Origin of the sequence: Streptomyces sp. NPDC059567 (assembly GCF_042735655.1) — a bacterium.
In the GTDB taxonomy this organism is placed as follows: domain Bacteria; phylum Actinomycetota; class Actinomycetes; order Streptomycetales; family Streptomycetaceae; genus Streptomyces.
Genome location: NZ_JBHWBS010000034.1, coordinates 14,373 through 70,483, shown reverse-complemented (window position 1 = coordinate 70,483; position 56,111 = coordinate 14,373). Strand labels below are relative to the sequence as shown.

Annotated in this window: 50 protein-coding genes; 25 read left to right on the top strand and 25 right to left on the bottom strand. The window is 72.4% G+C overall.

Annotation, left to right across the window (positions count from 1 at the left end; translation table 11 throughout):
- Positions 1–138: 138 nt before the first annotated feature.
- Positions 139–1,104: a DMT family transporter gene (locus ACFVZW_RS17705; RefSeq protein ID WP_384522186.1), complete on the bottom strand. Its 966-nt coding sequence runs from the start codon at positions 1,102–1,104 to the stop codon at positions 139–141.
- A gap of 108 nt (positions 1,105–1,212) precedes the next feature.
- On the opposite strand from ACFVZW_RS17705, the gene ACFVZW_RS17700 reads away from it, so the two are divergent.
- Positions 1,213–2,112, top strand: coding sequence for a LysR family transcriptional regulator (locus ACFVZW_RS17700; RefSeq protein ID WP_384522184.1), 900 nt, complete (start codon positions 1,213–1,215; stop codon positions 2,110–2,112).
- 7 nt (positions 2,113–2,119) lie between these two features.
- On the opposite strand, the gene ACFVZW_RS17695 is transcribed toward ACFVZW_RS17700, so the two are convergent.
- Both ACFVZW_RS17695 and ACFVZW_RS17690 read right to left on the bottom strand, forming a co-directional pair.
- Entirely contained in the window at positions 2,120–3,118 is a 999-nt protein-coding gene (locus ACFVZW_RS17695) for a hypothetical protein (protein ID WP_384522182.1), read from the bottom strand.
- Positions 3,119–3,170: 52 nt separating this feature from the next.
- Positions 3,171–3,764, bottom strand: a complete 594-nt coding sequence (locus ACFVZW_RS17690; RefSeq protein ID WP_384522180.1) for an MBL fold metallo-hydrolase — start codon at positions 3,762–3,764, stop codon at positions 3,171–3,173.
- A 114-nt stretch (positions 3,765–3,878) separates the two neighbouring features.
- On the opposite strand from ACFVZW_RS17690, the gene ACFVZW_RS17685 reads away from it, so the two are divergent.
- A complete protein-coding gene (locus ACFVZW_RS17685; RefSeq protein WP_384522178.1) occupies positions 3,879–4,871 on the top strand; it encodes a GlxA family transcriptional regulator in 993 nt (330 codons plus the stop codon).
- A 2-nt stretch (positions 4,872–4,873) separates the two neighbouring features.
- Here the strand turns inward: ACFVZW_RS17685 and ACFVZW_RS17680 are convergent, their stop codons facing one another.
- The 4 genes from ACFVZW_RS17680 to ACFVZW_RS17665 form a co-directional block, all read right to left on the bottom strand.
- Complete coding sequence (locus ACFVZW_RS17680) at positions 4,874–5,569, bottom strand: DUF5701 family protein (protein WP_384522176.1); 696 nt, start codon at positions 5,567–5,569, stop codon at positions 4,874–4,876.
- A 64-nt stretch (positions 5,570–5,633) separates the two neighbouring features.
- A complete protein-coding gene (locus tag ACFVZW_RS17675; protein ID WP_384522174.1) occupies positions 5,634–6,221 on the bottom strand; it encodes a DUF2867 domain-containing protein in 588 nt (195 codons plus the stop codon).
- Positions 6,160–6,891 (bottom strand): TetR/AcrR family transcriptional regulator, encoded by a 732-nt coding sequence (locus ACFVZW_RS17670; protein ID WP_384522172.1) that lies wholly within the window; start codon positions 6,889–6,891, stop codon positions 6,160–6,162. The genes ACFVZW_RS17675 and ACFVZW_RS17670 overlap by 62 nt, the downstream gene beginning before the upstream one ends.
- Positions 6,892–6,900: 9 nt before the next feature.
- Complete coding sequence (locus ACFVZW_RS17665) at positions 6,901–9,627, bottom strand: FAD-binding and (Fe-S)-binding domain-containing protein (protein ID WP_384522170.1); 2,727 nt, start codon at positions 9,625–9,627, stop codon at positions 6,901–6,903.
- Positions 9,628–9,678: 51 nt separating this feature from the next.
- Here ACFVZW_RS17665 and serC point away from each other — a divergent pair, with 51 nt between their 5' ends.
- Complete coding sequence (serC, locus tag ACFVZW_RS17660; RefSeq protein WP_384522168.1) at positions 9,679–10,797, top strand: phosphoserine transaminase; 1,119 nt, start codon at positions 9,679–9,681, stop codon at positions 10,795–10,797.
- Between the two features lie 176 nt (positions 10,798–10,973).
- Here the strand turns inward: serC and ACFVZW_RS17655 are convergent, their stop codons facing one another.
- Both ACFVZW_RS17655 and ACFVZW_RS17650 read right to left on the bottom strand, forming a co-directional pair.
- On the bottom strand, positions 10,974–11,813 hold the full coding sequence (locus ACFVZW_RS17655; RefSeq protein ID WP_384522166.1) for an ABC transporter permease: 840 nt from the start codon (positions 11,811–11,813) through the stop codon (positions 10,974–10,976).
- Complete coding sequence (locus ACFVZW_RS17650) at positions 11,810–12,853, bottom strand: ATP-binding cassette domain-containing protein (protein ID WP_384522164.1); 1,044 nt, start codon at positions 12,851–12,853, stop codon at positions 11,810–11,812. The genes ACFVZW_RS17655 and ACFVZW_RS17650 overlap by 4 nt, the downstream gene beginning before the upstream one ends.
- Before the next feature lie 77 nt (positions 12,854–12,930).
- Here ACFVZW_RS17650 and ACFVZW_RS17645 point away from each other — a divergent pair, with 77 nt between their 5' ends.
- Positions 12,931–13,686, top strand: a complete 756-nt coding sequence (locus tag ACFVZW_RS17645; RefSeq protein ID WP_384522162.1) for a TetR/AcrR family transcriptional regulator — start codon at positions 12,931–12,933, stop codon at positions 13,684–13,686.
- Here ACFVZW_RS17645 and ACFVZW_RS17640 read toward each other — a convergent pair.
- Entirely contained in the window at positions 13,652–14,632 is a 981-nt protein-coding gene (locus ACFVZW_RS17640) for a WD40 repeat domain-containing protein (RefSeq protein WP_384522160.1), read from the bottom strand. The genes ACFVZW_RS17645 and ACFVZW_RS17640 overlap by 35 nt on opposite strands.
- Before the next feature lie 78 nt (positions 14,633–14,710).
- On the opposite strand from ACFVZW_RS17640, the gene ACFVZW_RS17635 reads away from it, so the two are divergent.
- Entirely contained in the window at positions 14,711–15,394 is a 684-nt protein-coding gene (locus tag ACFVZW_RS17635) for a GDSL-type esterase/lipase family protein (RefSeq protein WP_384522158.1), read from the top strand.
- 129 nt (positions 15,395–15,523) lie between these two features.
- Positions 15,524–16,042, top strand: coding sequence for a hypothetical protein (locus ACFVZW_RS17630; RefSeq protein ID WP_384522156.1), 519 nt, complete (start codon positions 15,524–15,526; stop codon positions 16,040–16,042).
- A 64-nt stretch (positions 16,043–16,106) separates the two neighbouring features.
- Here ACFVZW_RS17630 and ACFVZW_RS17625 read toward each other — a convergent pair whose 3' ends face one another.
- Entirely contained in the window at positions 16,107–16,577 is a 471-nt protein-coding gene (locus ACFVZW_RS17625) for a carboxymuconolactone decarboxylase family protein (RefSeq protein WP_384522154.1), read from the bottom strand.
- Between the two features lie 76 nt (positions 16,578–16,653).
- On the opposite strand from ACFVZW_RS17625, the gene ACFVZW_RS17620 reads away from it, so the two are divergent.
- From ACFVZW_RS17620 to ACFVZW_RS17610, 3 genes are all read left to right on the top strand, one after another.
- Positions 16,654–17,139 carry a MarR family winged helix-turn-helix transcriptional regulator gene (locus tag ACFVZW_RS17620; protein WP_384522152.1) on the top strand — a complete coding sequence of 162 codons (486 nt, stop codon included), beginning with the start codon at positions 16,654–16,656 and terminating at the stop codon, positions 17,137–17,139.
- Between the two features lie 64 nt (positions 17,140–17,203).
- Entirely contained in the window at positions 17,204–18,196 is a 993-nt protein-coding gene (locus ACFVZW_RS17615; RefSeq protein WP_384522150.1) for an aldo/keto reductase, read from the top strand.
- 73 nt (positions 18,197–18,269) lie between these two features.
- Positions 18,270–18,866, top strand: a complete 597-nt coding sequence (locus ACFVZW_RS17610; protein ID WP_384522148.1) for an HD domain-containing protein — start codon at positions 18,270–18,272, stop codon at positions 18,864–18,866.
- 99 nt (positions 18,867–18,965) lie between these two features.
- On the opposite strand, the gene thpR is transcribed toward ACFVZW_RS17610, so the two are convergent.
- Positions 18,966–19,535, bottom strand: coding sequence for an RNA 2',3'-cyclic phosphodiesterase (gene thpR / locus ACFVZW_RS17605; protein ID WP_384522146.1), 570 nt, complete (start codon positions 19,533–19,535; stop codon positions 18,966–18,968).
- Positions 19,536–19,568: 33 nt separating this feature from the next.
- Between thpR and ACFVZW_RS17600 the strand changes: the two genes are divergently transcribed.
- Positions 19,569–20,075: a GNAT family N-acetyltransferase gene (locus tag ACFVZW_RS17600; RefSeq protein ID WP_384522144.1), complete on the top strand. Its 507-nt coding sequence runs from the start codon at positions 19,569–19,571 to the stop codon at positions 20,073–20,075.
- A 59-nt stretch (positions 20,076–20,134) separates the two neighbouring features.
- On the opposite strand, the gene ACFVZW_RS17595 is transcribed toward ACFVZW_RS17600, so the two are convergent.
- The gene (locus ACFVZW_RS17595; RefSeq protein WP_384522142.1) at positions 20,135–21,472 is read right to left on the bottom strand and encodes an MFS transporter; all 1,338 of its coding nucleotides are present in this window, start codon (positions 21,470–21,472) and stop codon (positions 20,135–20,137) included.
- Positions 21,473–21,499: 27 nt separating this feature from the next.
- Positions 21,500–21,943: a MarR family transcriptional regulator gene (locus tag ACFVZW_RS17590; protein ID WP_329117645.1), complete on the bottom strand. Its 444-nt coding sequence runs from the start codon at positions 21,941–21,943 to the stop codon at positions 21,500–21,502.
- A 132-nt stretch (positions 21,944–22,075) separates the two neighbouring features.
- Here ACFVZW_RS17590 and ACFVZW_RS17585 point away from each other — a divergent pair, with 132 nt between their 5' ends.
- Complete coding sequence (locus ACFVZW_RS17585) at positions 22,076–22,276, top strand: ribbon-helix-helix protein, CopG family (protein WP_329117647.1); 201 nt, start codon at positions 22,076–22,078, stop codon at positions 22,274–22,276.
- A 9-nt stretch (positions 22,277–22,285) separates the two neighbouring features.
- On the opposite strand, the gene ACFVZW_RS17580 is transcribed toward ACFVZW_RS17585, so the two are convergent.
- Positions 22,286–23,743: an NCS2 family permease gene (locus tag ACFVZW_RS17580; protein ID WP_384522139.1), complete on the bottom strand. Its 1,458-nt coding sequence runs from the start codon at positions 23,741–23,743 to the stop codon at positions 22,286–22,288.
- 145 nt (positions 23,744–23,888) lie between these two features.
- Between ACFVZW_RS17580 and ACFVZW_RS17575 the strand changes: the two genes are divergently transcribed.
- Positions 23,889–24,158: a DUF2530 domain-containing protein gene (locus tag ACFVZW_RS17575; protein ID WP_362369515.1), complete on the top strand. Its 270-nt coding sequence runs from the start codon at positions 23,889–23,891 to the stop codon at positions 24,156–24,158.
- A gap of 124 nt (positions 24,159–24,282) precedes the next feature.
- Positions 24,283–26,688 carry an HAD-IC family P-type ATPase gene (locus ACFVZW_RS17570; RefSeq protein ID WP_384522137.1) on the top strand — a complete coding sequence of 802 codons (2,406 nt, stop codon included), beginning with the start codon at positions 24,283–24,285 and terminating at the stop codon, positions 26,686–26,688.
- 22 nt (positions 26,689–26,710) lie between these two features.
- On the opposite strand, the gene ACFVZW_RS17565 is transcribed toward ACFVZW_RS17570, so the two are convergent.
- Both ACFVZW_RS17565 and ACFVZW_RS17560 read right to left on the bottom strand, forming a co-directional pair.
- Positions 26,711–28,093, bottom strand: a complete 1,383-nt coding sequence (locus ACFVZW_RS17565; RefSeq protein WP_384522135.1) for an esterase/lipase family protein — start codon at positions 28,091–28,093, stop codon at positions 26,711–26,713.
- Complete coding sequence (locus ACFVZW_RS17560; RefSeq protein WP_384522133.1) at positions 28,083–32,525, bottom strand: NACHT domain-containing protein; 4,443 nt, start codon at positions 32,523–32,525, stop codon at positions 28,083–28,085. The genes ACFVZW_RS17565 and ACFVZW_RS17560 overlap by 11 nt, the downstream gene beginning before the upstream one ends.
- A 133-nt stretch (positions 32,526–32,658) precedes the next feature.
- Here ACFVZW_RS17560 and ACFVZW_RS17555 point away from each other — a divergent pair, with 133 nt between their 5' ends.
- Positions 32,659–33,672, top strand: coding sequence for a translation initiation factor 2 (locus tag ACFVZW_RS17555; RefSeq protein WP_384522131.1), 1,014 nt, complete (start codon positions 32,659–32,661; stop codon positions 33,670–33,672).
- A 32-nt stretch (positions 33,673–33,704) separates the two neighbouring features.
- Here ACFVZW_RS17555 and ACFVZW_RS17550 read toward each other — a convergent pair whose 3' ends face one another.
- The 5 genes from ACFVZW_RS17550 to ACFVZW_RS17530 form a co-directional block, all read right to left on the bottom strand.
- Positions 33,705–34,136 (bottom strand): hypothetical protein, encoded by a 432-nt coding sequence (locus ACFVZW_RS17550; RefSeq protein WP_384522129.1) that lies wholly within the window; start codon positions 34,134–34,136, stop codon positions 33,705–33,707.
- Between the two features lie 200 nt (positions 34,137–34,336).
- On the bottom strand, positions 34,337–34,720 hold the full coding sequence (locus ACFVZW_RS17545; protein WP_384522127.1) for a VOC family protein: 384 nt from the start codon (positions 34,718–34,720) through the stop codon (positions 34,337–34,339).
- A gap of 46 nt (positions 34,721–34,766) precedes the next feature.
- A complete protein-coding gene (locus ACFVZW_RS17540; protein ID WP_384522125.1) occupies positions 34,767–36,110 on the bottom strand; it encodes a glycosyltransferase 87 family protein in 1,344 nt (447 codons plus the stop codon).
- Positions 36,111–36,258: 148 nt separating this feature from the next.
- Positions 36,259–39,471 (bottom strand): sacsin N-terminal ATP-binding-like domain-containing protein, encoded by a 3,213-nt coding sequence (locus tag ACFVZW_RS17535; RefSeq protein ID WP_384522123.1) that lies wholly within the window; start codon positions 39,469–39,471, stop codon positions 36,259–36,261.
- Between the two features lie 164 nt (positions 39,472–39,635).
- On the bottom strand, positions 39,636–40,556 hold the full coding sequence (locus ACFVZW_RS17530; protein ID WP_384522121.1) for a DUF3027 domain-containing protein: 921 nt from the start codon (positions 40,554–40,556) through the stop codon (positions 39,636–39,638).
- Between the two features lie 359 nt (positions 40,557–40,915).
- Between ACFVZW_RS17530 and ACFVZW_RS17525 the strand changes: the two genes are divergently transcribed.
- The 4 genes from ACFVZW_RS17525 to ACFVZW_RS17510 all read left to right on the top strand — a co-directional run bounded on the left by ACFVZW_RS17525 (position 40,916) and on the right by ACFVZW_RS17510 (position 44,599).
- Complete coding sequence (locus ACFVZW_RS17525; protein WP_384522119.1) at positions 40,916–42,283, top strand: MFS transporter; 1,368 nt, start codon at positions 40,916–40,918, stop codon at positions 42,281–42,283.
- Positions 42,284–42,418: 135 nt separating this feature from the next.
- Positions 42,419–42,898, top strand: coding sequence for a DUF2771 domain-containing protein (locus ACFVZW_RS17520; RefSeq protein ID WP_383548391.1), 480 nt, complete (start codon positions 42,419–42,421; stop codon positions 42,896–42,898).
- Positions 42,899–42,905: 7 nt separating this feature from the next.
- Positions 42,906–43,751: a futalosine hydrolase gene (locus ACFVZW_RS17515; RefSeq protein ID WP_384522117.1), complete on the top strand. Its 846-nt coding sequence runs from the start codon at positions 42,906–42,908 to the stop codon at positions 43,749–43,751.
- On the top strand, positions 43,748–44,599 hold the full coding sequence (locus ACFVZW_RS17510) for a 1,4-dihydroxy-6-naphthoate synthase (protein ID WP_384522115.1): 852 nt from the start codon (positions 43,748–43,750) through the stop codon (positions 44,597–44,599). Before ACFVZW_RS17515 ends, ACFVZW_RS17510 begins: the two co-directional genes overlap by 4 nt.
- A gap of 18 nt (positions 44,600–44,617) precedes the next feature.
- Here ACFVZW_RS17510 and ACFVZW_RS17505 read toward each other — a convergent pair whose 3' ends face one another.
- Positions 44,618–45,001: a cold-shock protein gene (locus ACFVZW_RS17505; protein ID WP_384522113.1), complete on the bottom strand. Its 384-nt coding sequence runs from the start codon at positions 44,999–45,001 to the stop codon at positions 44,618–44,620.
- A 198-nt stretch (positions 45,002–45,199) separates the two neighbouring features.
- Here ACFVZW_RS17505 and ACFVZW_RS17500 point away from each other — a divergent pair, with 198 nt between their 5' ends.
- Entirely contained in the window at positions 45,200–45,469 is a 270-nt protein-coding gene (locus tag ACFVZW_RS17500) for a hypothetical protein (RefSeq protein WP_384522111.1), read from the top strand.
- Here ACFVZW_RS17500 and ACFVZW_RS17495 read toward each other — a convergent pair.
- Complete coding sequence (locus ACFVZW_RS17495; RefSeq protein ID WP_384522109.1) at positions 45,466–46,095, bottom strand: HAD family hydrolase; 630 nt, start codon at positions 46,093–46,095, stop codon at positions 45,466–45,468. The genes ACFVZW_RS17500 and ACFVZW_RS17495 overlap by 4 nt on opposite strands.
- Before the next feature lie 104 nt (positions 46,096–46,199).
- Between ACFVZW_RS17495 and ACFVZW_RS17490 the strand changes: the two genes are divergently transcribed.
- From ACFVZW_RS17490 to ACFVZW_RS17475, 4 genes are all read left to right on the top strand, one after another.
- Entirely contained in the window at positions 46,200–47,204 is a 1,005-nt protein-coding gene (locus ACFVZW_RS17490; protein ID WP_384522107.1) for a FecCD family ABC transporter permease, read from the top strand.
- Positions 47,201–48,256, top strand: a complete 1,056-nt coding sequence (locus ACFVZW_RS17485) for a FecCD family ABC transporter permease (RefSeq protein ID WP_384522105.1) — start codon at positions 47,201–47,203, stop codon at positions 48,254–48,256. Before ACFVZW_RS17490 ends, ACFVZW_RS17485 begins: the two co-directional genes overlap by 4 nt.
- On the top strand, positions 48,253–49,062 hold the full coding sequence (locus tag ACFVZW_RS17480) for an ABC transporter ATP-binding protein (protein WP_384522103.1): 810 nt from the start codon (positions 48,253–48,255) through the stop codon (positions 49,060–49,062). Before ACFVZW_RS17485 ends, ACFVZW_RS17480 begins: the two co-directional genes overlap by 4 nt.
- Before the next feature lie 62 nt (positions 49,063–49,124).
- Positions 49,125–50,588, top strand: a complete 1,464-nt coding sequence (locus ACFVZW_RS17475; RefSeq protein WP_384522101.1) for a hypothetical protein — start codon at positions 49,125–49,127, stop codon at positions 50,586–50,588.
- Between the two features lie 7 nt (positions 50,589–50,595).
- Here the strand turns inward: ACFVZW_RS17475 and ACFVZW_RS17470 are convergent, their stop codons facing one another.
- Positions 50,596–51,525 (bottom strand): hypothetical protein, encoded by a 930-nt coding sequence (locus tag ACFVZW_RS17470; RefSeq protein ID WP_384522099.1) that lies wholly within the window; start codon positions 51,523–51,525, stop codon positions 50,596–50,598.
- Positions 51,526–51,588: 63 nt separating this feature from the next.
- On the opposite strand from ACFVZW_RS17470, the gene ACFVZW_RS17465 reads away from it, so the two are divergent.
- Positions 51,589–54,231, top strand: a complete 2,643-nt coding sequence (locus ACFVZW_RS17465; RefSeq protein WP_384522097.1) for a helicase-associated domain-containing protein — start codon at positions 51,589–51,591, stop codon at positions 54,229–54,231.
- A gap of 122 nt (positions 54,232–54,353) precedes the next feature.
- A complete protein-coding gene (locus ACFVZW_RS17460) occupies positions 54,354–56,009 on the top strand; it encodes a DNA repair helicase XPB (protein WP_384522095.1) in 1,656 nt (551 codons plus the stop codon).
- Positions 56,010–56,111 lie beyond the last annotated feature (102 nt).

The window sequence follows — 56,111 nt, the reverse complement described above, 5'->3', positions numbered from 1 at the left end:
CCATACACTTCCCTGCGAGCTCACATGATTGGTCGGCGATGAGGCCTAGGATCGTCGCTACACACACGGTGTTGCGACGATCCCTGGAATCCGCCCGGGGGAGGGGGCCCGTCCGTCGATCCGGGTCCGGAAGTCCGCTCAGGCCTGCGGCGGCAGCGTGGACACCCTCTTCATCTGGGTGCGGACCGCACCCATGCTCGCCGCGATGACCAGGGCGATCGCCAGTGCGTCCGTCAGGGAGAGCGCCTGGCTCAGGACGAGGAAGCCGGCGGTCGCGGCGATGGCCGGTTCCAGGCTCATCAGGATCGCGAAGGTGGGGGCGGGCAGACGGCGCAGGGCGAGGAGTTCGAGGGTGTACGGGAGGACCGAGGACATCAGCGCCACGCAGAGGCCGAGGCCGATCGTGGAGGGGACGAGCAGCTTGTCGCCCGCCTCGACGATGCCGAACGGCAGGCTGAGCACCGCGCCGAACGCCATCGCGAGCGCCAGCCCGTCCGCCTGCGGGAAGCGCCGGCCGGTACGGGCGCTGAAGACGATGTACGTCGCCCACATCGCCCCTGCGCCGAGCGCGAACGCGGCACCCACCGGATCGAGCCGGTCGAAGCCGCCGCCGCTGAGCAGGAGGACGCCGCCGAGGGCGAGCCCCGCCCACAGCAGGTTCATCAGCCGGCGCGAGGCGATCACCGAGAGGACCAGCGGACCGAGGACCTCCAGCGTCACGGCGGCGCCGAGCGGGATCCGGTCGGCCGCTTGGTAGAAGAGGATGTTCATGCCCGCCATGGCGGTGCCGAAGGCGACGACGGTGCCCCAGTCGGCGCGACCGTAGCCGCGCACCTTGGGGCGGCAGACGATCAGCAGGACGACGGCGGCGAGGACCAGGCGCAGGGTGACGACGCCGAGGGCGCCGGCGCGGGGCATGAGCAGGACGGCGACGGCCGACCCGAACTGCACGGACAGACCGCCGGCGACGACGAGCGCGACCGGGCCGAGGCGCGCGGCACGAGCCGAGGCGGCCGACGGGGCGGCCGAAGCCCGCGCGCCCGTCGACGCGCCCGTCCCCGCCGCCGTCGCTCCGGCGGCGATGTCCTTGACCGGGCTGTCCACCGGCTCACTCCCTTGCGCAGTTCATCAGACTGGACTTTCAGTCCAGAATACTGCACTCGTCAATCCCGTTCCGCCTCTCACGTTACGAGTCGCCGCGCGGCGCGTGAAATGCCGATTGGGCTGCGGTTATGCTCCGGACGCATGAGCCGCACGAGCATCGAGCTGCGCCATCTCCGCTGCTTCCTCGCCATCGCCGAGGAGGGCAATGTGACGCGGGCAGCGGCCCGGCTCCACCTCACCCAGCCCGCCGTCTCCCGCACGCTCGCCGCCTTGGAGAAACACCTCGGCACCCGGCTCGTCGACCGCTCCACCCACCATCTGGCGCTGACCGCCGAGGGCCGCGCCTTCCACGACCGGGCCGCCGCGGCCGTCGCCGCCTTCGACGCGGCCCTGGACCCGGAGCGACTGCGCCGGCGCCCCCTGCGGCTCGGGCACGCGTGGTCGGCCTTCGGCCCGTACACCACTCCCCTGCTCCGGCGCTGGCAGCAGGAGCACCCCGAGACTCCCCTGGAGCTCCTGCGCATCGACGACCGCACCGCCGGTCTCGTACGGGGCGAGGTGGACGCGGCGCTGCTGCGGGGGCCGGTGGAGGCGCCGGGCCTGGCGACGGAGCAACTGGCGACGGAGGGGCGGGTCGCCGCGGTCCCGACGGACAGCGACCTGGCCTCCCGTACGTCTCTCACGCTGGCTGACCTCGCGGACGGAACGGTCGTCCTCAACACCGTCTCCGGCACGACGACCCTCGAACTCTGGCCCCCCTCGCGCCGCCCGGCGACCACGCTCACGGTCGCCAACACCGACGACTGGCTGACGGCGATCGCGGCGGGCCGGGGCGTCGGCGTCTCCTCGGCCTCGACGGCCGCCATGCACCCACACCCCGGCGTGGCCTACCGCCCGCTCCCGGACGCCCCACCGGTCCATGTCCTGCTGGCCTGGCGCGACGCGTCCCCCCACCCGGCGACGGAGCTGCTGGTGGCACTGGCCCGGGAGATCGCCCGGGAGTCGTGAGGCCGCGTCACCCCGACGCGTGGTCGTACGCGGCCGGCTCACGCGAGGCGGCGGCGCGTCGGGCCGTGACGACGATGCGAACGGTCACCACCGCGGTGAGCAGCAGGACCGCGGCGCAGGTCACGAGGGTCGCGGCGTCCGGGTGGACCAGGGACTGGCCGCGGGCGGCCTGCCAGGTCACCACCGCGACCAGGCCCCAGTAGCCGAGCGCGGCGCTGCCCACGAGAAGGGAGCGGACCCGCTCGTCCCGCAGCCACGCATGCCGGGCGGACAGGGCGATCAGCACCGCGGTGAGCACGAGGAGGACCTGGATTCCGTGCAGGGCGAAGAAGTGCGGGACCCGGAAGTCGCCGCCGGTCACGCTCCAGTTGGTGAGAGCCATTCCGTGGCCGTCGGGGTCGCCGATGCCGTGCCCCTGGTACATCTTGATGCCGTCGCCGTTGGCGTCGGTGACGGTACGGGGATGTACGCCGGTCACCATCCAGTAGATCGGGATGATCATTCCGGCGGTGGCGAGCCAGAGCCCGGCGCGGATGGCGCGGTTCAGGTCCCGACCGCCCGTGCGCTGCCTCAACACGACGACGCCGATGATGAGTTGCGCGATGACGATGACCAACACGCCGAAGGTGAGGATCGGCACCAGGGCCAGGGTGATCGGGTCGGTCTGGTCGGCGTTGAAGTGGCTGAACGTGCCGCGCGCCGCCTGGACGGTGATGGCGCCCACCTCGGCGACCGTGGCCACCGCGAAGACGGTGCCCACCCACCAGGCCAGGCGTCTACCGCGGTTCAGTTTGGTCAGCAGCCACGCCAGCGTGCCGGAGTAAAGGGCGAAGGCGAAGCCGAACTTCAGCGGCTTGACCCAGACCGACTCGCCCAGCAGGGTCCGGTCGTCCAGGGCCACTCCGACTCCACAGAGGACCGTGAGGGCTGCTAACAGAATTGCGCACACCGTCAGTGGGCGGTGCCAGGTGCGCCGGCCGGAGGGCGCGGGATCGGTCAACGACATCGTGGGTTCCCTTGCAACAGTCGAGAGGTGTGGTGAGAAAGAGCGCGCCGTCCTAGAGCACGGCCTCGTCGCCCGCCGGGAACGGCGCGCCGTGGCCCGGGACGATCACGTCGGACGCCTTCAGGACCCGGAGGCGGTTGTCACGGAGGAGGTCGCGGTCGGGGGCGACGGGGTCCTCGGCCGGGCCGTCCGGGCGCCACCAGAGGTCGCCGACGAAGGCGACGACGCCCTCGGCCGTACCGGCGAGGAGCGTGATGTCCTCGGGGCTGTGCCCCGGGGTGCGGATCAGACGCAGGGACGGGGTCAGTTCATGGCCCTCGGCGTCCCGGTCGATCCACTGGTCATTGAGGTATTCGGCCTTGTGGTCGTGGACGCGCGCCGAGCCGAACAGGCCCACGTTCATGGTGTTGTCGGGGTGGTGGTGGCTGAGCACGACGTCGGTGATGTCCTCCGGGCCGAGGCCCAGTGCGGCGAGCGGGCCGAGGATGCGGTCGCGGCTCGCCACCATGCCGGGGTCGACGATCACATGGCGGTCGCCGTCGGAGACGTACGAGACGGTGGCGGCGACGCCCGGGCCCGTGGAGGTGGTGTAACCGGTGGTCAGGACGGTGTAGTTGGCGGTGTTGCCGCGCGGCTGGTCTGTCATGTCCCCCAGCTTCGCCGGGCGGAAGGCCATCGACGAGTGGCCGCACTGCCACCCATCGCGGGTTTTGTGCCAACTCCCCCGCGCACCCCGCTCCCGGCGTGCCACACTCCGGCCATGCCGCCGTTCCTGAACGTCGCCGCCTACACCCCGCCCCGCGTCGGGATGCTCGCCGTCGGCCTCGTCTCCGAAGTCTTCGGCGCTCCCCCCGTGGGCCTCCCGCGCTTCGACTTCGCGCTCTGCACCGACCGGCCCGGACGGGTCACGACCGACCTCGGCGTCCCGCTCACCGTCGAACACGGTCTCGACCGGCTCGCCGCAGCCGATCTCGTACTCGCCCTGCCCTGGGCCGACTTCCGCACCCCGCCGCCGGCCCCCGCGCTCGACGCGCTCCGCACCGCCCACGCGCGCGGCGCGCTGGTCGGCTCGCACTGCGTCGGCGCGTTCGCGCTCGCCGCGGCCGGGCTCCTCGACGGGCTGCGGGCCACCACGCACTGGCGGTTCGCCGAGCTGCTCGCGAGCCGCCACCCGTCCGTGACCGTCGAGCGGGACGCGCTCTACGTCGACGAGGGGCGGATCATCACGGGCGCGGGCGCGGCGGCCGGTTTCGACCTCTGTCTGCATCTGCTGCGCCGGGAGTACGGAGCGGCCGCCGCGAACGCGGTCGCCCGTGACCTCGTCCTGCCGCCTCACCGCGGCGGCGGACAGGCTCAGTACGTCACCACTCCCGTCCCCGAGGACTGCGACGACGAACGGCTCTCCGGCGTCCTCGCCTGGGCCCGCGCCCACCTCCACGAGCCGCTGCCCGTGGCCGAAATGGCCCGCCGTGCCCTGATGAGCCGCCGCTCCTTCGCCCGCCGCTTCGCGGCCGCGACCGGGACCACCCCGCATGCCTGGGTCCTCGGCCTGCGGCTCGGCCGGGCGGAGGAGCTCCTGGAGACGACCGACCTCCCGATCGAGGAGATCGCCCGCCTGGTCGGCTACGGCAGCGCGGCCGTCCTGCGCGAACAGTTCGTCCGCCGCCGCGGCGTACCGCCCCGCACCTACCGCCGTACGTTCGCGAGGACGGAGGCGGCGGGCGCGGGGGCGCGGCGGGCCTCCGCGGAGTAGCCCTAGGGGGTGTCCGAACCTGACCCGCCGGACACGCCCTGGGACGCGCGGCCCGTGGTGGAGGCGAAGCCCAGCCAGGTGTGGCGGTTGCCCCACCAGCACCAGCCGACCTTCGGGGCGTCGCGACGCTCGCGGCCGTCCCGGCCGGTGCCGTTGCTGATCCAGATCGCGGGGGTACGGGCGTCCAGGGCGCCGTTCGCCTTCCGCAGCCGGGAGCCGATGGTCATGAAGCAGCTGTTGCGCTCCAGGACCTCCGGCTGCTGGAGCACCCAGTGGATGCCCTCGGTGAGCAGCAGCGGGGTGCGGTGCTGCTCGGTAAGGGCGGGCAGGGCCTCCTCCGGGCTCCAGTTGGCCATGTGGTCACCGCGGTCGAGGCCGGCGACGAGGTAGAGCGGGGTGTCGGGCAGCTCGACGGCGCCGGACGGGGCGAAGTCGTCGACGTCGGGCATGTCGACGACGACGAACCCGGGCTTGCCCTCGCGCCGGAGCAGCGGTGCGAGGGCGGAGGCGGGGGCCCGGTCCGGGTGGACGGCGAGCAGGGCGCCGCCGTCCGCGGCGCCGGCGGCCTCGGCGAAGGCGCGCAGCTCGTCGGCGGGGATCCCCGCGAGCTCGTGCACCCCGAGCTCGATCAGGCGCTCGGCCTGGGCGGCGAGCGGCGGGAGCGGGGTCACGGTGGGGGGCGACGCGGGCGTGGGCACGGGACTCCTCGGTCGGTCAGTGGTGGACCCGAGGAGAACGAGGCGGTCGGGCGGAACGTTCCCGTCACGCCCGGGACGCGGACGCGCGCCACTCGCGCCCGATGTCGCGCATCAGCGGCGGGTAGACGATCAGGTGCCGGAAGGGGGCGATCGCGGCCATGTAGGCCTTGCCGAAAAGGCCGTTGGGCTTCACGAGGACGGCCATCTGGCCGCGGTAGCCGCCGGAGCCGTCGGGGACCCAGCTCAGGTGCATGACTCCGTGCACGGTCTTGTTGGCCATCTCCGCCGCCCACTCGTCGTCCCTCAGGTAGACGGACGTGAAGGGAAGCAGGTCGAACTCGGGTCCGGCCGGGCCGTCGCGGAGGTCCTGCGGCAGCCGGTCGCGCAGGGTCGGCACCCGGGAGCCGACGCCCTTCTCCTTGTCGTCCCAGCCGAGCAGCTTGCCGAGCTTCCAGCGGATCGCGAAGAGCAGGCGGGCGATCCGGGAGGAGTTGTCGCCCGTGTCGCCACCGGCGATGTTCCGCACCAGGCGCGGGAATTCGTCCGGGCCGCCGGGTGTGGGCAGTGCCCAGACGTCGTAGAGACGGAAGTCAGGCGCTATCTCGTGGATCCGCCAGGGGCGGGACGTGTGCGCGGACTCGGGAAGTTCCATGATGTGCCTCCTGCGGTTCGTTCCGTACAGAGGAGTGCGTCGTGCGGGGGTCGAGCCCGAGGGCGCCCGCGACCGCGGCGACCACGAGCGACGCGTCGTCGGGCACGCGGCCGGCGAGGGCGATCGAGGTGCCTTCGAGCGCGCCGACGTAGGCGAGCGCGACGTCCCCGGCGGGCGGCCCGTCGGGGATCGTCCCGGCCGCGCGTCCGGCCTCGACGTACCCGGTGCAGAGGTCGAGAAGCTGGCGGTAGCCCGTCTCCACCTGGTGTCCGATCGGATGGTCCTGTCCGGAGAACTCCAGGCGCAGCGCGACGGCCACGCGGGCGATGTCGCGCCGGCAGAAGACGGTGTGCGCACGGGCGAGCGTGAGCAGCGCGGCGAGCGGATCCGACTCCCGCTCGACGTGCCGCCCGACCTCCTGGTCCCAGACCTGGAAGACCCACTCGGACACGGCGAGGGCCAGGTCCTGCTTGTCCTTGAACTGGTGGTAGAGCGCACCACGCGTGTACCCGGCGTCCCTGGCCACCTGCTCCAGCACGAGATTGCTGTACCCGTGCCGGGACAACCCCCGAGCAGCCGACTCCAGAAGCGCTCCACGCGTCCGCTCCCGCCGCTCGGCCTGAGTCGAACGCCGGGGCCTCGGGGAGTCGGCCTGCTCACGTACATTCACGCATGTATGTTACTGCTCCCGCAGCGCCTCCGCCAGGACTTCCGCGATGTGGCGGGCGCGGCGGCCCGCCAGGTCGTCGAGTTGGGTGCGGCAGGAGAAGCCGTCGGCCAGGAGGACCGCGTTGTCGGCCGCCGCGCGGACCGCCGGGAGGAGCTGGTCCTCGGCGCAGGCCACCGAGACCTCGTAGTGGCCCGGCTCGAAGCCGAAGTTGCCCGCGAGGCCGCAGCAGCCGCCGCTCAACTCACCGACCAGACCCATCCGTTCACGCAGGCGGCGATCCGCGTCGTCGCCCAGGACCGCATGCTGGTGGCAGTGGGTCTGGCCGGCCACCGGGTGGTCGAGGCGCGGGGGCTCCCACTCGGGCGCGAACTCCTCCAGGGCCTCCGCGAAGGTCCGCACCGACGAGGCCAGCGTCCGGGCGCGCGGGTCGTCCGGGAGGAGTTCCGGGAGGTCGGTCCGCAGGGTCGCCGCGCAGGAGGGTTCGAGGACGACCACGGGATGGCCGGGCTTGGGCTCCATCACGTCGAGCGTCCTGCGCATCGCCTTCCGCGCCCGGTCCAGCTGCCCCGTCGACACATACGTCAGCCCGCAGCAGACCCGCCCCGGCGGCAGCCCCACCCGTACGCCCGCCTCCTCCAGGACGCGCACCGCCGACCGGCCGACCTGCGGCGCCAGATGGTTGGTGAAGGTGTCCGGCCACAGCCACACGTCGGAGGCCGTGTCGAGGCGCGTCCCGAACCAGGAGACGAAGGTCCGCGACGCCACTCTCGGCAGGTCCCGCTCCGGCGCGACGCCCGCGAACCGGGAGGGGAACATCCGGGCCAGGTTCAGCGCCGGGCCGAACAGCCGCAGCCACTCCGGCAGCCGGCCCATCGTGATGTGCGACCACGGACGCCGCCGGTCCGCATAGTGCCGGTCGAGGAACTCCGCCTTGTACGCGGCCATGTCCACGCCCACCGGGCAGTCGCTCCTGCACCCCTTGCACGACAGGCACAGGTCGAGGGCCTCCTTGACCTCCTCCGAGCGCCAGCCGTCCGTGATCACCTCGCCGAGCGCCATCTCGTGCAGCAGCCGCGCCCTGCCCCGCGTCGAATGCTGCTCCTCCCCCGTCGCACGGTACGAAGGACACATCACCCCCGGCCCCGAGGTGGGCCCTTCCACGCGGCACTTGGCCACCCCCACACAGCGCGCCACGTCCCGGGCCACCACCGGCAGCCCCTGGAAGCGCAGGTTCGCGTCCAGCGGCGCCGGCCGCACCAGCATCCCCGGGTTCAGGCCGCCGTCCGGGTCCCACACGTCCTTGACCGCGCCGAAGAGCGACACCAGCTCGGAGCCGTACATCCTCGGCAGCAGCTCCGCCCGCGCCTGCCCGTCCCCGTGCTCGCCCGACAGCGAGCCCCCGTGCGCGACCACCAGATCCGCCACCGCCTCCGAGAACTCCCGGAAGCGGCCCACCCCCGCCCCCGAGTAGAGGTCGAAGTCGACACGGACATGGATGCAGCCGTCGCCGAAGTGCCCGTACGGAGTCCCCCGCAGCCCGTGCTCCGTCAACAGGGCGCGGAACTCCCGCAGGTACGCGCCCAGCCTCGCCGGCGGCACCGCGCAGTCCTCCCAGCCGGGCCAGGCCTCGACACCCTCGGGCATCCGCGTCGCCGTGCCCGCCGCGTCCTCCCGGATCCGCCACAGCGCCCGCTGCCCCGCCGGGTCCGTCACCAGCGACGAGTCCAGCGCGTCCGCCGCCCCGACCAGCTCCCGCGCCGCCGCCTCCCCGTCCGCCTCCACGAACAGCCAGGCCCCACCGCGCGGCAGCCCGGAGGCGCCCCGCACCAGATCGGCCGCCATCCCCTCCACCGTCAACGGCCCGTACGGAAGCAGCCCGGCCGCCGCGTCGGCCGCCGCGCTCTCGTCCGCGTACCCGAGGACCACCAGGACCGGCGAGGCCGGCAACGGCACCAGCCGTACCGTCGCCTCCGTCAGCACCCCCAGCGTGCCCTCGCTCCCGCAGTACGAGCGGGCCACGTCCGCGCCCCGCTCCGGCAGCAGCGCGTCCAGCGCGTAACCGGAGATCCGGCGCGGCAGCCCGGCCGGGTAGCCCGTCCGCACCAGGGCCAGCCGCGTGTCCATCAGCTCCCGGAGCCCCGCCGGCGCGCCCTGCCACTCCCGGCCGAGGCGCAGCCGCTCGCCCCCGTACGTCAGGACGTCGAGCCCCAGCACGTTGTCGGCGGTCGTCCCCCATGCCACCGAGTGCGCCCCGCATGCGTTGTTCCCGATCATGCCGCCGAGGGTGCAGCGGCTGTGCGTCGACGGATCGGGGCCGAAGGTCAGCCCGTACGGGCGAACGGCGTCCCGCAGCCGGTCCAGGACCACCCCCGGCTGGACGACGGCCGTCCGCGCCGCGTGGTCGACGGAGACGACCGCCCGCATATGACGTGTGAAGTCGAGCACGACGCCCGTACCGGTCGCCTGGCCCGCGATCGACGTACCGCCGCCCCGTGCGACGACCGGCACCCCGCGATCGCGGCAGACGGAGAGCACCGCCGCCACGTCCCCGGCGTCCCGGGGCGCGACCACACCCAGCGGCACCCGGCGGTAGTTGGAGGCGTCCATCGTCATCAGGGCCCTGGCCGTGGCGCCGAAATCGACGTCTCCGGCCACGGCCGAGCGGAGGGCGGCCTCCAGCTCGGACAGCTCGTGGTGTTTTCGCACGAGGTCAGGATGTCTCACCTGTCGTCTCATCCGGCGGACATCGTTCCGCCGTGGCCCTTCCGACCGGATACGCTCCGCCTCGTGGCTGAGATCCAGATTCCCGCTGACATCAAGCCCGCCGACGGCCGTTTCGGCGCGGGCCCCTCCAAGGTGCGTACGGAGGCGCTGGACGCCCTGGCCGCCACCGGCACCTCCCTCCTCGGCACGTCCCACCGCCAGGCCCCGGTCAAGAACCTGGTCGGCGAGGTACGTGCCGGAGTGCGTGACCTCTTCTCGCTGCCCGAGGGTTACGAGGTGATCCTGGGCAACGGCGGCTCCACCGCCTTCTGGGACATCGCGACCCACGGGCTCATCGAGTCGAAGTCGCAGCACCTGAACTTCGGCGAGTTCTCCTCCAAGTTCGCGAAGGCCGCGAAGCTGGCCCCCTGGCTGGCCGAGCCGACCGTGATCTCCTCCGACCCGGGCACCCACCCGGAGCCGCAGGCCGAGGCGGGCGTCGACGTCTACGCGTTCACGCACAACGAGACCTCCACCGGTGTCGCGGCCCCGGTCAAGCGGGTCGCGGGCGCCGACGAGGGCGCGCTCGTCCTGGTCGACGCGACCTCCGGCGCGGGCGGCCTGCCGGTCGACATCACCGAGTCGGACGTCTACTACTTCGCCCCGCAGAAGTCCTTCGCCGCCGACGGCGGCCTGTGGCTGGCGGCCTTCTCGCCGGCCGCCCTGGAGCGCGCGGCCCGCATCCACGCGACCGGCCGCCACATCCCGGAGTTCTTCTCCCTGCCGACGGCGATCGACAACTCGCTGAAGAACCAGACGTACAACACCCCGGCGCTCTCGACCCTCTTCCTGCTCAACGAGCAGCTGAAGTGGATCAACGGCCAGGGCGGTCTGGACTGGGCCGTGGCCCGGACGAAGGAGTCCTCCCAGGCGCTGTACGGCTGGGCCGAGGAGTCCAAGTACGCGACGCCGTTCGTCACCGACCCGGCGAAGCGTTCGCAGGTCATCGGCACGATCGACTTCTCCGAGGACGTCGACGCGGCGGCGGTCGCCAAGGCGCTGCGCGCCAACGGCATCGTGGACACCGAGCCGTACCGCAAGCTGGGCCGCAACCAGCTGCGGATCGCGATGTTCCCGGCGATCGACCCGGCGGACGTGCGGGCCCTGACGGCCTGCGTCGACTACGTGATCGAGAAGCTCTGACACCTGCGTGTACGAAGGGCCCGGCATCGGACATGGTCGATGCCGGGCCCTCGTGCGTTCACCGCCCCTTTCACCGAAGGGCGCTCACCGGCTCAGCCGCTGGAACCTGCGCACCGCCAGCGGCAGACTGCATCCCCCGGGGGACAACCCCCGGACCCCCGGCCCACACACCGGGCTCACCGGCTCAGCCGCTGGAACCTGCGCACCGCCAGCGGCAAGAAGACCGCCGTCAGGAGCAGCGGCCAGAGGACGGCCATCAGGAGCGCGTGCTGTTCCACCCAGCTCCCGTCGCCCGCGCCCGGGTTGCCGAACAGCTCGCGGGTGGCCGCGACCGTCGAGGAGATCGGGTTCCAGGCCGCGACGGGGGCCAGCCAGCCCGGCATCAGGGACGGGGCCACGTACACGCTGGAGATCATCGTGATCGGGAAGATCACCGCGTAGAGCGCGCCGGCGGTCTCCGTGTTCGGGACGATCAGCCCGCACCACACGCCCACCCAGATGAGGCTGAACCGCAGCAGGAGCAGCAGGGCGAAGGCGAGCAGCGTGCCGCCGACGCCGCCGTCCGAGGTCCAGCCGATGGCGAGGGCGGTGGCGGCGAGGATGGCGAGCTCGGCGGAGGCGATCAGCAGGTCGGACAGGCCGCGGCCGGTGGTGACGGCGGAGGGCGCCATCGGCATGGACCGGAACCGGTCCATGACCCCCTTGCCGGAGTCGGAGACGACGGCCGTCGCGGTGTTCATGAGGCCGAAGGTCATCGTCATGGTGAACATCCCCGGCATGAGGAAGTCCTTGTAGTCGCCGCCTCCGGGCACCCGCATGGCGCTGCCGAAGACGAAGCCGTAGAGGAGGACGGAGACGATCGGGAAGCCGAGCTGCCAGAGGATGGCGACGGGCTGGCGGCGGTAGTTGAGCAGGGTGCGGAGGACGAGGGTGGCGCAGTCGGCCAGCGCCCAGTAGGCGCGGCCGCGGGTGGCGACCGGGGTCCGGGTCCGGTCCGCCGTGGCGGCGGTCGTCATGCGGCTGCGGCTCCTTCGGTGTCGGGGCGGGTGGCGCCCGGTTCGTCGGTGGTGACGTCCGCGCTCGGGCGGCCCGTCAGGGTCAGGAAGACGTCGTCCAGGCTGGGGCGGCGCAGGCCGAGGTCCTCGACGGCGATCCGCTCGTCCCGCAGGGTCCGCGCGACCTCGGTGAGGGCGGCGACCCGGTCGGTGACGGGGGCGTAGAGGCGCCGGTCGGCCTCGTCCACGGCGGGCTCGGCGGCCGCGACCCGGGCGAGGACCTTCCGTACGGCCGGCACGTCGGCCGCCTCCGCGACCACGACCTCGATCCGGTCGCCGCCGACCCGGTCCTTCAGCCCGTCGGGGGTGTCGTCCGCGATGGCCCGGCCGTGGTCCATGACGGTGATCCGGGAGGCGAGCCGGTCGGCCTCGTCGAGGTACTGGGTGGTGAGCAGCACCGTCGTACCGCCGGCCACCAGGGCGCGGACGGCGTCCCACACCTCGCCCCGGCCGCGCGGGTCGAGGCCGGTGGTCGGCTCGTCGAGGAAGAGGACGTCGGGCGCGAGGATCATCGAGGCGGCCAGGTCGAGGCGGCGGCGCATCCCGCCGCTGTACTTCCCCGCGCCCTTGTCGGCGGCCGCGGTGAGGTCGAAGCGGTCGAGCAGTTCGGCCGCCCGGTCGCGCGCGCGGCGGCCGCCGAGGTGGAAGAGCCGGCCGAAGAGCTCCAGGTTCTGCCGGCCGGTCAGGCCCTCGTCGACGGCCGCGTACTGGCCGGCCAGGCCGATGCGGGCGCGGACGGCGCGCGGATCGCGGACCACGTCGATCCCGGCGACCTCGGCGCGGCCGCCGTCGGACTTCAGGAGCGTGGCGAGGACGCGTACGGCGGTGGTCTTTCCCGCGCCGTTGGGGCCGAGGAGGCCGTGGACCGTGCCGGGGCGGACGGCGAGGTCGAAGCCGTCGAGAGCGAGGGTGCCCGGGCGCCCCCGACTGCCGCTCTTCCTCCCGCCCTTGCCGCCGTACCGCTTGCGCAGGCCCTCGGCGAGGACCGCGTGTTCGTCCATGGGAATCCTCCACTCAGCGAAACTGGGTACACCGTACCCGATTCAGAGTACGGCGTACTCAGTTTTAAGGTGAGGCCATGAAGGACGCGACGACGAGCAGCCTGGAACTCCTGTGGGGCACGGGCGAACGCCCCAGCCGAGGCCCCAAGCCGGGCCTCACCCTCGACCGGATCGTCACGGCCGCGGTCGGCGTCGCCGACACCGAGGGGCTCGACGCCGTCTCGATGCGGCGCGTGGCGGCGGAACTCGGCGTCGGGACGATGTCGCTCTACCGGTACGTCCCCGGCAAGACCGAGCTGCTCGACCTGATGCTCGACCGCGTCCAGGGCGAGTCCTACGAGGACGACCCGCGGATCCCCACCCACTGGCGCGACACCGTCGAGCAGCTCGCGCGCTCCTACCGCGAGCTGTACCAGGCCCACCCCTGGCTGCTCAGGGTCAACCAGGCCCGCTCGGTCCTCGGCCCGAGCGCTCTGCGCGGGCTCGAACTCTGCCTCTCCGGCCTGAAGGGGCCGCACGGGATGGGGCTGAGCGACCCCGAGACGATCGGGGTGATCATCACCGTGCAGAACTACGTCACCGGCGTCGCCCGCATGGAGATCCAGGCCGCCGAGGCCGCGAAGGAGACGGGCGTCGGCGACGAGGAGTTCTGGACGGGCCAACAGCCCTTCCTGGAGCGGGCGATGGCCTCGGGCGACTATCCGCACATGGCGGCCCTCGCGGAGGACACCTTCTCCCGCGACTTCGACCACTTCGCCTTCGGGCTCGAACGCCTCCTCGACGGCTTCGAGGCGCTCGTCAGCGGCGGCGCAGGAGGCGCTTCCCGCCGATGACCAGGGCGGTCGCGGCGCCGAGGACGATCACGCCCACGGTGAAGTTCCCGCGGTCCTCGGCGGTGGTCGACGCGTCCGCGCCCGGGGCCTTCGGCGGCGAGCCGGGGGCCGGGGGCGAGGGACGCGAGGCCGGGGTGCGGTCCACCCGGACGACCTTGCTGTTCGCGCCCTCCGAGCCGAACATCAGCGCCTTGCCGTCCTCCGTGTACGTCACCGACTCCGCCTGCCCCTGGAAGGGCGCCCCCACGCTCGTGCCCTCGTCACCGAGCCGGCCGTCCTTCCACCCGTACTCCTTCGCGGTGAAGTAGCCGCGCAGCGTGAGTCGTTCGCCATCGGGCGAGAAGGCCCCGTCGGTCACCCACGGCACGTCGTCGACGCGCCGGAAGACGTTCGTCCCCCCGGTGGAGAGCCGTTCGGGGCCCGCGTAGAGCCCGCCGCCGTCCTGGTTCTTGCTGGCGATGTAGACCCGGCCGGTCTTCGGATGGACCATCAGGGCCTCGGCGTTGCGGGGGCCGTCCGCGTACTTCACGTCGTACTGCTTCGCCGTGACCGTCTGGTCCTTCAGCTGCTTCGGCTCGGGGAAGCGGTAGATCCAGGCGTGGTCCCAGCTGCCGTCCTTGTTGTCGCCGATGTCGCCGACGTAGATGTCGCCGTCCGGGCCGACGGCGATCGCCTCCATGTCGCGGGGCGTGCCCACGCCCTTCATGGTGAGCGTCGCGACCGTCTCGCCGGTACGGGAGTCGATGCCGTAGATCAGGGGGGAGTCCTGGTCGTTGTGCGTCCAGTAGACGCCCGGGTGGGCGTGACTGGCCGCGAGACCGCTGGACTCGGTGATCCGGGGGTCCTTGATCGTGAAGTCCTGATCGGCCTCGGCGGCCACGGCGGGGCCGGCCGCCGTGAGCAGGACCAGGGCGGCGGCACCGAAGACGCGCGGAAGCGATCGCATGGACCAAGCCTGCCACGGGGCCGGGGGGTGGCCGGGATCACGTCGCAGGCGCCTCTCGGCCTCCGCGATGATGTGACCATGCGTTTTATGTTCGTCGGCGACAGCATGACCATCGGACGCGCCGGCGACTACACGTGGCGCTATCGGATGTGGCAGCACCTGGAGACCGTGCTGCCCGGGCGGTACGAGATCGTCGGGCCGCGCACCGAGCTGTACGACACCGGCGCCGACGCGCCCCTCTCACACGACTACGCCGACCCGGACTTCCCCGCACCCGCCCGGCGCCATCTGGCCGGCTGGGGCGAGGGCTGGCTGCACATGGCTCCGCTGATCGGCGAGGCGGTCGAGGCGACCGGGGCGGACGTCCTGCTGGTCTCCCTCGGCCTGATCGACCTCGGCTTCTACACCAACAGCGACCAGACCGCGGAGAACACCCGCGCGTTCGTCGCCGCCGCCCGCGCGGCGAACCCGCACGTCAAGGCCGTGGTCATGCCCGTCATCCCGAACGTACGGGCCGAGTACGACGCGCCGTTCGCCGCCGAGTGCGAGCGCTTCAACGAGCTGCTCGCGAAGGCCGTCGCCGACCTGGACACCGCCGCGTCTCCGCTGCTGCTGGCGACGACCCCGGAGTCGTACGACATCCACGCGGACACCTATGACGGCACGCACCCGGGCCCCTCCGGCGAGCACAAACTGGCGGGCTCCTTCGCGGCGGCCATGCACCAGGCGTGGGGGCTGGGGTCCCTCTACCAGGCTCAGTGACAGCCGGACGCGAGCGCTGACAGGCCCTCACGAACCCTGTCAGCACACGGTCCGCGGGGTGTCAGCGCGGGTCGGCATCGTCTTCCTCGTCAGGAACGACGACACGCCGACAAGGAAGCAGGACCCACCGTGAACGCCGACCTCGCCGCCTTCATGCAGCTGCTCATCGCCCTCGCCTTCGTCAGCATCCCGATCGTCCGCCACCGCTTCGGCCCGCTGGCCACGACCGCCGCGAAGGACGAGCTCACCCGCCAGGGCATCCGGCCCGAGGTCCTGGAGGAGAACGACCTCAAGTTCGACGCCAGCGGCCACGAGACGTGGGCCCCGGTCTCGGTCGGTGTGATCATGGTCGCCCTGGCCGCGCTCAACGTCGCCGGGAGCGACTGGGCCCGGATGCTGACCTGGATCTTCCAGGCGCTGGTCATCGCCGGCAACGGCCTGATCCTGTACAGCAACCTGACCGCCGTCTCCGCCGTCCGCGCCGCCTTCCAGCGCAAGGGCGACCCCGAGCTGGCGCGCGTCGACGTCCCGGCCTTCCTCAAGGCCGCCGAGAACGCCTTCCCGGGCTGGGTCCGGATCCAGCAGAACATCCGGCACGCCATCGTCTTCGGCGGCTCCGCCCTGGCGCTCGTCGCGGTCTCCCTCTGACGCCCCCGGCGCCGGCCCTCCCACCGTCCCTCCTCCCACCGACCCGCTCGTGACGGCCTCGCCGTCATGCCGAGCGGGTCAGTCGGTTCGCCAGGGTCGACAGCGTGTACGCGCCGATGCCGAGCACCACCTCCAGGGCGTTCTGCCGGGTGTATCCGGCGTCGAGGAACCGCGCCAGCTCCTCGTCGCTCACCGCCCCGGACGAGGCGAGGACCTGATGCGTGAACTGCCGTACGGTCTCCAGCCGTTCCGGCCGCTCGGCCGGGCCCAGCTTGGCCAGCTTGGTCTCGTGGAGGCCGATGCACAGATGGCACTGGTTACGTTCGGCGACCGTCAGGATCACGGTCTCGCGGGAGTGCGGGTCGAGCGTCGTGGTCTCGAACAGCGCGCTCATCTTCAGGAAGCCGTCCAGCGCATGCGGGGACTCGGCCATGCGCGCGACGGCCTGCGGGAGATGGCCCCAGGCGGCGGAGACGGTCTCCATGGAGCGACGCGAGGCGGCGGGGGCGGTCTCTACGGTGTGGTCGGTGAACAAGGCGGCTCCTGGAAGAGGGAGTAGAATCGACAACATGGTTGACCATGTGGGGAGAAACGTAAACCAGGTTGTCGATATGGGCAAGGGGGAATCCGTCGCGGGATTCGAGCTGCCACTGCTCCTCTTCGCCGGCTTCCGCACCCTCATCGACCGGCTCCACGCCGAACTCGCCCGCCAGGGCCACCCCGACATGCGCCCCGCCCACGGCTTCGCCATGCAGGCCATCGGCGCGGGCGGCCCCCGGGGCGCCACGGCCAGCGACATCGGACGCCGCCTCGGCGTCTCCAAGCAGGCCGCGGGCAAGACCGTCGACCGCCTCCTCGCCGTCGGCTACGCCGAGCGCGCCGACGACCCGGCCGACGCCCGCCGCAAACTCGTCCGCCTCACCGCACGCGGCCACGACGCCCTCGCCCGCTCGGCCGCGATCTTCGACGAGCTGCACGCGGAGTGGTGCGCGACCCTCGGCACCGAGCGCGTCCGGAACATGGAGACCGCGCTGCGCGAGGTCGTCCCCCCGGAGACCGCCTTCCGCCTCGACGCCGGCAGCTGGCTCGGCACCTGACCCGACAACCACCCACCAAGCCCCTCTTGCCTGGAGCGCGCTCCAAGGCGTTGGCTTGGGGGCCATGAAGTACACGCAGCTCGGACGCACCGGACTCAAGGTCAGCCGACTCGTCCTCGGCACGATGAACTTCGGACCTCAGACCGACGAGGCCGACAGTCACACGATCATGGACTCCGCCCTCGACGCGGGCATCAGCTACTTCGACACGGCCAATGTGTACGGGTGGGGCGAGAACAAGGGCCGCACCGAGGAGATCATCGGGAGCTGGTTCGCCCAGGGCGGCGGCCGGCGCGAGAAGACGGTTCTCGCCACCAAGGTCTACGGCTCCATGTCGCGCGAGGGTGAAACCTGGCCCAACGAGGACCGGCTGTCGGCGCTGAACATCCGCCGGGCCGTCGAGGACTCCCTCAAGCGGCTCGGCACCGACCACATCGACATCTACCAGTTCCACCACATCGACCGGCTCACCCCCTTCGAGGAGATCTGGCAGGCGGTCGACGTCCTGATCCAGCAGGGCAAGATCCTCTACGCCGGCTCCTCCAACTTCCCCGGCTACAAGATCGCCCAGGCCAACGAGATCGCCACCCGGCGCGGCTCCACGTACGGCCTGGTCAGTGAGCAGTGCCTGTACAACCTCTACGAGCGCCGCGCCGAGATGGAGGTCATCCCGGCGGCGCGGGACTACGGCCTCGGGGTCATCCCCTGGTCCCCGCTGCACGGCGGGCTGCTCGGCGGTGTCATCCGCAAGGAGGCCACGAGCGGGCGGCGCGCCTCCGGCCGGACCGCCGAGGCGCTGGCCGACCCGGCGGTCCGGGCGCGGATCCAGGCGTACGAGGACCTCCTCGACAAGCACGGCCTGGAGCCCGGCGAGACGGCCCTGGCATGGCTGCTGACCCGCCCCGGCGTCACGGGCCCGATCGTCGGCCCGCGCACGTCCGAGCAGCTGGACGGCGCCCTGCGCGCGCTGGAGCTGGAGCTGGGCGAGGAGCTGCTGGCCTCACTCGACGAGATCTTCCCCGGCCCTGGCCCGTCCCCGGAGGCCTTCGCCTGGTGAGTGCGGAGAACCACGTGTGAACGGCCGTCGCCCCCCGTCCGGGGCGACGGCCGGTGCGGGTGATACTCGCGGCATGAACCTCGACATGATCACGATGCCGGACACCCCCGCGTGCGCCACCGCCCTGGAGGTGGCCACCGCCTACAGCTCGCCCGCGCTGCTGAACCACTGCGTCCGGTCCCACGCGTGGGCGGCCGCGTACGGCACGGAGCAGGGCATCGCCTTCGATCCGGAGCTGCTGTACGTGGGGGCGCTGCTCCACGACATCGGCCTCACGCCGCAGTTCGACAGCCACACCGTGGGCTTCGAGCGGGCCGGCGGCCATGTGGCCTGGGTGTTCGCCGCGGGCGCGGGCTGGCCCGCGGCCAAGCGGCAGCGGCTGGCGGACGTGATCATCGCCCACATGGCGAGCGAGGTCGACGTCCGGACGGACCCGGAGGGCTACCTGCTCGAGCGCTCCACCAGCCTGGACATCTCCGGTCGGCACATCGACGACTTCACCGCCGCGTTCAGGGCGGAGGTGCTGGACCGCCACCCCCGGCTGGGGATCGCCGAGGAGTTCCTCGGCTGCTTCCGCGAGCAGGCGGAGCGCAAGCCCGGGAGCTCCGCGGCTGGCGCGGTACGCAACGGCATCGCCGAGCGGGTTCTCACGAACCGGCTCGACGCATAGCTACTGACCGACCACGGAGGCCACGGCGATCATCGCGAACATCAGGACAAGCACACCGGCCATGATCCGGTTACGGGTTTTCGGGTCCACCCTTCGAGGTTAACCCGCCCCTCCCAGCGGCCATGCGCCGACCGTCTCGTACCGCGGCTGCTCCCCCGGCACGCCACCGCCCGGAAGGTTGCTGCGGACCAGCGCCAGCTCGGGGACCTGCCAGCGGCTGCCCTCGAAGCGGGCCATCGCGTCGACGAACGGCACCAGGTCGAGGTCGGCGCGCGAGCGCGCGATCGTCAGGTGCGCCTGGTAGCGGCGGTGCTCGTCCATCGGCACGCCGGCGCGGCGGGCGGCGGCGTCGGCGCGCTCCGCGAGCAGCCGCATCTCGTCGAGGTCCCCGGCGGCCCCCGTCCACAGCACCGCCCGGCCGAAGTGCCCGCCGCCGTGCAGCCGCAGGGCGAACGGCGGGGTGCGGTGGGCGGCGCGGGCGAGCCGCTCGTGGAGCTCGGGGAGCAGCGCGTCGTCGACCTCGCCCATGAAGGCGAGCGTGAAGTGCCAGCCGGGCCGTGAGGTCCAGCGCAGGCGCTCGGCGCCGGGCAGACGGGACAGGCGGTCCACGACGTGGGCGAGTTCGGTCAGCTGCTCCGGGGGCGGCAGTACGGCAGCGAAAAGCCTCATGCGCAGAGTGTGTCAGCGGCTACCGTCGACCGGATGGAGATCACCATCAGGAAGGGCGGGGCGGACGACGTCCCCGCGATACTCGCGATGCTCGACAGCGCGGTCGTCTGGCTCAACAGCCAGGGGATCACCGACCAGTGGGGCACCGAGCCGTGGTCGACCCGCGCGAAGGCGGTGAGCCTGGTCGAGAAGATCGTCTCCGAGGGCACCCCGTGGATCGCCGAGATCGACGGCGTCCCGGCGGGAACGGTCACGCTGACTCCGCACCCGGCGTCGTACGTGGCGCCGGCGGACGAGCCGGAGGTCTACGTCCACATCCTGGCGACGGACGCACGCTTCCACGGCCGGGGCGTGGGCGCGGCGCTGCTCGCCCACGCGGCGGACGAGACCCGTCGCCAGGGCCTCTCGCTGCTCCGGGTGGACTGCTTCGCGGGCAGCGAGGGCCGTCTGGTGTCGTACTACGAGAGCCAGGGCTTCACGAGGACGGACCCGTTCACGGTGGGCGACTGGCCGGGCCAGGTGCTGGAGCGGCGCGTCTGACGGCACCGGGCCCCGTCCCAGTCCTCTGGGAGGCTGGGACGGGGCCCGCCCCGGGCGGCTTACGCCGCCGTCGCCAGGCGCTCGCGTGCGACGAACCGGACCCGCGGGTGCCCGTGGTGCCAGCCGAACGCCATCCTCAGGCCGCCCACCCGCGCGAGCACCAGGCCCACCACGCCCGCCGCCACGAGTGAGACGAGGCCGCCCGTCGCGAAGCCCACCCGTGGGCCGTACGTGTCGGTGATCCAGCCGAGCAGCGGCGCGCCGATCGGGGTGCCGCCCGCGAAGACCATCATGTAGAGGCTCATCACCCGCCCCCGCATGACCGGGTCCGTCGCCAGCTGGACCGCCGAGTTCGCGGTGATGTTGACCGTGAGGCCGAACATGCCGATCGGGACGAGCAGCAGCGCGAACAGCCAGAACGACGGCGAGAGCGCGGCCGCGATCTCCAGCACGCCGAAGACCACCGCCGCGACCACCAGCATCCGCAGCCGTGTGGAGCCGCGCCGCGCCGCCAGGAGCGCGCCGGCGAGCGAGCCGGCCGCCATGAGGGTGTTCAGGAAGCCGTACGTCCCCGCGCCCACGTGGAAGATGTCGTCGGCGAAGGCCGTGAGCCAGATCGGGAAGTTGAACCCGAAGGTGCCGACGAAGCCGACGAGGACGATCGGCCAGATCAGGTCCGGCCGCCCGGCCACGTACCGCAGGCCCTCCCTCAGCTGCCCCTTGCCCCGCGGCGCGCGCTCCACCCTGTGGAACTCGGCGGGGCGCATCATCAGCAGCCCGGCCAGCGGGGCCAGGAAGAACAGGCCGTTGAGCAGGAACGACCAGCCGCTGCCGATGGTGGCGATCAGCAGACCGGCGACCGCCGGGCCGACGAGCCGGGCGGACTGGAAGTTCGCGGAGTTCAGCGAGACGGCGTTGCGCAGCTGGGCGGGGCCGACCATCTCGGAGACGAAGGACTGCCGGGCCGGGTTGTCCACGACGGTGACCATGCCGAGCAGGAAGGCGATCAGGTAGACGTGCCAGACCTGGACGTGGCCGGAGAGCGTCAGGACGGCCAGCGCGAGCCCGCAGAGGCCGAGCGCGGCCTGGCTGATCAGGAGGATGCGCCGCTTCGGGTAGCGGTCCGCGAGGACACCGCCGTAGAGGCCGAAGAGCAGCATCGGGAGGAACTGCAGCGCCGTGGTGATGCCGACGGCGGCGGCGGATCCGGTGAGGCTCAGGACCAGCCAGTCCTGGGTGATACGGGCCATCCAGGTGCCGGTGTTCGAGACGATGGCACCGGTGAAGAACAGCCGGTAGTTCCGGATCCTGAGCGAGGAGAACGTGCCGCCTCGCTCGGGGGTGTGGGTGTCGGGTTTATGGACGGGTGCGGAGTCTGCTCCGGGTCCCGTACTCAAAGTGCGTCGCCTCCTCGGCGTCGGGGTCTAGAGGTGGGCGAGCTTCTCCAGGACGGGGGCGGCCGCACGCAGCTTGGCCCATTCGTCCTCGTCCAGACCCTCGGCGAGGGACGCCAGCCAGGCGTTCCGCTTGCGGCGGGACTCCTCGAGCATGGCCTCGGCCCGCTCGGTCTGGCTGACGACCTTCTGTCGGCGGTCGTCGGGATGCGGCTCCAGCCGGACCAATCCCTTGGCTTCGAGCAGCGCGACGATGCGGGTCATCGACGGCGGCTGGACGTGTTCCTTGCGGGCCAGCTCACCGGGGGTGGCGGAGCCGCAGAGCTTGAGGGTGCCGAGCACCGACATCTCGGTCGGGCTCAGCGACTCGTCGACTCGCTGGTGCTTGAGGCGTCGGCTCAGTCGCATGACGGCGGAGCGCAGCTCGTTCACGGCGGCGACGTCGTCGGCGGTGCCGTGGGACAGGTCAGGCATGTTCGTTAGCATAACTCATTACCCAATCTAAATACCACCCGGAATGCCCGTGACCGAATCTGTCACCCAAACGAGTGAGATGGATCCGGAAAGTGACGCACGAGGCCCGTTCCTGCCGCGACCCTGACGGGCATGGGATCGACCGTGCTCAGCCTGCGCATCGACGGTGAGCTGCTCGACCGTCTCAAGGGACACGCCGCCAAACGCGGAATGAGCGTCCAGGACTATGTCGTCCGGACGCTCATCCGCGCTGACTTCGACGAACGGTTCCAGACCGCCGTCGACGAGACGGAGAAGTTCTACGGGCTCAAGCCCACGAACGCTCCGTCATGACCGTATGGGTCACGTGAGGCCGAGGGCCGGCATCGCGTAGTAGAAGACGAACACCGCCGACACGACGTACATGGCCACCGGGACCTCGCGGCCCCGGCCCGTCGCGAGCCGCAGCACGCTGAAGGCGATGAAGCCGATGCCGATGCCGTTCGTGATCGAGTACGTGAACGGCATCATCACCATCGCCAGGAACGCCGGCACCGCGATGGTGAAGTCGCTCCAGTCGATCTCCTTGATCGAACCGGCCAGGATCAGGAAGCCGACCGCGAGCAGCGCGGGCGTCGCCGCCTGGGACGGGACCATCGTGGCGAGCGGCGTGAGGAACAGCGCCACCGAGAACAGACCACCGGTGACCACCGAGGCGAGGCCGGTGCGCGCCCCCTCGCCGACGCCCGCCGTGGACTCCACGAAGCAGGTGGTGGCGGAGGACGAGGTCGCGCCGCCGGAGGCGACCGCGAGGCCGTCGACGAGCAGCACCTTGTTGATGCCGGGGAAGTCGCCGTCCTTGTCGATCAGCTTCGCCTCGTCGCCGACGCCGAGGATCGTGCCCATCGCGTCGAAGAAGCAGGACAGCAGCACGGTGAAGACGAAGAGGACGCCGGTCAGCATCCCGACCTTCTCGAAGCCGCCGAACAGGCTCACCTCGCCGACCAGACCGAAGTCGGGCGAGGCCACCGGGTTCCCGGGCCAGGTCGGGGTGGTCAGACCCCAGGACGGGATGGTCGCGACCGCGTTGATGACCATCGCGACGATCGTCATCACGACGATGGAGATCAGGATGGCGCCCGGCACCTTGCGGATGATCAGCGCGAGGGTGAGCAGCGTGCCGAGGATGAAGACCAGGACCGGCCAGCCGGTGAGGTGACCGTCGCCGCCGAGCTGGAGCGGGACGGTGGTGTGCGCGGCGTCGGGGATACGGGAGACGAAGCCCGAGTCGACGAGGCCGATGAGCATGATGAAGAGACCGATGCCGATCGCGATGCCCTTGCGCAGGCCGACCGGGACGGCGTTCATCACGCGCTCGCGCAGACCCGTCGCGACCAGCAGCATCACGACGAGACCGGCGAGGACGACCATGCCCATGGCGTCCGGCCAGGACATCTTCGGCGCGAGCTGGAGGGCGACGACGGTGTTGACGCCGAGGCCGGCCGCGAGGGCGATCGGGACGTTGCCGATGACACCCATGAGGAGCGTCGAGAAGGCCGCGGTGAGCACGGTCGCGGTGACCAGCTGGCCGCCGTCGAGCTGGTGCCCGTACATGTCCTTGGCGCTGCCGAGGATGATCGGGTTCAGCACGATGATGTAGGCCATCGCGAAGAAGGTGGCGAAGCCGCCTCGGACCTCACGGGCGACGGTGGAACCGCGCTCGGAGATCTTGAAGAAGCGGTCGAGTCCGGAGGTCGGCCGCTGCGGCGACTCGGGCGCGGGCTCGGGAGATATGGCCTTGGCGGGGGCCGTGGTGCTCATGGGGTGGTTCCTCTTCGGGGCGTCCAATTTGGCGGTTCATACGAGAGAAACCCGCCAGAGGCAAACCGTTTCAGTATGAACACATGAACGAGCGAGCGTCTATCTCCGCGCGTAGACCCCTTTTCCCGCCGCCTAGACTGACCGCATGGCGAAGTGGACCCCCAAGCACGAGGCACCCGAGCCCCTGGAGGGGCCCGTCGTCGCCACCATCACCGGCGGCACGATCCTCTGGTTCGTACTCTTCCTCGTCCAGGTCCCCTTCTACGGCTGGTTCGACGACCGGGATCTGACCTGGTGGGTGTGGACCTGCCTGGCCGGCGCGGGCCTCGGGCTCATCGGCATCTGGTACGTACGCAAGCGCGACGCCGCGATCAAGCGGCACGAGGCCGAGCGGAACGCCTCGCCCACTCCCTGATCCCGCTCCCCGATCCCACTCCTTGATCCCCCGTAGTACCGCGGGACGATTTCCGTCCTCCCGCGGTCTGATGTTCACCCTTCTCGGCGGGTGAACGGCCGCTTCCGGTCGTACCGTCGAAAACATGACTCAGCGGGCGAAGATCGACACGGGCGGCAGTGAGACCGCGGACGAACCGCCCGTCGTCCACCGCGTCGCCGGACTGACCTCCGCCGAGGTCGCCGAACGCGTCGCCCGCGGCGAGGTCAACGACGTCCCCGTCCGCAGTTCGCGCTCCACCGTCGACATCGTCCGCGGCAACGTCTTCACCCGCTTCAACGCGATCATCGGCGTGCTCTGGGTGATCATGTTCTTCGTCGCGCCGATCCAGGACAGCCTCTTCGGCTTCGTGATCGTCGCCAACACCGGCATCGGCATCATCCAGGAGCTGCGCGCCAAGAAGACCCTCGACAGCCTTGCCGTCATCGGCGAGGCGAAACCGACGGTCCGGCGCGACGGGGTCTCCGCCGAGGTCTCCACCTCCGAGATCGTCCTCGGCGACCTCATCGAACTCGGACCCGGCGACAAGGTCGTCGTCGACGGCGAGGTCGCCGAGGCCGACAGCCTGGAGATCGACGAGTCGCTGCTGACCGGCGAGGCCGACCCGGTGGTGAAGAAGCCCGGCGAAAAGATGATGTCGGGCTCGTTCGTGGTCGCGGGCGGTGGCGCGTTCACCGCCACCAAGGTCGGGCGGGAGGCGTACGCGGCGCAGCTCGCCGAGGAGGCGTCCCGCTTCACCCTGGTCCACTCCGAGCTGCGCTCCGGCATCTCCACGATCCTCAAGTACGTGACCTGGATGATGGTCCCGACCGCGATCGGCCTCATCATCAGCCAGCTCGTCGTCAAGGACAACAACTTCAAGGACTCCGTCGCCCGGACCGTCGGCGGCATCGTCCCGATGATCCCCGAGGGGCTCGTCCTCCTCACCTCCGTCGCCTTCGCGATCGGCGTGATCCGGCTCGGCCGCAAGCAGTGCCTCGTGCAGGAGCTGCCGGCCATCGAGGGCCTGGCCCGCGTCGACGTCGTCTGCCTCGACAAGACGGGCACGCTGACCGAGGGCGGTATGGACATCACCGAGCTGCGGGCCCTCAACGGGAGCGACGAGGAGTACGTACGGAAGGTGCTCGGCGCGCTCGGCGAGTCCGACCCGCATCCCAACGCCTCGCTCCAGGCCATCATCGACGCCTACCCCGACGCGGAGGACTGGCGCTGCACCGAGTCGCTGCCGTTCTCCTCCGCCCGCAAGTACAGCGGCGCGGCATTCAGCGAGGGCGACGGCGAGAACTCCGCCTGGCTCCTCGGCGCCCCCGACGTCCTCCTGAAGGCCGGCGACCCGACGCTCACCGAGATCGACCACCTCAACGAGCAGGGGCTCCGGGTCCTCCTCCTCGCCCGGACGACCCGTGAGCTCGACTCCCCCGACGTCCAGCAGGACGCCGACCCGACCGCGCTCGTCGTCCTCGAACAGCGACTGCGCCCCGACGCCGCCGAGACCCTCTCCTACTTCGCCGACCAGAACGTGGCCGCCAAGGTCATCTCCGGCGACAACGCGGTCTCCGTCGGAGCCGTGGCAGGAAAGCTCGGCCTGCCGGGGGCCGAGAACACCGTCGACGCCCGCCACCTGCCCACCGAGCAGGCCGCGATGGCCGACGAGCTCGACCGGAACGCGGTCTTCGGCCGCGTCACCCCGCAGCAGAAGCGGGACATGGTCGGCGCGCTCCAGTCCCACGGGCACACGGTCGCCATGACCGGCGACGGCGTCAACGACGTCCTCGCCCTCAAGGACGCCGACATCGGCGTCTCGATGGGCTCGGGCTCCGAGGCGACCCGGGCCGTCGCCCAGATCGTCCTCCTGAACAACTCCTTCGCCACCCTGCCGTCGGTGGTCGCGGAGGGCCGCCGGGTCATCGGCAACATCACCCGGGTGGCGACCCTCTTCCTGACGAAGACGGTCTACTCGGTGCTCCTCGCCGTCCTGGTGGTCTGCTCCCAGGTCGAGTACCCCTTCCTGCCGAGGCACCTGACCCTGCTGTCCACCCTCACCATCGGCGTCCCCGCGTTCTTCCTCGCCCTCGCCCCCAACAAGGAGCGCGCGAAGCCGAACTTCGTGAGACGGGTGATGCGGTACGCGATCCCGGGCGGCATCATCGCTGCGGCCGCCACCTTCACCACGTACCTCATCGCCCGCTCCCACTACAGCGGCCCGGGCGCCCTCGACGCGGAGACGAGCGCCGCCACCCTGACGCTCTTCCTGGTCTCCATGTGGGTCCTGGCGATCGTCGCCCGCCCCTACACCTGGTGGCGCATCGCCCTGGTCGCCACGATGGGCGGCGCCTTCCTGCTGGTCCTCGTCGTCCCCTGGCTCCAGGACTTCTTCGCCCTGAAGCTGGTGGGCGTCACGATGCCCTGGACGGCGGTCGCGATCGCGGCGGTCGGAGCGGTGCTCCTGGAGGTGGCGTGGCGCTGGGTGGACCGGAGATTCCCGGCGTAGAGCGACGCACGGCCCGCGGTGCTCACATCACGAGGATGACGTCCCGGCACGCGTAGTCGGCCGTCGTCGAGCAGACCTCCAGCGTCCAGCGCCCCGCCTCGGCCCGTAGTTCCGCGCGGAAGGTTCCGTCGCCGCACGGGTGCATCGTGTCGTCCCCGACGCAGGTGCCGTCCTCGGCGAGGCGCCGTACCCGCAGCCGCATCGCGGCGTCGGCGTTCGTCGCCCACACCTCGAACGGCTCTCCGGCCGCGGCGACGTCGGGCAGCTCCACGCCGACGGGGTGTTCGGAGCTCAGGGCCCGGGCGGGCTCCAGGTCGTCGCACATGCGCTTCAGCTGGTGGATGGCCGCGTCCGCGTTGATGAGGTCCGCGTGTCTGCTCTCCAGCCACAGCGTCCGGCCCGTGGACGGCCATTCGGGCGGAGTCTGCGCGATGTGCGCCACCGTGCCGTCACCGAGGATCTGCACGTACCGGTCCTCGGGGTCGGTCGACTTCGAGAAGTCGGAGTGGAAGGTCGGCCTGCCGTCCGGGGAGAAGGAGACCGCCTGATCGGTCCGGTGCTTGTCGCCGCCGAAGGCGAACAGGCCGTAGCGGTCACGTCCGTGGGCGGCGTCGTTCGCCCGGATGGCGTTGTTGATCTCCACGAAGTACGCGGCGGAGTCCGCGATCATCCACGGTCCGACCCCCTCGACCGGCGTACGGCTGTTCAGGCGGTCCCTGCCCCGCTCCTCGTCGAGCACCACCCGGTACGTGGGGATGAGCTGACCGAGCGAGGGGTACGTCGAACAGATCCCGTGGAGCCACTCGTTGAGGGACCCCGGCAGCCACCGCGCCCGCCCCGTGAGGAACCTCAGCGCCTTGACGCTCCCGGAGAAGGGCGTGCCCAGCGTGGCGACCGACCGCGTCCGCTCCCATCCGCCGAGGACCTCGGTGTAGTACCGCACCACCAGACCGCCCATGGAACGGCACAGGAAGATCACCTTGGCGTCCCGGGCCCGTGGATACCGCGTCGGATCGGCCGTCTCCTGCCAGCGGTCCAGCCGTTCGTCGACGAATCGCTTCAGCTTCCGGGCCGAGTTGCGATTGCTCAGGCGCCAGTCGTACGGGAAGACCGCGAACCTCTCCCGCTCGATGCCCAGTCGGCGCTGAAGGCCGGCGCAGCCGGTGTCGGAGATCAGACCGGGCAGGAGGCGCGCGCCGTCGATCGCCCGCCCCACCTCAAGGGCGTGGGGCGGCTCCGGATCCCCGTCCCCGATGCCCTCCTGCAGCCTCAGCAGCTCGCTCGTCCGCCGCGGGCCGAGAACGCCGCCGACCGCCTGGGGAGTGAGGTCCCAGACGTCGAGCCCGTCCCGGGTCAGGGCCGTGCCCATGATGCCCGGAACCACGACGACGAGATCATCCTTCACCGATCGCTCCCCCTCTCCGCTCGGTGGCCTCCGCCACCCGTTGCCGGACGACCCGCGGCGCGGGCCCGTCCTCGTCGATCCGCCAGGGCAGGACCACCTGGTCGCACCGGAGCCGGTTCTGCGCGATGCCCTGGATCATGAGCGTGATGCGGCGCCCGTCGTAGACGGAGTCCACGTTCGTCACGTCGTAGCCACGGGACTCCATGGGATCCAGGCTCCGCTCCCGTCTGACGTCCCAGAGCCGGAGGCGTCCCGACTTCCTGCTCCAGCCGATGAGCAGGGGGCGCTCCGGCGGCCCGGCGAGAGTGAGCCCGTCGAGCGGTCCACCCGGCTGCTCGGGGAGCGGAGTCGACACGTCGATGCCTCCGTCGCACTCGGCGAACTCCACCGTGTACCGGGTCGCGAAGGCGACCAGCGGGACCGCGCGGGCCACGCGTCTGAGCACTCCGGTGGCGACGGCCGTCGCCCCGGGCACGGTGACCGGTTCCGGCCGCCCGTCGGGCCGGCCGAGATCCCAGACCCGTACCGCGTTCCCGCCCCAGAGCGACAGCCAGGACGGCCCGCCGGGAACCTCCACCAGCTCCACCTGCTGGACGGCGCCCGCGCCTCCCATCCAGAACGTCCGTCCCTCGCTCCATGCGCCGTGCCCCGTCCCGTCGCGCTCCCACGTGACCACGCTCTGGCCGGACGGCCACATCAGACGGATCCGACCGGTGCCGGTGACACCGAGGTCGATGGAGGGCACGCGCAGGTCGGAGGCGCCCGGCAGCTCGAACTCCTCGGATTCCAGAAGCTCCAGCCGCGGACCGAACCTCCGGAGCAGGACGCGCCGGCGTCCGACCGCCGCGGTCAGCCACCCGTCACCGACCCATGTGGCGCCGAGCGCGCCCACCTCCTGGGACGGGTGCGCGAGCCGCGGGCCGTCGACGGCATGCCCGGAGGCCGTGTGCAGGCTGAGCAGCACGTCGGAGCCCTGCGAGCGGGCGAGAAGCAGGGTCCCGTCGGGGCCGCCCTTCGTCCGCAACTGCGGCCCGTCGGCCTGCCGCCCCCGCGCCTGTACGGCCAGGGCGGCCCCACCGCCCCCGTCCGGAGCATGCGGCTCCCAGACCTGGAGCTGGTTGTCGTCCGCGACCGCCAGACGCCCCGTCCCCGCGGGGTCGAAGGCCAACGACATGTGACTGTGGTTGCACGGCAGGGGTACGTACTCCCCGCCCGCCTCGTCCCAGACCCGGACCGCGGCATCCTCCCGGACGGCGGTCAGCAACCCCTGGGGGCCGCGCCCGAGCGCCACGCCCCCTCCGGCGGTCCCCGTGCCGAACCGGAGCTCCGCCTCGCCGCCGAAGAGGTCGTCCATGTGCCAGCGGCGGAGCGTGTGGCCGTCCAGGGCCGCGATCACGGCCCCCGGCCCGTCCCCTGGGGCCAGCGCCGACACCGCCCTGACCACCTCGGCGCCGTCGTCGAGGGACCGTACGCGAACGAGCCGGTCCTGCCCCGTCTTCAGCCCCAGCACCTCCCACACCGTCACTCCCCCGGTGCCGCCCGCGACCACGGCGACCCGCCCGGCGCAGACGACCAGCGCCACACAGCGGAAGCGCTCGGGCGCGGTGACGTGGTACGGATGGATCCGCTTCCGCGCGTACTCCACGGTGCTGTCCCACCGCCACACCCACAGGCCGTGGGCGTCGACCACGGCGAGGAAGACCTCGCCCCCTCGCCGCACCGAGTCGAGAGCGACCGGCGACCCTCCCCAGTACAGCTCCTCCACCGGGTACCGGCTCCGGCCGTGCCACATCCGCACGCACTGGCTGTCGTGCGCGGCGATCACCCGGCTCTCGCCCCGCCCGGACGCCGTCACCCCGCGCTGCGTGGGAGGCGAGGCCCAGGTGGCGGGCCCGGTGGTCCTGCTCCGGGTCTCGCGCCCGTCCGCGGTCCACGACGTGATCTCACCGGCGCCCGCGACATGGATGATCCCGTCGCCCTGTGCCTCCCAGTGCACCGCCAGGGCACCGCCGCTGGGGGCGGGCCGGCTCCGCCGCAGCGGAAGCCGCTCGGCGCTGCTCCAGACGTCGTCCCAGAACACGAACGACGGCTTCGGCACCGTGGCGAGGAAATCCGGGGAGAACATCGCCAGGGCGGTGGCCCGCAGCACCGCCCATCGGGGGGCCGGCGACGGGTGCTTGCGGAAGTGGTCGGCCACCCGCAGATAGAGGGCGCTCTGCCGGGTGATCGCCAGCCGGGCGGCCACCAGCGGTTCGAGCAGGTCGGGCTCGGCCGCGACCAGGAAGTGGTGGTCCTCCACCAGCTCCTCAAGAGCGTCGTCACCGGCCAGGGCGGCATGCGCGGCGAGATAGTGGGCGACGTACGGTTCCGCGTCCTGCCAGTCCTCGCCTCCCTCGGGAGTCAGGGTCCGGTACACCGCCCGGTGCTGCCGCCGCTGTTCCGCCTCGCCCTCCAGCAGATGGGCGCCGAAGCTGGGGTGGTGGAGGCGGTACACCTCCGTACCGAACTCGCTGTCCTTGGCGATGGTCACGCCCGTGGCCGCACGGATCACGGCCCTCAGATCGTCGGCGTCGTACTCCCTGCTGTCCGGGCCCCGCGCCGTGTTGGTGACATCGAGCCACACGCGGGGCTGGGGCAGCCCGACCCCCTGCGCCAGCGCGAGCGCCCGCATGAAGTCCCGGACACGGAGGGGGTCCTGCGGGTCGAGCCGGTCCAATTCGTCCGCCAGCAGGGAGTCCAGGACGGCTGTGCCGGGCCGGAGCTCCCTGTCCAGCCTGGTCACGTCGGGCGGCGTGGACAGCTGGGCGAGATGCCGGGCCCACAGGGTGGCCACGAGAAAGAGCCCCTTGCTGCGGTCCGCGATGTACCGGGCGACGGCGCCGCGTGTCTGCGCCGCGTCCGGCAGCAGGCTGTACGGCGAGTCCTCCTCGCCGAGGAGCCGTTCGACGTGCCGGGCGATGTCCTGCTCGACCTCGGGGGTCCGGTCCAGCTCCAGCGGCTGCATGCAGTGCAGGACCTCCAGCAGCGTCTCGACGGGCAGATCGCCCGGGAGGTTGCGGCGCGCGTTCGGCCGGGTGGCGACCACCACCCTCACCCGTGGCTGCGCCGCCAGCGGATTGAGCAGGCCCCGCGCGATGTCGAAGGAGTGCCCGGCCGCGGCCTCGTCGAGCCCGTCGAACATCAGGGTGAGGCTGCCCTTGCGTTCCGCGAGGTTCCTGACCGCCTCCACACAGGTGTACGCGGATAACCTCCCGGGGCCCGCCCTCAGGTCGAGGGGCCGCAGACACGCCGCCAACTCCTCGCAGAGTCCCGCCAGCGTCTTGCCCCGGCAGTGGATCGCCGCGTTCACCGACCGGAGTTCGGGCACGGCCCGTGGACGACGGTCCGTGGGGAGTGAGGCCACGAAGCTGTCGACGGTCAGGTGCGCCACATAGGCCAGGAGCGTCGACTTGCCCGCTCCCGACGCGCCCGTCACCGTGAACATCCCGGACTCGCGTACGCGCAGCCAGTCGACCAGTTCGGCGACCACCCGGTCCCGTGAGGCGAAGTCCCGCAGGTTCCAGCTGTCGCCCGCGTCGGAGAACACGGGCAGTTCCCCGCTCCGGAACTCCTTCCCTATCCAGGACTCGTCGTCCTCCGGCCGCAGCGCGGAACCGACGCGCGGGGACCAGTGCGGATTGAGCAGGAAACCGGGCCTCAGGGTCCGCACCTCGCGCCAGCGCGGGACCTGCCCCCGCGTCCGGCCGCTCACGGCGAGCATGAGGTGCTGGAAGAACACGCTGTCCTCGTCCCGGCGGAAGATCCTCGCTCTGCCGTCGACGAGCAGCCCCGGCGTCGACAGCACCTGTTCGAGGCAGTCGACCCAATGACCCTCCATCGCCTCCTGCTCCGAGTCGGCGGTGGCGACGACTGCGAAACCGGCGTGGGCCCTCTTCAGCCGGTCGCGCGCACCCTCGACCTGGACGCTCACCGCTCCCACCGCCTCCCCGGCGAAGCAGGCGTCCAGGACGAGCAGGGTGTCCGTGGCGTCCTCGGCGAGCCAGGAGACGAGCTCCTCGGCCGAGACCGCCCGCGCGGGGTCGAACCGGCCTTCCTCGTAACTGTCCTCGCAGGCCAGGTAGAAGGCGCCCGCCACGACTTCGCCGTGCCCGGTCCAGTAGAGGATCTTCCGGTCCACCGCCTGCTGCCCGAGCCGCAGCACCAGATCACGTATCTGCTCGCGCCCCGCGGACAGGCGAGGCGCCGGCGCATCGAGCTCCGCGCTCGCGACGTGCAGCGAGGGGGCGGCGAAGCCGAGCCGCCGCGCCTGCTCGACGAAGCGTGACGCCGTCGGTCTCAGCTGCGGGCGCTCCCTGACCCGTCGTACGTCCCCTCGGTACCGGTCGACGACGACGGTGGCGACCACCCCGTCGCGCTGCTGTGCGTGATCCATCCGAACTCTCCCCCTCCAAGAGTTCATCCACACATCCGCACCCACAGGCGAAGCGACTTGTGGCAACCTGACGTCCCGCCCCAGGAACAGTGTGCCGCCCCACGCTGCTCGACGTCAGGCAAAAGGAGGCCGAATGACCCGCGATGGGATCACCATCGGAGAGTTAGCGACGGACTGTCACATCTTCGAAGGAGACGGCACCCGCCCGATCCGCGAGGAGAACGTGACGATCATCTACGAGCCGGGTCTCCGTCGGGTGAATCTCCCCGTGGAGGTCCAGCAGTGGCGCCAGGACATCGAGGCGGAGCAGAAGCGCCGGCAGGCGGCGGGTGAGCGCTACGCCTGGAACAACCCGCGGTTCGCGGTCGAGAGCGTGCTCGTCACGCGTACCGACGAGGACGAGGCGCCCCTGGTGCGGATGAGCCTGTGCGACGCGGACTACTACGACTTCCTCGCCACCTCCGTCAACCTGGACAGGCCGTTGCGCGACGGGGAGTCCGCCACCCTGCGCTCCCAGTACCTGACGAACGCCGACCCGGTGGACGCGCCCTCGTTCCTCTCCTGCAGCTTCGGCGTCAACGTCGCCGTCGAGACGGGCCGGGACGGGAAGATGGTCTTCGCACGGCGAAGCATCACGGTGGAGGGCCACAACAAGGAGCGCTGGAACTCCTCCGTGAACGAGGGGCTGGCCGCGATCCACGACATCCCCGAGGACGGCAGGCCCATCAGCCTGGCCTCCGTGGCGCACCGCGCGCTGCGGGAGGAGCTGGCCGTCCAGGACGGGGACGAGGTCGAGCTGGAGCTGCTCGCCTTCGCGCTCGACCTGCGGAACCACCAGTGGGCGGCCTTCTACCGGGCCGTACTGCCCGAGCTCGGCTCCGAGGACCTCATCGCCCGTCGGAGCAAGGGCGTCGAGGACAAGTGGGAGCACGACCAGTTCCGGTTCGTTCCGGCGGACGCCGACAGCGTGCTCGACTTCATCCTGGAGAAGGGCTCCGAGAAGGCGTGGACCCCCTGCGGGCCCGCCCTCTTCTACCTGGCCCTCGTCCGCGCGGCCGTGATCGCCCGCGGCGGCAACCCGTCGGGTCGACTGGACGTGGAGGCGGCGGAGCGACGGGCCGTGGAGCGGCTGCGGGGCTCCGCGTAGGCGAAGGGGCCGGTCCCGGCGCCCTCGACGCGTCAGAAGATGTTCCGCTCCCGGTGCTGCTGACGCAGCTTGAGGAACTTGGTGCGCACCTGGTCGGCCGGCACCCCGCCGTCGGCCTGGATCATCAGATCGGCCAGGGCGTCCCGGGACTCCATGAAGCCGCGCCACTTCTGCTGGGGCTTCAGCCAGGTGTCCACCGCGGTCATCACCGCGACGATCAGCGCGAGGGCGGGGACCCAGGTGATCAGCCAACTCCCGTGCGCATCACCCAGGTTCGCGTCGGCGGCCACGATGGCGCTGGCGAGAATGAGCAGAATCCGGCTCAGGTAGTACGTCAGCCCGTAGTTGAAGGTCGCGACGCGCCAGCGCCGCATCTCCCGGTCCATCTCCTTGACGAGGGCCTCCGGCAGACGCTCGGCGACCTCACCGCTCCCCACCGAAGTCTCCACCACGTCCTCGGCCATGCATCCCCCTGCGAACTCGTGCCCTCGGATGAACACCCCATTGTTCCAGGGGAGATGCACACACCTGATCGACTTCCGCGAACCCGCTAGCGCACGTCGAGGAAGTCGGCGTTCGAGAGGTAGGGCTGCGCCCGGCCCCCCGGCCGGATCATGATGGTGCGAGGAGTGTACGGGCCCCGGGGACGCCGGAACGTGGGTGGTCAGAGGGGCTGGAGACGGGTGTGCAGGAGGCAGAACTCGTTGCCTTCCGGGTCGGCCAGGGTGTGCCAGCTCTCCTCGCCGGTCTGGCCGACGTCGGCGGGCCTGGCGCCGAGGGCGAGCAGCCGCTCCAGTTCGGCGTCCTGGTCGCGGTCGGTGGGGTTGACGTCGATGTGCAGTCGGAGCTTCCCGGTCCGCGGGTCGCTGCTGGGGCTGAGGACGAGGGTGGGCTGCGGGCCGCCGGAGCCTGTGCCGGGCGGCCCGATCTCGATGGATCCGTCGTCCTCCCGGCCGAGTTCGACGTAGCCGAGGACCTCGCTCCAGAACGCGGCGAGCCGTTCGGGATCGGCGCAGTCGATGATCAGTTCGCTGATGCGGCATGCCATGCCCGGCAGTGTAGCCACGGCGACGGGTCCCTCGACCACCCCCGTCCTAGGCGGGGTCCTTGGCCGTCGCCGTCCACAGGCGGCGGCAGGAGAGGACCGCCGCCGCGAGCAGGAGGCCGTTGCGGGCGACCATCAGGGTGTTGCCCAGGGCCGAGCCGTGCATGACCTCCAGATAGTGGAGCGGGTATGCGAACGCCGTCACGGCGGTCGCGGCGAGCAGGACCCACGCCACCGGGCGCTGAGTGGTGAGCCGGGAGGTGAGGCAGACCGCCGCCAGGCCCAGCAGCCAGACCATGTACTGCGGGCTGATCACCCGGCTGGTGACCGTGAAGAGCAGGATCGCGGTGAGCGCCGCGTCGAACGGTGTCGCCTCCGTCCACCGCGAGGCCCGGCCCCGCCAGAACATCAGCCAGCCGAACGCGGCGGCCGTCGTCATCAGCGACAGCTGCGCCACCGTCGCCACCTGCTCACCGGCGAACTCCAGCGCTCCGTAGCGCGTTTCGACCCAGATCGGCATCCCCGAAGCCCGCATCAGCGACAGCACCGTGCCGCCCAGCGACTCGATCTGGACACCCCGGGCGCCCTGCTGCTGCAGGAAGTCGAAACTGTGCCGGAAGGCGACGGCGAGGACGGTCAGCAGCGCCGCCGCGGCCGCGGCGGCGGAGATCCAGGCGTCCTTGGTGGTACGGCCCCGCTCCGTGCCCACCAGGGTGAGCAGCGGCCACACCTTGACCAGGGCGCCGAACGCGGCGAGCGCCCCGCCGAGGCGCGGGCGGCGACGGCCGGCGAGCAGCGCGAGGACGGCGAGGGCCGTCACCTGGATGTCGAACCGCCCGTGCGGCAGGTTCAGGAGCATGGGCAGCCCGGCGGTCCACAGCCAGGCCCCGGCGTGCCTGCGGCCGGGTCGGGCCAGGGCCACCAGCACCACGGCGTCGGCGACGAGCGTGAGCACGAGGAACGCGGCGAAGTAGTCGAGGAAGGGCAGCAGCGACGGGGAGAGGAAGAGCAGTCCGGCACCCGGAGGGTACTGCCAGGTGACGTCGCCGACCGGGAAGGAGCCGTCGGCCAGCTGCTGGGACCACCGCGGGTAGAGGAACGCCACCTCGGAGGAGACGTTGCTGACGCCGATGTCGTCCTGGACCAGCAGGTACACCATGAGGATTCGGGTCAGGACCCAGACCGTCCCGATCGCCGCGAGCGACTTTCCGGTGGTCCAGGTCGCGGCCCAGGCGTCGGCGCGCCGCGCCGCCCTGTCCAGGGCGAGCGCCGCCGCACCTCGGCCGCCGGCGAGGTCTTCCTGCTGATGGGGAACGGCCGGGTCGGAGGTGGCCGGGTCCGGGCCCTCCTCGGGAGGAGCGCCGCCCAGAAGGCCGGCCTTCTGCTGCGTCATGGATCGGAAATGTAGACCGATATGACCGCTATCTCACGGAATGAACCGCTGGTCCCGGCGCACGTCCCCCATAGGGCGGCCCCCGGCGGAGGGAGCAGCGCAAGCGCCCGGCCGCCACCGCCGCCGCTGATGGCCCAGGGGTGTCCGGCTAGTCGAACCACCGGTCCCTGGCCAGTTCCGCCGTCCTCGACGGGTCCTCCAGCAGGGCCGCGACCTCGAAGCGGCGGGGCCACTGGCCGGCCGCCCAGGCCAGGCCGGCCGCGACGCCCTCCAGGGTGGCGGCGTGGATCGTGCCGTCGGGGGTGCGGCGCCAGTCGAGTTCGACGCCCGCGGCGCGCAGCTCCTCGTGCTCGACGTACGAGTCCGGGGTCGCCGGCCCGAGGAGGGCGTGCACCGAAGGCGGTACGTCGTGCTCCTCGCCGACCGTGGTGACCTCGGCCTCCACGGACTCGCTCAGCCGCCGGACCTGGAACAGCTCCGCCAGATCGGCCGCCCGCGAAGGGGAGACCGGCAGCAGGGGCAGCCCGCCGGCCAGCGGGAGCAGGTCGGGCGCGTCCGCGACCAGCGCCTCCGAGGCGTCGACCACCAGCAGTTCCCCGTCCACGACCGCGCGCAGCTCGTCGGGGAGGGTGACCTGCTCGGGGTCCAGGTCGGCGAGCGCGGTGTACAGCGCATGCAGCTGGGCGCCGGTCACCTCGCGCTCCGGGGAGGCGAGCCGCGCCAGGAGCTCGGCCGCGCCGCCCGGCTCGTCGAGGAGCGCGGTGACCGAGGTGCGTACGCCCAGGGCCCGCAGGACCTGCTCGTCCTCGAAGCCGGTCGCGTCCGCGGAGTCGTACAGGCCGATGAGCAGCGGGTCCGTGCCGGCCGCCCGCAGACCGGCCGGGCGGCGGCCGTCGAGGACCGGGTGGTCGCGGAGCCACCAGGCGGTGTACGACCGTACGGTCTCGGTCGTCCCGTCCGGCATCAGGACCCGCACGGGCTGGGTGAGGGCGTCCCGCAGCGGCGGCTGCGCCAGCAGGGCGAGCGCCTGCGGCCAGGCGTCGTCGTCGACGAGGTCCAGGTCCCGCACGGCGACGATCTCGGTCGCCACCGGCGGCACCGGCGCCTCCGGCAGCCGGTCGAGGACGTCCTCGCACCACACGTCGACCGCGTCGAGGAGCCCGGCGTCGTCGGACTCGGCGAAGTCGCTTTCGCGGGGCTCCAGTTCGTCCGGGTCGAGGACGAGGTCGGTGGCTCGGACCAGGGCGAAGTTGGCGAGCACCCCGCAGGCGGCGAGCGGCTGCTCGCCCCACCGCTCGGCCAGCTCGGCGTCGCAGAGCGCCAGCTCGTCCTCGCGCATCACCGCGGCGAAGGCGCTGCCGGGCAGGACCAGCTCGCCGGCGGGCGCGAGCTCGCCGTCCTCGTCGGGCAGGGCGAGGGCGCCGAGCCACGGCTCGTCGCCGGGCTCCAGCTCCGCGTCCCGGACGAGCGCGAGGACTGTCTCGGCGAGCTCGTCGGCGTCCAGGCTGTCCCCGTCCTCGTCCCAGATCTCCCCCGCGTCCAGGGAACCGGCGACCGCCGCCCTGACCTGTGGAGTCGTCAGCACGGCGCGGGGCGTGGCGGGCAGGGCGCCCAGCTTCTCCAGGAGGGGGTGGGCGGCGTCCGGGTGGGCGACCTTGAGGCCGAGCCGGGTCAGGTCGGCGGGGGTGTGGTCCTGGGGCAGCAGGACGTGCCGGGGGCCGATGGTGGTCCGGATCCGGGAGCCGGGCTGCTCCTCGCGGTCCTCGCGGTCCTCGCGGTCCTCGTCGGGAGCTTCGTCGTACGGACGTTCCGCGTCCGCGCCCGCCAGCGGGACCGGCAGGCCCGTCAGCCGGTCCGGGTCCACCCCGGCCAGCGAGTCGTACAGCTGCCACCACCACGACGGCGCCCGGTCCACCCCGGCCAGCCGGTCGATCGCCTCCGTCAGCGGCACCCGTCCGATCCCCAGCGTGCGCAGCTCGGGCCGCCGTTCCAGCCCCGCGGGCAGCAGGGCCGGGAAGACCTCGGCCAGGGCGGCGACGGTGTCGGCGCCCGCGCCCTCCACCACCTCCGCCTCCACGGGCCGCAGCGCGGGCACGTCCTCGGACGGCGCCTCGGGGGCCAGGAAGGCCACCCGCGGCAGCCGCTCCAGGATCGCGGCGCGCAGCGCCCCGTCCAGGACGCCCTTGCCGAGCAGACCGGGCACCAGGTCGATCGTGGCGACCGTCACCGGCTGCCAGTCCGCGAGGAGTTCGGCGTACGCGTCGGCCGACCGCTCGACCAGGAAGTCGGTGAGCGGCCCGGGCGCGGGGTGGCGGCGGGCGGTGTCGAGCGGCAGCGAGGCGATGAGGAGGGCGGGCAGCCCGAGCGGTTCGTCGGTGGGGGTCGGGGCGTGGACGACGGGGGCGGTACGGGGGTGCAGCGGCGCGCCCTCGCCGTCGACGGGGACGGCCCAGGTCACCGACCAGTGGGGGCGAAGCCGCTCCTCGACCGGCCGGCCCTTGAGGAGCGCGGGGTCGAGGGGGCCGCCGTGGCTGACGGTCCGCCAGCGGTGGGTCCCGGTGGCGGAGTCGGCGATGTGGACGTAGCCGTCCTGCTCGGAGCGGCGGAGCGTCCGCACGCCCTCCGAGGTGTCGACCACGATCTCGGCGAGGCCGGGGAGGGTGAGGAGCAGGGCGTCGTCGATGGAGTCGAGGAGCCGCTCGGCGAGGTCGACGGCGGCGGAGTCGCGCAGCGGGAGCACGACCACGGTGTCGTAGCCGTCGGGGGCGGTGCCCTCGGCGGGCAGCGGGAGGCGCAGCAGCGGGACGTGGCCGTCGCGGCGGCGCAGTTCGTCCCCGAGGCCGGGGCTGTGCCGGGCGACCTCGGCGGCCAGCTCGCGGGCCTCGGCGAGGGACCAGCGGACACCGCCGTGGCGGCCGAGGACGGCGGGCTCGTCGGAGACGGCGAGGACGGCGGCGAAGCCGACGCCGAAGCGGCCGACGGCGGCCGTGTCCTGCTCGCCCCGCTTCGCGGAGGCGCGCAGCGTGGACAGCGACTCGACGCCGGTGGCGTCCAGCGGGGCGCCGGTGTTGGCGGCGGCGAGGACGGCGGGGGCGTCGGGGCCTGCCGCGTGCAGGGTGAGCCGGAGCCTTCCCGTCACCCCGGCGCGGCGGGCGGCGTCGGCGGCGTTCTGGGCGAGCTCGACGACGAGGCGGTCGCGGTAGCCGCCGAGGGCGAGGTCCTCCTCGGCGTTGGCGTCCTCCCGGAACCGGGCGGGCCCGGCACCCCAGGCATCGAGCACGCCTCTCCGCAGCCGGGCGGTACCGAAGGGGTCGGCTCCGTCGGTCGACGTCCTGACGCTGACGCTCACGTCTGACTCCACTCTGCGGGCGGGATTGTGCCGGGGCCCGAAGGTACCGCGACCTGCGAGTCCACAAACGCCAAGGGGCCCCCGCCCCCGCCATCCCGGCTACCCGCACCGAGCGGCCGCATTCGCCGGGGGGCGTGGGGCCGGGCCCTGCCCCCGAGTGGGCGCCGGCGTCCCCGCTACGAGTGGCCCAGGTCTTCCGAGGTGTCGTCCGGTTCCGTCGTCGAGCCCGAGTCCTTCGCCGGTCGCAGCGGGAACTCGTCCGCGCCCATCGAGTCCAGCACCGGCGGCGCCGGCCGCGGCGGCTTCGGCATGACCGCCGCCTCCGAGTGCCCGCCGCAGCCGTAGGCGAGCGACACGACACGCCCGTCCGCCGGGGAGAACTCGTTCGCGCAGACACCGAACGCCTGCTTCAGCGAGCCCGCCAGCGGCACCAGGAACGCGCAGGACTCGCACGACGCCGGCGCGGCCTGCGCCATCGGTGTCTTCGCCCCGAACGACTCGTCCCACCGGTCCGCCGCCACATGCAGCCCGTACCGCGACAGCACCCGCGCCCGCCGCATCCCGAGCTCCTCGGCGACCGAGGCGATCGCGCCCCGGGACGGGGTGCGGGAGACGATCTCGGCGTCCTCGACGTCGAGATGGTCCGCCATCTCCTCCGAGACCGCGGAGTTCGGCGGCGGCGCGTCCTCCCCGGTGTACCCGGGCTCCAGCCGCAGGTCGTCCTGCTCCGTCGGCAGCAGGTCCCCCGGCCCCATGTCGCCCGGCCGCAGCCGCTCGCTCCACGGCACCCACTCGGGGGCGAGGAGCGCGTCGGAGCCGGGCAGCAGAACGGTCTCGTCGAGGGTGACGTTCTTCGCCCGGGAGGCGCGCGTGACCGTCACGGCCCAGCGCCAGCCGCGGTAACCGGGCTCCTTGCACTCGAAGAAGTGCGTGACCACCCGGTCGCCCTCGGCGACGGCCTCCACGTGCGCCCCGACGATGCCGGGTGCGGCCGCCTCCTCGGCGGCCGCCCGCGCCAGGTCTACCGCCTCGGCGCACAGGCGGTCGGGGGTACGCGGGGTACGCGCAGTACGGCTTCGCGTCGTCGCAGCACTCACAGGTCTCGCTTCTCTCCTACGCCGTCTCACGGGTGCGCCGGGCCGAGGAGCGGGAGCGAAAGCTACGGGCGGCGGGCGGAGCGGACCAGAGGGCCGCATCGACGTCCGCACCCGACATGTCTCGCGTGTCTCGGGCACACCTATCGTCATCCATTCTGCGGGATGCCGAAGAGGCGCGCGGCCGAGAACTTCCGCCGGTGGCGCGCTACGCACGCTACCCCCTCTGCCGCCCGCCGCCCACCTGCCCGCCCCAAGTGACCCGTATCGCGGACGCCCCGACCACATCCGTGCGGGGTCGAGGAGGGTCGCAGGGCCGCGCCAACGGTTCGTACGGGACGGGCGTGGGGCACTATGACGGAGTGGCAGCCGCACGGTCGTCCGCACGATCCCACGATCATGCCGGGCCGCTCAGCCGAGCGGGCCGGGCGGTCGGGCGCGCCCTTCACCTGCCGTTCACCGGTACGGCGAAGGGGATTCGAAAGGCGACGCACGCGCACGGCGCGGGCGAGTCGGGTCTGGGAAAGCTGATCGAGCTGCACGCCGTGAACGGCGCCGGCGACGTCATGATCACCATCGCGCTCGCCTCCACGGTCTTCTTCTCCGTACCGACCGACGAGGCACGCGGCCGGGTCGCGCTCTACCTGGCGATCACGATGCTCCCGTTCACTCTCCTCGCCCCCGTGATCGGCCCGCTCCTGGACCGAATCCCGCACGGCCGCCGCGCCGCGATGGCCGGAGCGATGCTGACCCGGGCGGTGCTGGCGATCACCATGTCGGCGGCGGTGTCCACGGGCGGCCTGGAGCTGTATCCGGCGGCTCTGGGCGTGCTGGTGGCGTCGAAGGCGTACGGGGTGGTGCGCAGCGCCGTCGTGCCGCGTCTGCTGCCGCACGGCTTCTCCCTGGTCAAGGCGAACTCCCGGGTCACCCTCGCGGGCCTGCTGGCCACCGGCATCGCCGCGCCGATCGGGGCGGGGCTGCAGCAGATCGGGCCGGCATGGCCGCTGTACGGGGCGTGTGCGCTGTTCCTGCTGGGCGGGTACTGGGCGTTCCGGATGCCGCACAAGGTCGACTCGGCGAAGGGCGAGCGGCGGGCGCACCTGCTGACGCACGGCGAGAAGAAGCCGAGCCTGCGGACGGTGGGGCCGTCGGTGCTGCACGGGCTGCAGGCGAACGCGGCGCAGCGGATGCTGTCGGGGTTCCTGATCTTCTTCCTGGCGTTCCTGCTGCGCGAGCATCCGCTGTCGGGGCAGAGCGCGGCGGTGTCGCTGGCGATGGTGGCGGTGGCGGCGGGCGTGGGGAACGCATGCGGGACGGCGGTGGGCTCGCTCCTGAAGGAGCGCGGCCACGCGCCGGAAGTGATCATCGCCACGATGATCCTGACCGTGTGCGGGGCGGCGGTCCTCGCCGCGGTGTTCTTCAGCGGGGCGATGGTGGCGGTGCTGGGAGCGGTGGCGGGCCTGACACAGGCGCTGTCGAAGCTGTCGCTGGACGCGCTGATCCAACGGGACGTGCCGGAGGTGGTCCGCACGTCGGCGTTCGCCCGCTCGGAGACGCTGCTGCAGATGTCGTGGGTGGTGGGTGGCGGGATCGGCATCTCGCTCCCCCTGAGCGGCCAGGTGGGCATGTGGGTGGCCGCGGCCATCCTGGGCCTGGGCGCGCTCCTGGCGGTCCGCGGCCTCCTGACGGCGGCGCGCACCCCGGACGGCAAGAAGGCGGAGGTGACGTGAGCCCCCGCCCCACCCCGCCCGGGAGACCGTCCCGCCGGGGCGGGGCGGGCACCGGCGGGCGCGTGGTCGTACCGAAAACGCGGCGCGCCGCACCCCCGCGTGGCGGAGTCCGGTGCGCCCGATAGCCTTCGGGCCATGACCGTTGCGTTCTTCACCGGCTCGCGCCGCCGGGCCGCCGTCGCCCTCGGGGCCGTCTCCGCCGGGCTCCTCGTACTCTCCGCCTGCGACAAGCCGACTCCGCTCGCGACCCTGACGGTCGGGACCGAGTCGATCCACTCCGAGGCCGCCTGCTACAACGACGGCGACGCCATCAAGGAGTCGCAGATCCAGCAGTGCCTCAACAAGAAGGCCGAGAAGACCATCACGGTCTCCGCGGACGACAAGATCCGCTTCGGTGTCGACCCCTCGATCGCCGAGAACGGCTGGACGATCTTCCTCGGCGGCCAGAACGCCGAGCCGGAGCCGTACAAGAAGACGTACCGGACCATCCCGGCCAGCGCCTTCTTCTCCACCCAGACCGGCGAGGCCTCCGACTCGACGCAGGTCACCATCGTCGAGAACGACGGCAAGAAGCTGACCGGCATCTGGCACTTCCAGCTGAAGAAGGACGCCTGATCCTCCGGTGGCCCTCCGGATCCTGATCGTGACGGCCGTGGCGGCGGAGGCGGACTCCGTCGCCCGGGGCATCACGTTCGGCGGGCCGGGCTCGGGCGAGTTCCCGCTGCCCGGCGGCTTCGTGCTGCGCCGCCACGCGGATACGGGACCCGCGGGGCAAGCCGCAGTGGTCGACGTGCTCGTCGGCGGCGTCGGCCCCGCCTCGGCGGCCGCGGCCACCGCCACGGCCCTCGCACACGCGGCCGCCGCCCCGGCCCAAGCCACGCACGCCCCAGCCGCCGCCTCGGCCCAAGGCACGCACACCCCGGCCGCCGCCCACGACCCCGCCGCCGCCCCGCATGCGCCCTACGACCTCGTGGTCTCGGCCGGCATCGCCGGTGGGTTCCAGCCGCTCGCGCCCCTCGGCTCCGTCGTCGTCTCCGACGCCATCGTCTCCGCCGACCTCGGCGCGCAGACCCCCGACGGCTATCTGACCGTCGAGGAGCTCGGCTTCGGACGGTCCTCGCACGCCGTGGGCGGCACCCTCACCCGGCGGATCTCCGCCGCGCTCGCCCAGGGCGCCCGGCCCCACACCGTCGCACCCGTGCTCACCGTCTCCACCGTCACCGGCACCGCCGAGCGCGCCGACGAGCTGGCACGGCGTCACCCGCGCGCCGCCGCCGAGGCGATGGAGGGGTTCGGCGTGGCCGAGGCCGCTGCCGCGTACGGCCTGCCCGTGGTCGAGATCCGCGCCGTCTCCAACGCCGTCGGCCCCCGCGACCGCGCCGCCTGGCGCATCGGCGAGGCCCTGGACTCGCTGCGGCACACGTTCCAGCTGCTCAGCACCTCCGTCTTCGTGGAGCCCGCCCCATGACGCCCAAGCTCAAGATCGCGTACTCGCCCTGCCCGAACGACACCTTCGTCTTCGACGCCTGGGCCCACGGCCGCGTCCCCGGCGCCCCGCGCCTCGACGTGACGTTCGCCGACATCGACCTCACCAACGGCTGGGCCGAGAGCGTCGACACCGCCTACGACGTCCTGAAGGTCTCGTACGCGGTGCTGCCCTGGATCCTCGACGAGTACGCGCTGCTGCCCTGCGGCGGCGCGCTGGGCCGCGGCTGTGGCCCCCTGGTGCTGACGCGGGAGCCGGGGGTGGACCTCACGGGGAAGACGGTCGCGGTACCGAGCGAGCGCTCGACCGCGTACCTGCTCTTCCGGCTCTGGGCCGCCGACGTCGTCCCGGGAGGAGTGGGGAACGTCGTCGTGATGCCGTTCCACGAGATCATGCCCGCCGTGCGCGACGGGAAGGTCGACGCGGGGCTCGTCATCCACGAGGCCCGGTTCACCTATCAGAACTACGGCCTGCACGCGCTGGCCGACATGGGCGCGCACTGGGAGGACACCACCGGCCTGCCGATCCCGCTGGGCGCGATCGTCGCCCGGCGCTCGCTCGGCCCGGACATGCTGCTGCGCCTCGCCGACGCGGCCCGTACGTCCGTACGGATGGCCTGGGACGACCCGGCCGCCTCGCGCCCGTACGTGCTCGAGCACGCGCAGGAGATGGACCCCAAGGTCGCCGACCAGCACATCGGTCTCTACGTCAACGAGTTCACGGCCGACCTCGGAGAGGCCGGCTACGCGGCGGTCCGCGGGCTGCTCACGCGCGCCGCGGCCGAGGGGCTGGTACCGCCCCTCGGCCCGGACGCACTGGCGTTCCCGTAACGCGGTGGATCGGACGGATCAGACGTCGAGCTGGTCCGCGACCGCCCGCAGCAGGCCCGCGATCTTGGCGCCCTGCGCCTTGTCGGGGTAGCGGCCCCGTTCGAGCGACGGTGTGATGTTCTCCAGGAGCGTCGTCAGATCCTGCACGATGGACGCCAGTTCGTCGGGCTTACGGCGCTGCGCCGCGGCGACGGAGGGCGTCGGGTCGAGGACCGTCACCGACAGCGCCTGGTCGCCGCGCTGTCCCGCGACCACCCCGAACTCCACGCGCTGCCCCGGCTTGAGGGCGTCGACTCCGGCAGGGAGCACCGACGAGTGGACGAACACGTCGCCGCCGTCGTCCCGGGAGAGAAAGCCGAAGCCCTTCTCACTGTTGAACCATTTGACCTTGCCGGTAGGCACGTCTGTCCTTGTCCTCGTACTCGATGGATGCGCCGGGATTCCGGCTCTGGGGACCAACTACAGCGGGCGCCCGACCCTCCCCCGAGCTCTCGCCTCCGCTCGAGCAGGGGGACCCCCGGGCACCAAGGCTAATGGGCTTCGGGCTGGTGACAAGACGTCGCCGGTTTGTTCCTCCGGCCTGGGAACTACCCTGGCCGAATGCGTAGTGAAACCCCTTCCGCCCCGTCGGACGACTCCGCGCCGGGTGACGGTCTCGTCCGGGCCGGTGCGATCGTCTTCATCATCGGCGCGGTGGCCACGCTGGTCACGGTCGCTCCGCTGTTCCTGGGCACCGACCCGTTCCCGCCGGTCGCGTACGCCGTGTGCATGCTGATGGGCGTCGGATTCCTCGTCGCGGGCGCCGGTGTGCTGCGCTCGATCGCGGCGCAGCGTCGCCAGGCGAAGCTCGCCGCCGCCGGCGGCAACTAGCCGCAGTACGCCTCCCACCAGGCACGGAACTCTGTCAGGTCGGGCAGCACGACGTCCGCGCCGGCGGCCCGCAGCTCCGCCTCGTCGCACGGTCCGGTCGCCACGGCCACCGACACGGCGCCCGCGGTCGCGGCGCCGCGCACGTCTCCGGTGTGGTCGCCGACGTACACGCCCGCGGAGTGCTCGCGCAGCGCCTCCGCCTTGCCCTCGGCCCACAGGCCGCCGATGACGGCGTCGGGGTCGATGCCGAGGTGGGTGAGGTGCAGCTTGGCGTGCGGCTCGTTCTTCGCGGTGACGACGATCGCCCGGCCGCCCGCCTCACGAACGGCTTGAATCGCATCCCGCGCGCCGACCATCGCCGGCGACGGCTCGATCGCGTACGTCGGGTAGAGCGCGCGGTACTGGGCGACCCGCTCCTCGATCTCCGCCTCCGGGAACCAGTGCGCCAGCTCGTGCTCCAGCGGCGGGCCGAGCCGGGAGACGGCCAGGTCGGCGTCGATCGGGACGCCGACCTGGGCGGAGAAGGCCTCGTACGTGGCCTTGATGCCGGGGCGCGAGTCGATCAGCGTCATGTCCAGGTCGAAGCCGACGGTCAGCGGAAGCCGCGAGAGAGTCATGGGTGACATTGTGCCCGGGTGTTCGATGAGGGCCGCTGCTTAGACTGAGCCAAGCCTTACCGAAGTCGCCTCGCCGAAGGCGACGTGACACCCGCACCTCCCGATGGGCCTCGATGACAGCCGCATTCCGTTCCAGACGCGCCTTCGCCATCGTCGCCGCCGTCATCGCCCTCCTCCTCGCGATCCTGCTGAGCCTCGCCGTGGGCGCCCGGCCCATCGCCCCGTCCACGGTCCTCGACGCGCTGCTGCACGGCGGGACGAGCGACGACGCCGAGGTCGTACGGCAGATGCGGGTGCCCAGGACCCTGATCGGGCTGATGGTCGGCGCCGCGCTGGCCCTGGCCGGTACGGCGCTGCAGGGCATCACCCGCAACCCGATCGCCGACCCCGGCATCCTCGGCATCAGCCAGGGCGCCTCGGTGGGCGTGGTCTTCGCGATCGCCTTCGCCGGGGTGCACACGCTGACGGGGTACGTGTGGTTCGCCTTCGCGGGCGCGGCCCTCGCCTCGGTCGCGGTGTACGCGATCGCCTCCAGCGGGCGCGGCGGGGCGACCCCGGTGAAGCTGGCGCTCGGCGGCGCCGCGATCAACGCGCTGCTGCTGTCCGTGACGACCGGGATCCTGACGACCAGGGCGTCGGCGCTGGACGAGTTCCGGTTCTGGCAGATCGGCTCGCTGGACGGCCGGGACGCCGAGGTCGTCGGCCAGATCTGGCCGTTCCTGCTGGTCGGCGCGGTGCTCGTGGTCTCGGTGGCCCGTGGCCTGGACGCGCTGGCGCTGGGCGAGGACGTGGCGAAGGGGCTCGGGCAGCGCGTCGCGACGGTACGGATGGTGGGCGGCGTCGGGGCGACCGTGCTGACCGGCGCGGGGGTGGCGGCGGCCGGTCCGATCGCCTTCGTCGGCCTCGCGGTCCCGCACATCGCCCGCGCGATCGTGGGCGGCGACCACCGCTGGGTGCTGCCGATGGCGGCGCTCGTGGGGCCTGTGATGCTGCTGGTGTCGGACGTGATCGGGCGGGTGCTCTTCCCGCCGGGCGAGGTGCCGGCTGGTGTGATGACGGCGCTCATCGGGGTGCCGTTCCTGGTGACGCTGGTGCGCCGCAAGGCGGTGCCGGCATGACGACGACGTCTGTGCGCCCTGCCGGCTACGGGGTGGTGCGCGCCGGGGCCGGATCGTTCCTGCTCCACCGGCGCTCCGCGCTCGTGGCGCTGGGCCTGGTGGCGCTCCTCGCGGCGGTCTGCGTCGCGTACCTCTGTGTCGGCGAGAAGTCCGTGGCACCGGCCGAGGTCCTGAAGGTGGTCTTCGGGCAGGAATCCCGGTCCACGTTCGTCGTCGGAGAGCTGCGGATGCCGCGGCTCGCGGTCGGTCTGATGGTCGGCGCCGCGTTCGGGATCGCCGGCGCCCTCATCCAGACCGTCGCCCGCAACCCGCTCGCCAGCCCCGACATCATCGGCATCAGCCAGGGCGCGGGGGCGCTGACGGTCGGCGCGATGACCTTCGGCCTCACCTCGTACACCGTCCTGCCGTACCTCTCGATCGTCGGCGGCATCGCGGCCGCCGCGCTCGTGTACGTCTTCGCCTGGCGCGGCGGGCTGCACGCGACGCGGTTCGTGCTCATCGGCATCGGGTTCGCGATCGCGCTGCGCTCGCTGATCACCCTGTTCATGACCAAGGGCGACTATCTCGTAGCCCAGCAGGCGCAGATCTGGATGACCGGCTCGCTCAACGGGCGGGGCTGGGACGAGGCGGCCCCGATCCGCTGGACGCTGCTCGTGCTGTTGCCGGCGATCCTGTGGGCGGCGCGGGCCCAGCGCACGGTGTCGTTGGACGACGACACGGCGACGGCGCTGGGGGTCTCGCTCGGGCGGGTCCGGCTGGGGCTCGTGTTCGTCGGCGTCGTGCTCGCGTCGGTGGCCACGGGGGTGGCCGGTCCGGTCGACTTCGTGGCGCTGCTGGCACCGCAGATCGCCCGGCGGATGACGCGTACGGCGCAGATCCCGCTGTTGTCCTCGGCGCTGACGGGCGCGTTCGTCGCGGTGCTCGCGGATCTGCTGGGCCGGCGGCTGTTCTCGCCGACCGAGCTGCCGGTGGGTGTCCTGACGGCGGCGGTCGGCGCCCCGTATCTGATCTGGCTCATCGTCCGGAGCCGAAGCGTGGGAGGAAAGTCGTGAGTCGGCTGACCGCGCGCGAGCTGACGCTCGCGTACGAGGACCGTACGGTCGTGAAGGACTTGGACCTCGCCGTCCCGGACGGCAAGGTGACCGTGATCGTCGGCCCGAACGCCTGCGGGAAGTCGACGACGCTGCGGGCGCTCGGGCGGCTGCTCAAGCCGGCGGGCGGCGCGGTGCTGCTCGACGGGGAGTCGCTGGCGAAGCTGCCGACGAAGCGGATCGCGCAGTCGATCGGCCTGCTGCCGCAGACCCCCGTCGCGCCGGAGGCGATCACGGTGGCGGACCTGGTGTCGCGCGGGCGTCAGCCGCACCAGGCGTGGTGGAAGCAGTGGTCGGAGGCGGACGAGCGGGCGGTCGTCGAGGCCATGGCATCGACGGACGTCGCCGAGCTGGCCGAGCGGTCGGTGGACGAGCTGTCGGGCGGTCAGCGGCAGCGGGTCTGGATCGCGATGGCGCTCGCGCAGGAGACGGACCTGCTGCTGTTGGACGAGCCGACGACGTATCTGGACATCGCCCACCAGGTGGAGGTCCTGGACCTGGTCCGCCGCCTGAACGTGGCGCGGGGCCGGACGGTCGTCCTGGTCCTCCACGACCTGAACCAGGCGGCGCGGTACGCCGACCACCTGGTCGCGATGAAGGCGGGCCGCGTGGTGGCGGAGGGCCCGCCGGGCGACGTGGTGACGGCGGACCTGGTCCACGACGTCTTCGGCCTGCAATCGGTCGTCGTCCCGGACCCGGTGACGGGGTCACCGCTGGTGGTTCCTGGGGCGCCATGGGGAGCGGACGTGGCGGGGGTGCGGGGCTAGGCCGGCACTCCAATGGAGCCTCACCGACTGCGGGTGGCTCCATCCGGCACGACGCTGGGCGTATGAGAAGCCGGACCAAGGTCACGGTGCTTCCGCCCGACAGCCGGGGTCTGCGCGAGGTGCGCATCGGCGCCGAGACGGTGGGCAGCGCCTGGTCTCCGCAGGAACTGCGGCGCATTCTCCGCCGCCACGGCTACCCGAAGGACCTGGATCTGGAGGACCGGTCCTCCGTGTGCTGGCAAGGGGCCGGCAGCGACACCTGGCCCGACCACACCCGGCGCAGACGCGCGACGATCGTGTTGCTGGTGGCTGGATTGGTGGGCTGTTGGGCCCTGCTGACCAGCATCGGCATCCCGGACGCCTTCGAGGCGCTGACGTTCGCGGGGCGGATCACGGGGTTCGTGTTCATGCTCGGGGGCGTGGCCGAGGTCGCGGCGGCCGTGGCGGTTTTCGACTACTGGGGGAAGCGGGGCCTGAAGATCTCCGGGGCGATCGTCCTCATCGGCGTCCTCATCGCGCTGACCGCCACCACCATGCTGGTCGTCCTGTGGTCCCAGGAGGCGGAATACACGCCCTACATGCGGGACACGCCCTACATGCTGGCCGTCTTCCCGCTCTTCGTCTGGTCCCTGTGGGCACTGTCGGTGGCCATCCGGGCGAAGGTGTGGCGGGGTACACCGCACCCGACGAAGATCGCCGCCGGGGTGATGGCGACAGTGCTCCTGGCCGCCGTGAACATCGCCTACTCGTCTCTGTACCAGCCCACCGCCGCGCCGGCGAACCTGGCGTTGCACGTGAAGTTCGGGGTGCCGCGTGCGGACCTCGAACGGCAGGTGGTCCACCTGCCGGTCACGTTTCACCTGAAGAACACCGGGTCCGTTGCCGTGTACATCCTCGGCGACGACTGGTCGGTCTACGGGCGCACCGGAGAGTACGTCGAGAAGAGCACGGAACTGAGAGACCGCAGGAAGGCACTGGAGAGCGGGGACGGTGACGTATCGCTTCACGTCGGCTCCATCGGGTGGACCGCTCTCGGCGTGGGCCCGTTCGTGGGGCCCGGCTATTGGTTCGAACCGGGTGAGGAGTACAGCGAGGACAAGATCGTCCAGATTCCCAGGTCGGCGAAGTTCGACGTGATCGACGCTGACATGACCGCCCTCGTCATGCGAATGGACCGCGGGCGGATCGATCTGGACACCTTCCGCGCGGCGCAGTATTCGTGGGACGAGGAGTCGATCCTCTACTGCTCCCCAGAGGAGTGCGGCGGCGAGTTCCGAATCCACCACGCACCGGTGCACTACAACAACAACCTGATCAATGTGACGCGAAAGCCCCGCTATGTGACCGCGTGGTGGGGACTGGGTACAGGCGATTCCAACTGGGACGCCACCATCTCCACGTTCAAGGGCAAGGGCCTCATCGACGACGCCGAGACCCAGAGGGAGTACCGCAGGTACGACCTGTTCACCGTGGAGGCCGACGCTTCGACCCCCTTCGCGGCCGTCATGAACCCGTCCCGCCCCTGATCTGCCCTCAGCCCCTCCGGGATCGCCACAGGAGGAACAGAGCCGAGGCGAGTGCCGCGCCCTTCAGGGTCCACGGCCACGTTTCCGAGATCGCCGCGCCCATCGCCTCGCCTCCGCGTGCGACCGGGGCGCCCCAGCGGCCCGCCACTCGGCCCCAGAGCCAGACCGCGCCCGTCGTGGCCGCCAGGGCCGGGAGGATGACGACGGCCCATTGGATCTCGGCGCGGGAGAGGCGACGGGAGGCGTAGGCGAGGAGCCAGCCCAGGGCCAGGGGGATCAGGGAGCCGAAGACGGCCCCGCCGATCAGGAGGAGTGCGGCCAGGAGCAGGAGGGGGCTGCCCAGGCGGAAGCGGCGGGCCGGTACGGCCTCTTCGGTGCCCCCCTCCGCCTCCACGGGCGCGCGGCGCAGCACGCGGCGCCAGCCGCGCCTCGGCTCCACCGGCTCCTCCGGCTCCTCCTCGTCCTCCACCGGCGGCTTCAGCAGCTCCGGGATCTCCACCCCGCCCCTGAACCCCGGCACCAGGTCGTCCCCCGGCCGCGGCTCCGGTGTGTCGTCGCCCAGGCGCCACCAGTCCGGTTCGGTGTCCGCCGTCCCGACCTCGTCCATGCCCGCCAGATGGGGAGGCGCCGCGCCCGGTACGGGCTTCGGCGCCTCGCTCTTCTTCCGTGACCGTCCGCTCTGCTGCTCCGGCAGCTTCGGTGCCGGAGCGTTCCCCGCCGCCCCGTCCACCACCTCGTCCGGCGTGCCCAGCTCTTGGAGGATGCCGCGGATCGCGGTCGGACTCTCCTGGCCGTACGTGGCGCGCCGACGGTCGATCTCGCTCCGCAGCGTCGACACGAGCCGCATCCTCGTGCTCGACGGAAGCTGCCGCTGCTGCGCCAGATCGCCGACCCGGCTCAGATAGTCGAAGACCAACTGGTCGCTCTCGATCCCCACAGTGCCCCTCCACAGCCGGTACGCCCCGACGTTAGCGCCCGCGCAGGGGCTAACGTGGGGCGGATGGGGATCGGTGAGCTCGATCGGGAGGCGCACGTGCCCGGAGGAACTGGCGCCGCCGCAGCGCCGCGCACGCTTGCGGAGGCGCTGCGCGCGCGGGGCGACGAGGGGCTTGCCGCGTTGCTGCGGGCGCGCCCGGATCTGCTCTCCCCCGTACCGAACGATCTGACCCAGCTCGCCACCCGGGCCGGCACCCGCGGCTCCGTCGTCCGCGCGCTCGAACGGCTCGACCGGTTCACGCTGCAGACCGCCGAGGCGCTGGCCGTGGCCCCGGACCCCGCCCCGTACTCCGTCCTCCTCGCCCTGCTCTCCGGCGACGACGGCGACCCGGACATCGAGGCGGCGCTGCCGCGCGCGGTGGGGGTGCTGCGCGAACAGGCCCTGGTCTGGGGCGACGACGACCGGCTGCGGCTGGTGCGGACCGCGCGCGAGCTGCTCGCGCCCTCCCCGCAGCACCCGTCCCCGACCGGTCTCGGCCCGACCGTCTCCGAGGCCACGGCCGGGATGTCGCCGGGCCGGATCCAGGAGATCATCGCGGCGGCCGGGCTGCCCGCGACGCACGACCCGGTCTCCGCGGTGGCCGCGCTGACGGAGCTGTTCACCGACCGGGACCGGATGGGCGCGCTGCTCGACACGGCGCCGCCGGATGCGCTGGCGGTCCTCGACCGGCTGGTGTGGGGTCCGCCGTACGGAGAGGTGACGGCGAACCCGGCCCCGCCGGTGCGCTGGCTGCGCGACCGCGGTCTGCTGCTGCCCGCCTCGACGCGCACGGTGGTGCTGCCGCGCGAGGCCGCGCTGCATCTGCGGGGCGGGCGGGCCCACCGAGCGCCGGAGCCGCATGCACCGGAGCTGTCCGTCCTGCGCGAATACCGTCCCCAGGTTGTGGACAGCGCGGCGGCCGGTCAGGCGTACACGGCGCTCGCGACGGTCGAGGAGCTGTTGAAGGGCTGGGACCAGGGCGGTCCCGCCGTTCTGCGCTCGGGCGGGCTTTCGGTACGGGACCTCAAGCGGACGGCCGGCGCGCTGGACGTATCGGAGCCGGTCGCGGCGTTCTGGCTGGAGCTCTGTTACGGGGCGGGGCTGCTCGCCTCGGACGGCGAGGCGGACGAGCGGTACGCGCCGACGCCCGCGTACGACGACTGGCTCGACCTGCCGGCGGCAGAGCGCTGGGCCGGGCTCGTCACGGCCTGGCTGGTGGGGACGCGCGCCTCCGGCCTGGTCGGCGGCCAGGACGCGAAGGGCCGTGCGCTGTCCACGCTGGGCCCGGACCTCGACCGGGGCGCGGCGCCGGAGGTCCGGCGGCGGGTCCTGACCCTGCAGGCCACGCTCCCGCCGGGCTCGGCTGCGGACCCGGAGACGCTGCTGGCCCGACTGCGGTGGGAACGACCGCTGCGGGGCGCGGGCCGTAACGGCCCCGCCGGGGACGCGGAAGCGGGACGGGGCGCGAGCGGCGGCTCCGGCACCACGTACGGCACGGGCGCCTCCGGCGGCCGAGGTGCCGCCACGGGCACCTCCTCCGGCTCCCACGCCCCCACCGACCTCCGCTCCCGGATCGCCCTGTGGACGCTCTCCGAGGCCGAGATGCTCGGGATCACCGGCCGCGGGGCCCTCGCCTCGCCCGCCCGGGCGCTGCTCAACCTGCCCCTCGCCGAGGCCGCGACCGAGCCCGTGGCCGTCCACGGCGTCGAGCTGTCCCTCGCCGCCTCCCGGGCGGCGACCCTGCTCGCCCCGCTCCTGCCCGAACCCGTCGACCACGTCCTCCTCCAGGCCGACCTCACCGCGGTCGCCCCCGGGCCGCTCCAGCGGCCGCTCGCCCACATGCTCTCCGTGCTCGCGGACGTGGAATCGAAGGGTGGCGCGACGGTCTACCGGTTCACGCCCGGCTCGGTGCGCCGCGCGCTCGACGCCGGACGCACCGCCTCGGACCTGCACGACTTCCTGACGGCACACTCCCGCACGCCCGTTCCGCAGCCCCTCGCGTACCTCATCGACGACGTGGCGCGGAAACACGGCCATCTGCGGGTCGGCGCCGCCTCCGCCTACGTGCGCTGCGACGACGACGCGCTCCTCGGCGAGATCCTGGCCGACAAGCGCTCCGCGTCGCTGCGGCTGCGCCGCCTCGCGCCGACCGTGCTCGCCTCGCAGACGGACCCGGCCGCGCTGCTCGACGGCCTGCGGTCGATGGGGTACGCCCCGGCCGCCGAGTCCGCGGAGGGCGACGTCCTGATCACCCGCGCCGACGCCTACCGCACGGGTGCCCGCACCGCGCCCGTTCCCGTCCCGGACGGCCCGCCCGCCCCGGACGCGACCCTGCTCGGCGCGGCGGTCCGCGCGATCCGGGCCGGGGACCTCGCCTCGACGGCCGTCCGCAAGGAGCGCCCCGAGGGCGCGCCCGCCGTGGCCGGCGAACTCCCCCGGACCTCCCCGGCCGAGACCCTGGCCACGGTCCAGGCCGCCGCGATGACCGGTTCCGCCGTCTGGATCGGCTACGTGAACGCGGAGGGCGCGGCGAGCCAGCGCGTCATCGCCCCGGTCCGGGTGGAGGGCGGCTTCGTGACGGGCTACGACCACACGGCGGACGAAGTCCGCACGTACCCCCTGCACCGCATCACGGGCGTCGCCGAACTGGCGGACGACCAGGTCTGACCGCCCGGTGCGCTGTGCCCGAGGTCCGCTCCCCGGCACCGGTGGCCGGACCTCAGGCACACTGGATGTTTGGCCGCTGCGGAATCCCCGGGCGCGGTACGGCGGGAAGGACCTGATCAGGCGTGAACGGACCACTCATCGTCCAGAGCGACAAGACGCTGCTCCTGGAAGTCGACCACGAGCAGGCCGAGGCCTGTCGTCGTGCCATCGCGCCCTTCGCCGAGCTGGAGCGGGCGCCCGAGCACATCCACACGTACCGTGTGACCCCGCTCGGCCTGTGGAACGCCCGCGCCGCCGGGCACGACGCCGAGCAGGTCGTCGACGCGCTGGTCGAGTTCTCCCGCTACCCCGTGCCGCATGCGCTCCTCGTGGACGTCGCCGAGACGATGGCCCGCTACGGCCGGCTGACGCTCTCCAAGCACCCCACTCACGGCCTCGTCCTCACCACCACCGACCGGCCCGTCCTGGAGGAGATCCTCCGCTCCAAGAAGGTCCAGCCGCTGGTCGGCAACCGGATCGACCCGGACACCGTCGCCGTGCACCCCTCCGAGCGCGGGCAGATCAAGCAGACGCTCCTGAAGCTGGGCTGGCCCGCCGAGGACCTGGCCGGCTACGTGGACGGCGAGGCGCACCCCATCGACCTCGCCGAGGACGGCTGGGCGCTGCGCCCGTACCAGAAGCAGGCCGTCGAGGGCTTCTGGCACGGCGGCTCCGGGGTCGTCGTGCTGCCCTGTGGCGCGGGAAAGACGCTGGTCGGCGCCGGTGCGATGGCGCAGGCGCAGGCCACCACGCTGATCCTGGTGACGAACACCGTCTCGGCCCGGCAGTGGAAGCACGAGCTGGTGAAGCGGACCTCGCTGACCGAGGACGAGATCGGTGAGTACTCCGGTACGAAGAAGGAGATCCGGCCGGTCACCATCGCCACGTACCAGGTCCTGACGACCAAGCGGAAGGGCATCTACCCGCACCTGGAGCTCTTCGACTCCCGCGACTGGGGCCTGATCGTCTACGACGAGGTGCACCTGCTGCCGGCGCCGGTCTTCAAGTTCACCGCCGACCTCCAGGCCCGGCGGCGGCTCGGGCTCACGGCGACCCTGGTCCGGGAGGACGGGCGCGAGTCGGACGTCTTCTCGCTGATCGGCCCGAAGCGCTTCGACGCGCCGTGGAAGGAGATCGAGGCGCAGGGGTACATCGCGCCCGCCGACTGCGTCGAGGTCCGGGTCAACCTCACGGACTCCGAGCGGCTCGCGTACGCGACGGCGGAGCCGGAGGAGAAGTACCGCTTCTGCGCGACGACGGCGACGAAGCGGAAGGTGACGGAGGCCCTGGTGAAGAAGTTCGCCGGGCAGCAGACCCTCGTCATCGGCCAGTACATCGACCAGCTCGACGAGCTCGGCGAGCATCTGAACGCGCCGGTCATCAAGGGCGAGACGTCGAACGCGCAGCGCGAGAAGCTCTTCGACGCGTTCCGTGAGGGCGAGATCAGCGTGCTGGTCGTCTCGAAGGTCGCGAACTTCTCGATCGACCTGCCCGAGGCGACGGTCGCGATCCAGGTCTCGGGCACCTTCGGCTCGCGCCAGGAGGAGGCGCAGCGCCTCGGCCGGGTGCTGCGGCCGAAGGCCGACGGCCACCAGGCGCACTTCTACTCGGTGGTCGCGCGGGACACCATCGACCAGGACTTCGCGGCGCACCGCCAGCGGTTCCTGGCCGAGCAGGGGTACGCGTACCGGATCATCGACGCGGACGAGCTGATGGCGGGCGAGACGCCGCCGGCGTAGCGGGCCCACCGAAGCCGAAAGCCCTCGGGGCGCGCGCCAGAGGCGGCGGCGGCGCCCTGTGTAGGGGGGGGGGGCGTGGCGCCGCGCGCGGGCCCGCGGTGA

Bases quoted from the DNA above. Each gene is read 5' to 3' on its own strand.
- ACFVZW_RS17700 (WP_384522184.1), top strand. From the start codon at position 1,213: ATGCCGATTGGGCTGCGGTTATGCTCCGGACGCATGAGCCGCACGAGC.
- ACFVZW_RS17695 (WP_384522182.1), bottom strand. From the start codon at position 3,118: ATGTCGTTGACCGATCCCGCGCCCTCCGGCCGGCGCACCTGGCACCGC.
- ACFVZW_RS17690 (WP_384522180.1), bottom strand. From the start codon at position 3,764: ATGACAGACCAGCCGCGCGGCAACACCGCCAACTACACCGTCCTGACC.
- ACFVZW_RS17685 (WP_384522178.1), top strand. From the start codon at position 3,879: ATGCCGCCGTTCCTGAACGTCGCCGCCTACACCCCGCCCCGCGTCGGG.
- ACFVZW_RS17675 (WP_384522174.1), bottom strand. From the start codon at position 6,221: ATGGAACTTCCCGAGTCCGCGCACACGTCCCGCCCCTGGCGGATCCAC.
- ACFVZW_RS17665 (WP_384522170.1), bottom strand. From the start codon at position 9,627: ATGAGACGACAGGTGAGACATCCTGACCTCGTGCGAAAACACCACGAG.
- ACFVZW_RS17655 (WP_384522166.1), bottom strand. From the start codon at position 11,813: ATGACGACCGCCGCCACGGCGGACCGGACCCGGACCCCGGTCGCCACC.
- ACFVZW_RS17650 (WP_384522164.1), bottom strand. From the start codon at position 12,853: ATGGACGAACACGCGGTCCTCGCCGAGGGCCTGCGCAAGCGGTACGGC.
- ACFVZW_RS17645 (WP_384522162.1), top strand. From the start codon at position 12,931: ATGAAGGACGCGACGACGAGCAGCCTGGAACTCCTGTGGGGCACGGGC.
- ACFVZW_RS17640 (WP_384522160.1), bottom strand. From the start codon at position 14,632: ATGCGATCGCTTCCGCGCGTCTTCGGTGCCGCCGCCCTGGTCCTGCTC.
- ACFVZW_RS17635 (WP_384522158.1), top strand. From the start codon at position 14,711: ATGCGTTTTATGTTCGTCGGCGACAGCATGACCATCGGACGCGCCGGC.
- ACFVZW_RS17620 (WP_384522152.1), top strand. From the start codon at position 16,654: ATGGGCAAGGGGGAATCCGTCGCGGGATTCGAGCTGCCACTGCTCCTC.
- ACFVZW_RS17615 (WP_384522150.1), top strand. From the start codon at position 17,204: ATGAAGTACACGCAGCTCGGACGCACCGGACTCAAGGTCAGCCGACTC.
- ACFVZW_RS17610 (WP_384522148.1), top strand. From the start codon at position 18,270: ATGAACCTCGACATGATCACGATGCCGGACACCCCCGCGTGCGCCACC.
- thpR (WP_384522146.1), bottom strand. From the start codon at position 19,535: ATGAGGCTTTTCGCTGCCGTACTGCCGCCCCCGGAGCAGCTGACCGAA.
- ACFVZW_RS17600 (WP_384522144.1), top strand. From the start codon at position 19,569: ATGGAGATCACCATCAGGAAGGGCGGGGCGGACGACGTCCCCGCGATA.
- ACFVZW_RS17590 (WP_329117645.1), bottom strand. From the start codon at position 21,943: ATGCCTGACCTGTCCCACGGCACCGCCGACGACGTCGCCGCCGTGAAC.
- ACFVZW_RS17585 (WP_329117647.1), top strand. From the start codon at position 22,076: ATGGGATCGACCGTGCTCAGCCTGCGCATCGACGGTGAGCTGCTCGAC.
- ACFVZW_RS17580 (WP_384522139.1), bottom strand. From the start codon at position 23,743: ATGAGCACCACGGCCCCCGCCAAGGCCATATCTCCCGAGCCCGCGCCC.
- ACFVZW_RS17575 (WP_362369515.1), top strand. From the start codon at position 23,889: ATGGCGAAGTGGACCCCCAAGCACGAGGCACCCGAGCCCCTGGAGGGG.
- ACFVZW_RS17570 (WP_384522137.1), top strand. From the start codon at position 24,283: ATGACTCAGCGGGCGAAGATCGACACGGGCGGCAGTGAGACCGCGGAC.
- ACFVZW_RS17560 (WP_384522133.1), bottom strand. From the start codon at position 32,525: ATGGATCACGCACAGCAGCGCGACGGGGTGGTCGCCACCGTCGTCGTC.
- ACFVZW_RS17555 (WP_384522131.1), top strand. From the start codon at position 32,659: ATGACCCGCGATGGGATCACCATCGGAGAGTTAGCGACGGACTGTCAC.
- ACFVZW_RS17550 (WP_384522129.1), bottom strand. From the start codon at position 34,136: ATGGCCGAGGACGTGGTGGAGACTTCGGTGGGGAGCGGTGAGGTCGCC.
- ACFVZW_RS17545 (WP_384522127.1), bottom strand. From the start codon at position 34,720: ATGGCATGCCGCATCAGCGAACTGATCATCGACTGCGCCGATCCCGAA.
- ACFVZW_RS17540 (WP_384522125.1), bottom strand. From the start codon at position 36,110: ATGACGCAGCAGAAGGCCGGCCTTCTGGGCGGCGCTCCTCCCGAGGAG.
- ACFVZW_RS17520 (WP_383548391.1), top strand. From the start codon at position 42,419: ATGACCGTTGCGTTCTTCACCGGCTCGCGCCGCCGGGCCGCCGTCGCC.
- ACFVZW_RS17510 (WP_384522115.1), top strand. From the start codon at position 43,748: ATGACGCCCAAGCTCAAGATCGCGTACTCGCCCTGCCCGAACGACACC.
- ACFVZW_RS17500 (WP_384522111.1), top strand. From the start codon at position 45,200: ATGCGTAGTGAAACCCCTTCCGCCCCGTCGGACGACTCCGCGCCGGGT.
- ACFVZW_RS17495 (WP_384522109.1), bottom strand. From the start codon at position 46,095: ATGTCACCCATGACTCTCTCGCGGCTTCCGCTGACCGTCGGCTTCGAC.
- ACFVZW_RS17490 (WP_384522107.1), top strand. From the start codon at position 46,200: ATGACAGCCGCATTCCGTTCCAGACGCGCCTTCGCCATCGTCGCCGCC.
- ACFVZW_RS17485 (WP_384522105.1), top strand. From the start codon at position 47,201: ATGACGACGACGTCTGTGCGCCCTGCCGGCTACGGGGTGGTGCGCGCC.
- ACFVZW_RS17475 (WP_384522101.1), top strand. From the start codon at position 49,125: ATGAGAAGCCGGACCAAGGTCACGGTGCTTCCGCCCGACAGCCGGGGT.
- ACFVZW_RS17465 (WP_384522097.1), top strand. From the start codon at position 51,589: ATGGGGATCGGTGAGCTCGATCGGGAGGCGCACGTGCCCGGAGGAACT.